This window comes from Caballeronia sp. dw_19 (assembly GCF_018449515.1).
In the GTDB taxonomy this organism is placed as follows: Bacteria; Pseudomonadota; Gammaproteobacteria; order Burkholderiales; family Burkholderiaceae; genus Caballeronia.
The window spans coordinates 56,869-114,539 of record NZ_JAAVUQ010000009.1 but is presented as its reverse complement, the minus strand read 5'-3'; the positions used below and the strand labels follow the sequence as shown (position 1 = coordinate 114,539).

General features: G+C 60.0%; 50 protein-coding genes (2 of these 50 only partly in view). 21 read left to right on the top strand and 29 right to left on the bottom strand.

From position 1 onward, the window contains the following. From HB376_RS15145 to HB376_RS15130, 4 genes are all read right to left on the bottom strand, one after another. Positions 1 to 1,349: the 5' portion of an NCS1 family nucleobase:cation symporter-1 gene (locus HB376_RS15145; protein ID WP_213764481.1), read on the bottom strand. The gene continues 160 nt to the left of window position 1, outside the view; the window shows 1,349 of its 1,509 coding nt (coding positions 1–1,349); the start codon lies at positions 1,347 to 1,349; its stop codon lies off the left edge, out of view. A 125-nt stretch (positions 1,350 to 1,474) separates the two neighbouring features. Beyond that, the gene (gene preA / locus HB376_RS15140) at positions 1,475 to 2,767 is read right to left on the bottom strand and encodes an NAD-dependent dihydropyrimidine dehydrogenase subunit PreA (RefSeq protein ID WP_213764480.1); all 1,293 of its coding nucleotides are present in this window, start codon (positions 2,765 to 2,767) and stop codon (positions 1,475 to 1,477) included. Positions 2,768 to 2,804: 37 nt separating this feature from the next. Further along, a complete protein-coding gene (locus HB376_RS15135) occupies positions 2,805 to 4,142 on the bottom strand; it encodes an NAD(P)-dependent oxidoreductase (RefSeq protein ID WP_213764479.1) in 1,338 nt (445 codons plus the stop codon). Positions 4,143 to 4,200: 58 nt separating this feature from the next. Further along, positions 4,201 to 5,460, bottom strand: coding sequence for a Zn-dependent hydrolase (locus tag HB376_RS15130; RefSeq protein ID WP_213764478.1), 1,260 nt, complete (start codon positions 5,458 to 5,460; stop codon positions 4,201 to 4,203). 384 nt (positions 5,461 to 5,844) lie between these two features. Here HB376_RS15130 and HB376_RS15125 point away from each other — a divergent pair, with 384 nt between their 5' ends. Further along, positions 5,845 to 6,528 carry a TetR/AcrR family transcriptional regulator gene (locus HB376_RS15125; RefSeq protein ID WP_213764477.1) on the top strand — a complete coding sequence of 228 codons (684 nt, stop codon included), beginning with the start codon at positions 5,845 to 5,847 and terminating at the stop codon, positions 6,526 to 6,528. 1,254 nt (positions 6,529 to 7,782) lie between these two features. Here HB376_RS15125 and HB376_RS15120 read toward each other — a convergent pair. The 6 genes from HB376_RS15120 to HB376_RS15095 form a co-directional block, all read right to left on the bottom strand. Next, positions 7,783 to 8,097, bottom strand: coding sequence for a DUF4148 domain-containing protein (locus HB376_RS15120; RefSeq protein WP_213764476.1), 315 nt, complete (start codon positions 8,095 to 8,097; stop codon positions 7,783 to 7,785). 325 nt (positions 8,098 to 8,422) lie between these two features. Further along, positions 8,423 to 9,118, bottom strand: coding sequence for a histidine utilization repressor (gene hutC / locus HB376_RS15115; protein WP_213764475.1), 696 nt, complete (start codon positions 9,116 to 9,118; stop codon positions 8,423 to 8,425). Further along, positions 9,115 to 10,674, bottom strand: coding sequence for a histidine ammonia-lyase (gene hutH, locus HB376_RS15110; protein ID WP_213764474.1), 1,560 nt, complete (start codon positions 10,672 to 10,674; stop codon positions 9,115 to 9,117). The genes hutC and hutH overlap by 4 nt, the downstream gene beginning before the upstream one ends. Before the next feature lie 169 nt (positions 10,675 to 10,843). Then, complete coding sequence (locus tag HB376_RS15105; protein ID WP_255631358.1) at positions 10,844 to 11,266, bottom strand: GNAT family N-acetyltransferase; 423 nt, start codon at positions 11,264 to 11,266, stop codon at positions 10,844 to 10,846. Positions 11,267 to 11,285: 19 nt separating this feature from the next. After that, positions 11,286 to 11,663, bottom strand: a complete 378-nt coding sequence (gene crcB / locus HB376_RS15100) for a fluoride efflux transporter CrcB (protein WP_165104547.1) — start codon at positions 11,661 to 11,663, stop codon at positions 11,286 to 11,288. Between the two features lie 16 nt (positions 11,664 to 11,679). Then, complete coding sequence (locus tag HB376_RS15095) at positions 11,680 to 11,901, bottom strand: hypothetical protein (protein WP_213764473.1); 222 nt, start codon at positions 11,899 to 11,901, stop codon at positions 11,680 to 11,682. Positions 11,902 to 12,075: 174 nt separating this feature from the next. Between HB376_RS15095 and HB376_RS15090 the strand changes: the two genes are divergently transcribed. Together HB376_RS15090 and HB376_RS15085 are read left to right on the top strand one after the other, a co-directional pair. Beyond that, the gene (locus HB376_RS15090) at positions 12,076 to 13,413 is read left to right on the top strand and encodes a mechanosensitive ion channel family protein (RefSeq protein ID WP_213764472.1); all 1,338 of its coding nucleotides are present in this window, start codon (positions 12,076 to 12,078) and stop codon (positions 13,411 to 13,413) included. Between the two features lie 147 nt (positions 13,414 to 13,560). Then, entirely contained in the window at positions 13,561 to 14,592 is a 1,032-nt protein-coding gene (locus HB376_RS15085) for a LysR substrate-binding domain-containing protein (protein WP_213764471.1), read from the top strand. Positions 14,593 to 14,617: 25 nt separating this feature from the next. Here the strand turns inward: HB376_RS15085 and HB376_RS15080 are convergent, their stop codons facing one another. Beyond that, positions 14,618 to 14,920 carry a YciI-like protein gene (locus tag HB376_RS15080; protein ID WP_213764470.1) on the bottom strand — a complete coding sequence of 101 codons (303 nt, stop codon included), beginning with the start codon at positions 14,918 to 14,920 and terminating at the stop codon, positions 14,618 to 14,620. A gap of 419 nt (positions 14,921 to 15,339) precedes the next feature. On the opposite strand from HB376_RS15080, the gene HB376_RS15075 reads away from it, so the two are divergent. Further along, positions 15,340 to 16,215 carry a lipid A biosynthesis lauroyl acyltransferase gene (locus tag HB376_RS15075; protein WP_213764469.1) on the top strand — a complete coding sequence of 292 codons (876 nt, stop codon included), beginning with the start codon at positions 15,340 to 15,342 and terminating at the stop codon, positions 16,213 to 16,215. Between the two features lie 67 nt (positions 16,216 to 16,282). On the opposite strand, the gene HB376_RS15070 is transcribed toward HB376_RS15075, so the two are convergent. Continuing rightward, positions 16,283 to 16,780, bottom strand: coding sequence for a hypothetical protein (locus HB376_RS15070; RefSeq protein ID WP_213764468.1), 498 nt, complete (start codon positions 16,778 to 16,780; stop codon positions 16,283 to 16,285). Between the two features lie 250 nt (positions 16,781 to 17,030). Here HB376_RS15070 and HB376_RS15065 point away from each other — a divergent pair, with 250 nt between their 5' ends. Then, positions 17,031 to 17,285 carry a GlsB/YeaQ/YmgE family stress response membrane protein gene (locus HB376_RS15065; protein WP_213764467.1) on the top strand — a complete coding sequence of 85 codons (255 nt, stop codon included), beginning with the start codon at positions 17,031 to 17,033 and terminating at the stop codon, positions 17,283 to 17,285. A gap of 100 nt (positions 17,286 to 17,385) precedes the next feature. Beyond that, on the top strand, positions 17,386 to 17,811 hold the full coding sequence (locus tag HB376_RS15060; RefSeq protein ID WP_255631357.1) for a hypothetical protein: 426 nt from the start codon (positions 17,386 to 17,388) through the stop codon (positions 17,809 to 17,811). 980 nt (positions 17,812 to 18,791) lie between these two features. Here HB376_RS15060 and HB376_RS15055 read toward each other — a convergent pair. From HB376_RS15055 to HB376_RS15040, 4 genes are all read right to left on the bottom strand, one after another. Next, positions 18,792 to 19,982, bottom strand: a complete 1,191-nt coding sequence (locus tag HB376_RS15055; protein WP_255631356.1) for an ROK family transcriptional regulator — start codon at positions 19,980 to 19,982, stop codon at positions 18,792 to 18,794. Between the two features lie 18 nt (positions 19,983 to 20,000). After that, a complete protein-coding gene (locus HB376_RS15050; RefSeq protein WP_213764465.1) occupies positions 20,001 to 20,783 on the bottom strand; it encodes an ATP-binding cassette domain-containing protein in 783 nt (260 codons plus the stop codon). A 12-nt stretch (positions 20,784 to 20,795) separates the two neighbouring features. Then, on the bottom strand, positions 20,796 to 21,782 hold the full coding sequence (locus HB376_RS15045; protein ID WP_213764464.1) for an ABC transporter permease: 987 nt from the start codon (positions 21,780 to 21,782) through the stop codon (positions 20,796 to 20,798). A gap of 110 nt (positions 21,783 to 21,892) precedes the next feature. Next, a complete protein-coding gene (locus tag HB376_RS15040; RefSeq protein WP_255631355.1) occupies positions 21,893 to 22,885 on the bottom strand; it encodes a sugar ABC transporter substrate-binding protein in 993 nt (330 codons plus the stop codon). Between the two features lie 346 nt (positions 22,886 to 23,231). Here HB376_RS15040 and HB376_RS15035 point away from each other — a divergent pair, with 346 nt between their 5' ends. Further along, on the top strand, positions 23,232 to 23,441 hold the full coding sequence (locus HB376_RS15035; protein ID WP_213764462.1) for a hypothetical protein: 210 nt from the start codon (positions 23,232 to 23,234) through the stop codon (positions 23,439 to 23,441). A 1,029-nt stretch (positions 23,442 to 24,470) separates the two neighbouring features. Here the strand turns inward: HB376_RS15035 and HB376_RS15030 are convergent. From HB376_RS15030 to HB376_RS15020, 3 genes are all read right to left on the bottom strand, one after another. Next, positions 24,471 to 27,479 carry an EAL domain-containing protein gene (locus HB376_RS15030; RefSeq protein WP_213764461.1) on the bottom strand — a complete coding sequence of 1,003 codons (3,009 nt, stop codon included), beginning with the start codon at positions 27,477 to 27,479 and terminating at the stop codon, positions 24,471 to 24,473. A 114-nt stretch (positions 27,480 to 27,593) separates the two neighbouring features. Beyond that, positions 27,594 to 28,388: a hypothetical protein gene (locus HB376_RS15025; RefSeq protein WP_213764460.1), complete on the bottom strand. Its 795-nt coding sequence runs from the start codon at positions 28,386 to 28,388 to the stop codon at positions 27,594 to 27,596. 685 nt (positions 28,389 to 29,073) lie between these two features. Further along, a complete protein-coding gene (locus HB376_RS15020; protein WP_031357205.1) occupies positions 29,074 to 29,496 on the bottom strand; it encodes a hypothetical protein in 423 nt (140 codons plus the stop codon). Between the two features lie 322 nt (positions 29,497 to 29,818). On the opposite strand from HB376_RS15020, the gene HB376_RS15015 reads away from it, so the two are divergent. Both HB376_RS15015 and HB376_RS15010 read left to right on the top strand, forming a co-directional pair. Then, positions 29,819 to 30,025, top strand: coding sequence for a hypothetical protein (locus HB376_RS15015; protein ID WP_213764459.1), 207 nt, complete (start codon positions 29,819 to 29,821; stop codon positions 30,023 to 30,025). Next, positions 30,025 to 31,281 (top strand): EAL domain-containing protein, encoded by a 1,257-nt coding sequence (locus HB376_RS15010; RefSeq protein ID WP_213764458.1) that lies wholly within the window; start codon positions 30,025 to 30,027, stop codon positions 31,279 to 31,281. Before HB376_RS15015 ends, HB376_RS15010 begins: the two co-directional genes overlap by 1 nt. Here the strand turns inward: HB376_RS15010 and HB376_RS15005 are convergent. Then, on the bottom strand, positions 31,273 to 32,475 hold the full coding sequence (locus HB376_RS15005; RefSeq protein ID WP_213764457.1) for an alpha/beta fold hydrolase: 1,203 nt from the start codon (positions 32,473 to 32,475) through the stop codon (positions 31,273 to 31,275). The genes HB376_RS15010 and HB376_RS15005 overlap by 9 nt on opposite strands. A gap of 214 nt (positions 32,476 to 32,689) precedes the next feature. On the opposite strand from HB376_RS15005, the gene HB376_RS15000 reads away from it, so the two are divergent. Then, a complete protein-coding gene (locus HB376_RS15000; RefSeq protein ID WP_213764456.1) occupies positions 32,690 to 33,403 on the top strand; it encodes a lysophospholipid acyltransferase family protein in 714 nt (237 codons plus the stop codon). 64 nt (positions 33,404 to 33,467) lie between these two features. Here the strand turns inward: HB376_RS15000 and HB376_RS14995 are convergent, their stop codons facing one another. Together HB376_RS14995 and pcaQ are read right to left on the bottom strand one after the other, a co-directional pair. After that, the gene (locus tag HB376_RS14995) at positions 33,468 to 33,836 is read right to left on the bottom strand and encodes a response regulator (protein WP_213764455.1); all 369 of its coding nucleotides are present in this window, start codon (positions 33,834 to 33,836) and stop codon (positions 33,468 to 33,470) included. A 302-nt stretch (positions 33,837 to 34,138) separates the two neighbouring features. Then, entirely contained in the window at positions 34,139 to 35,173 is a 1,035-nt protein-coding gene (gene pcaQ, locus HB376_RS14990; RefSeq protein WP_213764454.1) for a pca operon transcription factor PcaQ, read from the bottom strand. A gap of 99 nt (positions 35,174 to 35,272) precedes the next feature. On the opposite strand from pcaQ, the gene pcaH reads away from it, so the two are divergent. The 3 genes from pcaH (at position 35,273) to HB376_RS14975 (ending at position 36,961) form a co-directional block, all read left to right on the top strand. After that, a complete protein-coding gene (gene pcaH, locus HB376_RS14985; RefSeq protein WP_213764453.1) occupies positions 35,273 to 35,983 on the top strand; it encodes a protocatechuate 3,4-dioxygenase subunit beta in 711 nt (236 codons plus the stop codon). A gap of 2 nt (positions 35,984 to 35,985) precedes the next feature. Then, entirely contained in the window at positions 35,986 to 36,576 is a 591-nt protein-coding gene (gene pcaG, locus HB376_RS14980) for a protocatechuate 3,4-dioxygenase subunit alpha (RefSeq protein ID WP_213764452.1), read from the top strand. 79 nt (positions 36,577 to 36,655) lie between these two features. Beyond that, positions 36,656 to 36,961, top strand: a complete 306-nt coding sequence (locus tag HB376_RS14975; RefSeq protein ID WP_213764451.1) for a DUF2288 domain-containing protein — start codon at positions 36,656 to 36,658, stop codon at positions 36,959 to 36,961. 18 nt (positions 36,962 to 36,979) lie between these two features. On the opposite strand, the gene prpR is transcribed toward HB376_RS14975, so the two are convergent. Beyond that, complete coding sequence (prpR, locus tag HB376_RS14970) at positions 36,980 to 38,872, bottom strand: propionate catabolism operon regulatory protein PrpR (RefSeq protein WP_213764450.1); 1,893 nt, start codon at positions 38,870 to 38,872, stop codon at positions 36,980 to 36,982. Positions 38,873 to 39,041: 169 nt separating this feature from the next. On the opposite strand from prpR, the gene prpB reads away from it, so the two are divergent. Genes prpB through HB376_RS14955 form a run of 3 tightly spaced genes read left to right on the top strand, consistent with a single transcriptional unit; the run spans position 39,042 to position 42,609 of the window. Next, positions 39,042 to 39,935, top strand: coding sequence for a methylisocitrate lyase (gene prpB, locus HB376_RS14965; protein WP_213764449.1), 894 nt, complete (start codon positions 39,042 to 39,044; stop codon positions 39,933 to 39,935). A gap of 30 nt (positions 39,936 to 39,965) precedes the next feature. After that, a complete protein-coding gene (gene prpC / locus HB376_RS14960) occupies positions 39,966 to 41,138 on the top strand; it encodes a 2-methylcitrate synthase (RefSeq protein WP_213764448.1) in 1,173 nt (390 codons plus the stop codon). 22 nt (positions 41,139 to 41,160) lie between these two features. Next, a complete protein-coding gene (locus tag HB376_RS14955) occupies positions 41,161 to 42,609 on the top strand; it encodes a bifunctional 2-methylcitrate dehydratase/aconitate hydratase (protein WP_213764447.1) in 1,449 nt (482 codons plus the stop codon). Positions 42,610 to 42,750: 141 nt separating this feature from the next. Here HB376_RS14955 and HB376_RS14950 read toward each other — a convergent pair whose 3' ends face one another. After that, complete coding sequence (locus HB376_RS14950; protein ID WP_213764446.1) at positions 42,751 to 43,824, bottom strand: AI-2E family transporter; 1,074 nt, start codon at positions 43,822 to 43,824, stop codon at positions 42,751 to 42,753. Positions 43,825 to 44,072: 248 nt separating this feature from the next. Between HB376_RS14950 and HB376_RS14945 the strand changes: the two genes are divergently transcribed. Further along, complete coding sequence (locus tag HB376_RS14945) at positions 44,073 to 44,579, top strand: OmpA family protein (protein WP_213764594.1); 507 nt, start codon at positions 44,073 to 44,075, stop codon at positions 44,577 to 44,579. 9 nt (positions 44,580 to 44,588) lie between these two features. Here the strand turns inward: HB376_RS14945 and HB376_RS14940 are convergent, their stop codons facing one another. The 3 genes from HB376_RS14940 to HB376_RS14930 form a co-directional block, all read right to left on the bottom strand. Continuing rightward, positions 44,589 to 46,610: an acetyl/propionyl/methylcrotonyl-CoA carboxylase subunit alpha gene (locus HB376_RS14940; RefSeq protein WP_213764445.1), complete on the bottom strand. Its 2,022-nt coding sequence runs from the start codon at positions 46,608 to 46,610 to the stop codon at positions 44,589 to 44,591. Positions 46,611 to 46,731: 121 nt separating this feature from the next. Continuing rightward, complete coding sequence (locus HB376_RS14935; RefSeq protein WP_213764444.1) at positions 46,732 to 48,339, bottom strand: carboxyl transferase domain-containing protein; 1,608 nt, start codon at positions 48,337 to 48,339, stop codon at positions 46,732 to 46,734. 16 nt (positions 48,340 to 48,355) lie between these two features. Then, a complete protein-coding gene (locus HB376_RS14930) occupies positions 48,356 to 49,537 on the bottom strand; it encodes an isovaleryl-CoA dehydrogenase (protein WP_213764443.1) in 1,182 nt (393 codons plus the stop codon). A gap of 197 nt (positions 49,538 to 49,734) precedes the next feature. Here HB376_RS14930 and HB376_RS14925 point away from each other — a divergent pair, with 197 nt between their 5' ends. Next, a complete protein-coding gene (locus tag HB376_RS14925; RefSeq protein WP_213764442.1) occupies positions 49,735 to 50,460 on the top strand; it encodes a TetR/AcrR family transcriptional regulator in 726 nt (241 codons plus the stop codon). 115 nt (positions 50,461 to 50,575) lie between these two features. Here HB376_RS14925 and HB376_RS14920 read toward each other — a convergent pair whose 3' ends face one another. Together HB376_RS14920 and HB376_RS14915 are read right to left on the bottom strand one after the other, a co-directional pair. After that, entirely contained in the window at positions 50,576 to 51,469 is an 894-nt protein-coding gene (locus tag HB376_RS14920; protein ID WP_213764441.1) for a ferritin-like domain-containing protein, read from the bottom strand. 159 nt (positions 51,470 to 51,628) lie between these two features. Continuing rightward, the gene (locus HB376_RS14915; protein ID WP_213764440.1) at positions 51,629 to 53,071 is read right to left on the bottom strand and encodes an MFS transporter; all 1,443 of its coding nucleotides are present in this window, start codon (positions 53,069 to 53,071) and stop codon (positions 51,629 to 51,631) included. 322 nt (positions 53,072 to 53,393) lie between these two features. Between HB376_RS14915 and HB376_RS14910 the strand changes: the two genes are divergently transcribed. The 3 genes in view from HB376_RS14910 to HB376_RS14900 are tightly spaced (at most 47 nt apart) and all read left to right on the top strand, a layout consistent with a single transcriptional unit that may run on beyond the window. Beyond that, positions 53,394 to 55,673 carry a TonB-dependent hemoglobin/transferrin/lactoferrin family receptor gene (locus tag HB376_RS14910; RefSeq protein ID WP_213764439.1) on the top strand — a complete coding sequence of 760 codons (2,280 nt, stop codon included), beginning with the start codon at positions 53,394 to 53,396 and terminating at the stop codon, positions 55,671 to 55,673. A 47-nt stretch (positions 55,674 to 55,720) separates the two neighbouring features. Next, positions 55,721 to 56,797 carry a ChuX/HutX family heme-like substrate-binding protein gene (locus tag HB376_RS14905; protein WP_213764438.1) on the top strand — a complete coding sequence of 359 codons (1,077 nt, stop codon included), beginning with the start codon at positions 55,721 to 55,723 and terminating at the stop codon, positions 56,795 to 56,797. Continuing rightward, on the top strand, positions 56,794 to 57,671 hold the 5' portion of the coding sequence (locus HB376_RS14900) for an ABC transporter substrate-binding protein (protein WP_213764437.1). Its footprint extends 25 nt past the window's final position; only the first 878 of its 903 coding nucleotides appear in the window; the start codon lies at positions 56,794 to 56,796; its stop codon lies beyond the right edge, outside the window. The genes HB376_RS14905 and HB376_RS14900 overlap by 4 nt, the downstream gene beginning before the upstream one ends.

The following is a 57,671-nucleotide window of genomic DNA, read 5'->3' as shown; positions in this document are numbered from 1 at the left end:
AAGCCGGGCAAGTTGGGCAATACCCCCACGAGCAACGCGACCACAGCAGCTATATTCCAGCCGCCCGTGTAGCTGTATTCGCCGTTCTCGTTGAAAAGTTCGCGCGTGTTCAGACGCGTGCCGCGGATCAGGAAGTAGTCGACCATGAGAATACCCGCGACCGGTCCGAGCAGCGCCGAGTAACCCACGAGCCACGTGAAAATATAGCCCTGTGTAGTCGCCAGGATCTTCCACGGCATCATCACAATAGCGATAAACGCTGTAATCATCCCGCCCACGCGATACGAAATACCTTTCGGCCAGAGGCTCGAAAAATCATAGGCAGGACCGACCAGGTTGGCGGCCAGATTACAACTCATGGTGTCGAGCGTCAGGATGATCAGCGCCACGCCCACGCCAATACCGGTCATGCGGCTGGTCAGGTCGATCGGGTCCCAGATCGCCTTGCCGTAGATCACGACGGTTGCCGACGTCACCACCACCGAGATGACCGACAGCAGCGCCATGGGGGCCGGCAGACCGATCGTTTGCCCGATGATCTGATCCTTCTGCGAGCGGGCGAAACGCGTGAAGTCCGGAATGTTAAGCGCGAGCGTGGCCCAGAACCCGACCATGGCCGTGAGACCCGGCCAGAAGGTTGCCCAGAACAAACCCTCCTTCTTGCCGCCGGCCACGAACTGCGAAGGCTGCGCGAGCATGGAGCCGAGACCGCCCGCCTTCGAGGTTGCCCACCACACCAGCGCAAGGCACATCACCACCTTGATTGGCGCGGACCAGCTTTCGAGGAAACGAATGGAGTCCGTGCCGCGCAAGATGAAATAGACCTGGATCAGCCAGAAGAACAGGAAACACGCCAGTTGCCCAAGCGTGATGTCCAGGAAAGGTAGCGGCGTACCGGGCGTCGAGTTACCGGTGAGGATATTCAGGAGCGTATGGATCGCACTGCCACCGAGCCATGTCTGGATTCCGTACCATCCGCATGCGACGATCGCTCGTAACAATGCCGGCAGCCTCGCGCCCTTCGTACCGAATGACGAGCGCACCAGCACTGCGTACGGAATGCCATGCTTCGCGCCAGCGTGACCGACCAGCAGCATGGGCACGAGCACGATCATGTTGCCGAGGAGCACGGTCAGCACCGCCTGCCACGGCGACATGCCTTCCTCCGTGAGCCCGGCCGCGAGCATGTACGACGCAATATTCATCACCATGCCGACCCACAGCGCCGCAAAGTGATACCACTTCCACGTCCGTTGCGCGGCCGTGGTTGGCGCCAGGTCGTCGTTATATAGACTGCCGCTGGCGCCGGCCGCGAACTGCGGGTCGACAGAATGCGCTGTCTGCTTCATCAGGTTGATCTCCTCAAGATCGTTGCGGTCCGCGCCCGCGGATCAGGCTGTGATTCCAGTCCGGGCGTCGGGGGACGTTGGTGGACGTAAGCGACAGGCGCTACTTTTTATACGGGTTCCAAACTCTATGCGGCCTTCACACTTTCTTCAACGTCGGCGTCCACGCGTGCGGGATTGTTCGGATGGGTCGTCCAGTTCGCATATTCGCCGGCATCCACGCGTTCCATCGTGATGCATTGCTCGACCGGGCACACATGCATGCATAAATTGCAGCCGACGCATTCTGAATCGATGACTTCAAAATGCCGTTTGCCATCCTTCTCGCGCATGATCGCCTGATGCGCCGTATCTTCGCAAGCGATGTGACACAGGCCGCACTCAATGCACTTGTCCTGGCTGATGCGCGCCTTGATGTCATATTTCAGATTCAGATACTTCCAGTCAGTCACATTCTGCACCGCCCGCCCGCGGATATCGTCGAGCGTGGCGTAGCCTTTTTCGTCCATCCAGTTCGACAGACCGTCCGCGAGATCGGAGACAATGCGAAAGCCATAGTGCATGGCCGCCGTACAGACCTGCACGTTGCCCGCGCCCAGCACCATGAACTCGGCTGCATCGCGCCATGACGAAATGCCGCCAATGCCGGAGATCGGCAAATCGGGCGTTTCCACGTCGCGGGCAATCTCCGCGACCATGTTCAGCGCGATCGGTTTGACCGCCGGGCCGCAGTATCCCCCATGCGTACCCTTGCCGTCGACTGTCGGCATCGGCGCCATGAGATCCAGGTCCACCGCGACAATCGAATTGATCGTGTTGATCAGCGACACCGCGTCCGCGCCGCCCTTGTAAGCCGCGCGTGAGCTGGTGCGGATGTCGCTGATATTCGGCGTCAGCTTGACGATGCACGGCAGCTTCGTGCCTTCCTTTACCCAGCGCGTGACCATCTCCACGTATTCGGGCACCTGGCCGACCGCCGCGCCCATACCGCGCTCGCTCATGCCGTGGGGACAGCCGAAATTCAGTTCGACGCCATCGGCGCCGGTATCTTCCACCAGCGGCAAGATCCACTTCCAGTCGCGTTCGTTGCACGGCACCATCAGCGAGACGATCAGCGCCCGATCTGGCCAGTCGCGCTTGACCTCGGTGATCTCCTTCAGGTTGATGTCGAGCGGCCGGTCGGTGATCAGTTCGATATTGTTCAGTCCTGCGATGCGCTGGCCATTCCATTGCACCGCGCCATAACGCGAACTCACGTTCACCACATGCGGGTCGAGTCCGAGCGTTTTCCATACGACGCCGCCCCAACCCGCTTCGAAGGCGCGATTGACGTTGTAGGCTTTATCGGTGGGCGGTGCGGATGCGAGCCAAAAAGGATTCGGCGACGTGATGCCGGCAAACGTATTGCGAAGATCGGCCATGAGCTGGCTCCCTTATTGTGGGATCGTGGGGGTGTTTTTATGCGGCCTTGATGGCCGTTGCCGCGAAGAACGCGTGGATGGACTCGGCCGCAATCTTGCCGTCCTGCACCGCTTGCACCGTCAGGTCGAGCCCGCTGGTGGCCGCGCAGTCGCCGCCGGCCCAGACGTTATCAAGCGACGTACGGCCATTCGAATCCACCGCGATACGGCTGCCGTCGAGCGTGAGCATGTCGCTCTCAAGACCCTCAGGCACGAGCGTTTGCCCGATCGCCTTCAGTACCATGTCGGCTTCAATGACGTAGCGATCTCCCTTCGGAGTTTCGAACTCAACGCCGGTAACCTGGCCACCTGTATCGGTTAAACGCACAGGCTTTGCGTGCGTGATGATCGTCACGCCGTTGGTCTGCGCGAACTCCCGTTCGGCCCAGGTGGCGCCCATGGTTTCCACGCCGCGACGGTATGCCATCGTCACTGTTTCAGCACCCAGCTTGCGGCTTTGCACCGCCGCATCAATTGCCGTGTTGCCGCCGCCGATCACCACCACGCGACGCCCTACCGGCACGCTCCCGAGAGCATCCGCCTGACGCACCTGCTCGATGAAATCGACCGCGTTGTACACGCCTTGCAACGTCTCGCCTTCGAGTTCGAGCGCGCGCACGCCGCCCAAGCCGATGGCGAGAAACACGGCGTCATGCTGCTTTCGCAAGTCGCTCAACTTCACGTCGCGGCCGAGCATCACGTCGTTCTTCACTTCGATACCCCCCACCGAATACAACCACTCCACTTCGCGCTGAGCGAAATCCTCGACCACCTTGTACGCCGCGATGCCGTATTCATTCAGGCCGCCGGGCTTGGGCCGGGCGTCGAAGAGCGTCACCCGGTGACCGTCGAGCGCAAGGCGATGCGCACAGGCCAGTCCCGCCGGCCCCGCTCCAACCACCGCCACGTGACGCCCCGTATTCGCCGCGCGCTTGAAAAGCGGCTCGCCGCGCGCCATTGCCCAGTCGGTGGCGTGACGTTGCAATGCACCGATCTGAACTGGTTTGTCATCCTGATGATTTCTGACACATGCTCCTTCACAAAGGATTTCGGTCGGACACACGCGTGCGCATGCGCCGCCCAAGGGGTTGGCCGACAAGATGTCCATGGCCGCGCCCTTCATGTTGCCGTTACCGATCTTGCGAATGAAGCTGGGAATATCTATTTTTGTGGGGCACGCGTTGATACATGGTGCGTCGTAGCAGTAGTGGCAACGGCTCGACGCTGCAGCCGCCGCGGTGGCATCGAGTAACGGCGCAACATCTGAAAACTGACACGACAGTTGCTCTTGCGACAGCCGGTTCGATGCTATGTCGCCAATGTGCTTCATGGTCATACACGTTCCTTCTTCAAGGTGGGGACGCAATGGTCTTTCGACTAGAACCAACCCAGGCTTAACGGCCCGCGCGTTCGAGCATGGCGTGGAGCAGCACGTTTGCGCCCGCCTCGATCCATTCCTCCGAGGCATCCTCGATCTCGTTATGACTGATCCCGTCGACGCAAGGCACGAAGACCATCGACGTGGGCGCGACCTTCGAGAGGTAACACGCGTCGTGTCCTGCGCCCGAGACCATGTCCCGATGCGCATAACCAAAGCGCTCGGCGGCTGCGCGCACGGACTTCACGCAGGCGGCGTCGAAGGCGATAGGCGCGTAATAGAAGATCTGTTCAAGCTGCGTTTCGAGGCCCGAAGCGCTTGCGATTTTCTCCACGCCCTCGCGCAAGGCGGCGTCCATTTTTGCGAGCACGGCGTCGTCGGGATGACGGAAATCTACGGTGAAAAACACCCGGCCCGGGATCACGTTGCGCGAGTTCGGATGCACCTGCATCATGCCGACCGTCGCGCACGCCAGCGGCGCATTGTCGAGCCCAATGCGGTTAACCAGTTCGACCACCCGCGATGCCCCAAGCAACGCATCGCGACGGCGCGGCATCGGTGTCGGGCCCGCATGGGCTTCCTGACCGGTCAGCGTGATCTCATACCAGCGCTGCCCTTGCGCGTCGGTGACCACGCCGATCGTCATGTTTTCCGCTTCGAGAATCGGCCCTTGTTCAATGTGCAGTTCGAACGCTGCGTGCAGCTTGCGGCCGCCGCACGGCTCATCGCCTGCATAACCAATGCGCTTGAGTTCCTCGCCAATCGTCTTGCCATCCACGTCCTTGCGGGACAACCCGTAGTCGAGCGTGAACTCGCCGGCAAACACGCCGGACGCGACCATGGCGGGCGCGAAACGCGAGCCTTCCTCGTTGGTCCAGATCACGACTTCCACCGGATGTTCAGTCTCGATGCCGCGATCATTGAGCGATCGAATCACTTCGATGCCGCCCAGAACGCCGTAGATGCCGTCGAAGCGACCGCCTGTAGGTTGCGAGTCCGCATGCGAGCCTGTTACGACCGGCGCGGCATCTATGTTGCGCCCGGCACGGCGCATGAACACGTTGCCCATCTGGTCCACCTTGACCGTGCAACCCGCTTCCTTCGCCCAACTGACGATCAGGTCGCGCCCTTCGCGGTCGAGATCGGTGAGCGCAAGCCGGCATACGCCCCCCTTCTTTGTCGCGCCAATTTTTGCCATCGTCATGAGGCTGTCCCAGAGACGTTTGCCGTTGACTCTGATCGACGTATCCAGCGCTGAATCAGTTACCGCGTCCATTTCGCGTTCTCCTTGCGTATTGCTCGATTTAGGGTTTTGACTGATACGAATCTGGTGCATCGGCGTCGGCTTTTGGGGCGCTGGCGCACGGCAGCGGTGCAACCTTTATCCGCTCACCTTGTCCGTTTCGTAGCGGTGAATCCATCGCAATCCGCCGCCTCTCAAATCCTGTCCAACTGGACAGGTTGTAGCCGATTAATATTTGCAAATCAACGTCTTTCGGCGTTTCCGATTAGAGTAAAAGCATAGCGAGAAGCGTGCCATTGCGATGCAGCAGAGCCTTGGGACAAGCGAAACGACGGGCTATGCAGCGGTGGCGTCAAAGCGCATAGAATGAGGCGCGATCAAGATGGAGAAGGCGCACGGCGCCATGCAAGGAAAACGATGAGAGATGACGAAGCGACAGCCGAGGCGACGAAAAACGATAGTGCGCCCGTTCCATTGCGGCGGCGCAAGGCACACATTCGCGAGACCAATGAAGCGCATCTTTTAGCGTGCGCCGAGGCCGTGTTCGCCGAGCGCGGACTCGAAGGCGCGAGTACCGCGATGATCGCGGAACGTGCAGGTTTGCCGAAAGCTAACCTGCATTATTACTTTCCGACCAAGCTGGCGCTTTATCGGCGCGTGCTTGAGGATTTGTTCGAAGACTGGCATCGTGCTGCCGATACCTTCGAGTCCAGCGATGACCCGGTCGAAGCAATCGGCGGCTATGTACGCACGAAAATGGAGTTGTCGCGGCGGCGTCCGCTCGGCTCGAAGGTGTGGGCAAGCGAGATCATTCACGGCGCCGTACACATGCAGGACATCTTGAACGAGCGCGTCAAGCCGTGGCTTGACACGCGGGTGATCGTGATTGATGGCTGGATCGCGCGGGGCTTGCTCGCACCTGTGGACGCGCAGACGCTGATGTTCATGATCTGGGCCACGACCCAGCACTACGCGGATTTCGATGCGCAGATTCGCGCGTTGAAAGGTAAGCGGGCGCTTTCGCAGAAGGCCTTCGATGCTTCCACTGAGGAAGTGGTCAGGCTCGTGATTCGCGCGTGTAGTGCACAGTCACCGAAGTGACAAAGTTGTTTCGCTCGCGCCGGTGGACGGGGTTTTGGGGTTTTTGGCGGGGTTGGGGTTAGTGGTCGGGGTCCTGGTTCCAAGGTTCGCGGTTCTGGGTCTATGCCGGGGTGGTGCTTTCAGTGTTAGGGGTCGGGGTCTATGCTGGGTTGGTGCTTTTCAGCCGTGGTGGTCTGGGAGAGTCGGATTTTCTCTTTATCACTGTTAGCCACTGTGCGTGGCGGCACGTCATTTCTTTGTCCAAAGCGACAAAGAAACGAAGCAAAGAAAACGCTTTTAAAACACGCTACCCTAAGTGTCCACAGCGTGCAGTTTTCATTCATAGGTGCCCCAAAAGCACGGTGCTCGCCAGAGCGAAGGATGTGTGAACCCCTCCTTCTCGCGAATCCTGACACGAACACGCTTCGCCCCCAACGCTCTCGGGCAAGCACAGTTCGCCAAGGGACCCGCACGGCCTCACGCGTCTTCACTGCGTCATGGCTTGGCAGGTTGCAGGCGTAGTTTGCGCCGTCGTCTTCGCGGGTTACGGTCGGACGCATATTTAAAGCTTCGTTCTTTTTGGATTACTTGCGTGGCCTGCACCTTATTTTCGCCTACTATGGCCTCGCGCATTTCGATGCGCCTCGTTTCTGCGCGGGTTAGTGATATGGTTCGAAGTGCGTACTAATTCGGCGGGAGGTCGTCCGCGGATAGCGCGGGGTGCCCCTTGGGCAGGTTCAATCACTGGTGGCGAAGCGTGTGGGTATCCGTGTTCGGAGAAAGAGGGGTTCAAACATCCTCCGCTCTGGCGAGCACCGTGCTTTTGGGGCACCTATGAATCAAAACTGCACGCTGTGGACACTTAGGGTAGCGCGGTTTGAAAGCGTTTTCTTTGCTTCGTTTCTTTGTCGCTTTGGACAAAGAAATGACGTGCCGCCACGCACAGTGGCTAACAGTGGTAAAGAGAATATCCGACTCTCGCAGACCGCTAACGCCGAAAGCACCCACACGGCATAGACCCCGACCACTAACCCCAGAACCGACCACCCCGGCATACCCCCCCCACCGCGACTCCAAGCCCGCCAAAAACCCCAAACCCGTCCACCGGCGCGAGCGAAAAAAAACTCGCCCTCCGCTTAAACACGAATGGCGAGTTTTTCATTTGGAACAACACCCAAAAAGGGCGATTAACACCCAATCGAGTCTTGCACCGGACCTGATCCAGCCAAGTCCACTTCAAATCTTCACAACGTCGAATTAGCAACCGAAGGGCGCTTAATCGGCACCGTTTTGCGCCGCTGCAGCCGAGCTACGCACGCCCGTTGCCGAGGTGCCGCTGCTCGAAGGACCATACGCCGTCGCTGCCTGAGCGTTTTGTGCAGCCACACGAGCCTCAGCGGCCTGGATGTTCGCCGGGTAGTCTACGTCGTCGCCAGCGGGGTTGTACCCAGCCTTTTCCAGTCGAACCAGTTGCGCCTTGACTTCAGCACGCGTCAACGGACCGTTGTTGTCAGTGCTTTGCGCAAATGCGAACGTCGGAGCTGCCAATGCCGACACGATAACCACAGCGGGAATAAGTGACTTGAACATGGGAAAACCTCCAGTATTTTGTATGTGGTCTCGAAACAATCTCAGAGGGACACAAGCGTTTTCTGAATTTGTTTCGGATGTAAGAAGTCTATGCTTCGATACTCTGAGGGAAAACCCTTATTTATGCGAAACATTATTGTTGAGATCGCAACAATCGAATGGAAACGGCCACGCAAGCGGAATTGAAGGAGGTATTTCGGGATTTATTGCTAAAAAAGACGGAGAGCGCGTCTAAATTTGAAGAATAATCCGAGCACGGCGAACTATATTGCGGTTTCCACAATAATTCCGCCAAACCCGGAATGGGCCCGGCGTGGATACAGGCCTAGAAATGACCCGTGAATTGATATCGATCGCCGGGATGCCAGAGATTCACCACTGACGCCACCGCGTCGCGCGACCATGTCCGCCGGTGCAGCATGAGGCACGGCTCACCCGCTTTCATGGAGAGCGCGAGGCCCGTGCTTTCATCGGGAAGCGCTGCTTCAATCCTGTATTCAACGCGCTGCAAAGGCGCAGCGACCATCAGGTATTGATTCGGCGTGATCCTGGTGAAATCCTGGCGCGCATATTCGGGCGCAAGCGCGGGATTGACCCAGCGCTCTTCCAGCTGGATCGGCAAGTCGTTTTCGAAGTGCAGCACCCTCGAATGAAACACCGGACTGCCCTCGGTGAGTTGCATTTCCAGCGCGAGACGTTCGTCCAGTACGGATGCGCCCAAGTGCATCACTTCTGCCCGATGCACATGACCGCGTCCGGTGATTTCGTCGGAGATGCTGCGGATTTCCACGAGCGTCGATGCGTATTTCGGCTGCGCCACGAACGTGCCCGCGCCCTGCACGCGTGTCAGGATCTGCTCGGCGGTCAGTTCGCGCAACGCGCGATTGACCGTCATGCGCGCGACCTTGAACTCACGCGCCAGTTCGTTTTCGGAAGGCACCTGATCGCCTTCCTTCCACTCCCCGGCATGAATGCGCGTGAGAATGTGATCCTTGATTTCCTGATACGCGGGCGTGCTCATGCTGGGCGTGTGGCGTCCGGTTGAACGTGGGATTGAACTTCCGAAACAAACGAAAGCGGGCAATGTTTCGCGATTTCACCGCTGACCACCTGCTTCGCGATCGCCGCGATATCCGGTGCGAAATAATGATCGAGATCGTAATGCGCGACTTCCGAGCGCAGCGTCTTCATCACTTCGGCGAGTCGCGGGCTGGTTTGATGCGGCGCGCGCAGATCCACGCCTTGCGCCGCCGCGAGCAACTCGATAGCGAGAATATGCGCCACGTTCTCCGCAATATATCCAAGCTTGCGGGCCGCGAACGTCGCCATGGAGACGTGATCTTCCTGATTCGCCGATGTCGGCAACGAGTCAACCGATGCCGGATGCGCGTAGGTCTTGTTCTCCGACGCCAGCGCCGCCGCAGTCACATGGGCGATCATGAAACCCGAATTCACGCCGCCATCGCGAACGAGAAACGGCGGCAAACCGGAGAGCGTCGCATCGATCAACAACGCAATCCGGCGCTCCGCTAACGCACCGATTTCCGCAGCGGCAATGGCGAGGTTATCGGCGGCGAACGCAACGGGTTCCGCGTGGAAATTACCGCCCGACAGTACTTCGCCGGTGTCCGGGAAAATCAGCGGATTGTCCGATACCGCATTCGCTTCGATCAGCAATACATTGGCTGCATGACGCATCTGGTCGAGGCACGCGCCCATGACTTGAGGCTGGCAACGCAGGCTGTATGGGTCCTGCACCTTGTCGCAATCCTGATGCGACAAGTTGATCGCGGAGCCTTCCAGCAACGTGCGATACGCCGCAGCGGCATCGATCTGTCCGGCGTGACCGCGCAGCGTGTGAATGCGGGCATCGAAGGGAACGACGGAACCCATCGCGGCGTCCACCGACAGCGCGCCCGATACCAGCCCCGTGCGATACAGGTCTTCGATCGCGAACATGTTGTACAACGCGAGCGCCGTGGAAGCCTGCGTGCCGTTAAGCAGCGCAAGCCCTTCCTTAGCCTGCAACGTCAGCGGTTCGAGACCGGCCACGCGCAACCCGTCCAGCGCACTCGCGCGCTCGCCACGGATGGTGACTTCGCCGATACCGAGCAACGCCGTCGACATATGCGCAAGCGGCGCCAGATCACCCGATGCGCCAACCGACCCCTTGACCGGGATGACTGGCAGGACATCGGCGTTGAAAAGCGTGATCAGCGCATTGATCACCTCACGGCGGATGCCCGAATGCCCGCGCCCCAGGCTCGACACCTTCAACGCGATCAGCAGCCGCACGACCGGGCGCGACATGGGTTCGCCCACGCCCACCGCGTGCGACAACACCAGATTGCGCTGCAACAGTTCGAGCTGATCCGCGGGAATGTGGGTGCTCGCCAGACGGCCGAAACCCGTGTTGATGCCGTAGGCCGGCTCGCCCTTGGCGGCGATGTCGGCAACGGTTTGCGCGGACGCGTCGATGGCGGCGAAGCTGGCCGGATCGAGGGTTAAGGCGTCAGAGCCGCGGGCGATCTGGCGCAAGTGCACCAGCGTGAGGTGGCCGGGAGTCAATTCGATCATCGCAAGTCCTGTCTATACAAGTTGCGGCCCAGTCTAAACAAACAAATCCCCCAAAACAAGGCCTGAAAACACCTAATTGGACTTTTCAGGATCGATCGGGCTATTTTTTAGATCAGTTGTCTATACAGCGGAAAATCGTTTTTCCATCCGGAAGTTCGTCAGTTGCTGGTTACGCAGTTCCACCACTTGCGAACGGATGACCTGAAAGCCATGCCTTTCGAAGAACGGCCGCGCGGTAATGCTGGCGTCGGTGTAGAGGACCGCGAGCGCGTTGCACGCGCGCCGCGTTTTCCACCGCATCAAGCAGCGCGCTAGCCACGCCTCTACGCTGGCTGGCCGGATCAACGAACAACATGTCGATGTGTCCGCTGCTTTCCAGATCGATGAAACCCGCAATAACACCATCGATCAACCCAACCCACGTAGGCCGGTCAAGCCGGCGACGCGACCACACATCGCGGTCCACCTGCGCCCACGCCGCGATCTGGCCGGCATCGTAATCACGAGACGCCACTCCCCGCACCGAGCGCAGAAACACACTGATAACCGCGTCCAGATCGGCGGCTTCATAACGCCGGATGACGGGTTGCATCGACGAATGCACGGGTTCTTTAGCGCGTCAGCGACACCGTCGCGATACCCAAAATGGTCATCACGACCGACGCCGTCACGTGAATCGCGATCTCGCCCGCCGCCCAGCCGTAGCGTCCTTGCTGCAGATGCGCGACGACTTCGGCCGAGAACGTCGAGAAGGTGGACAGGCCGCCCATCAAGCCGGTAATGACGAATAGCCGCCATTCCATCGATACCCCGGGGAAACGCGCGAACCACGCCACCGCCACGCCAATCACATAGCCTGCGATGACGTTCGCCGCGAGCGTCCCAAGCGGCAGATTGGGGAACAACGCGTTCAGGCGCAGGCCGAGGACCCATCGAAACAGGGAACCGAGCGCGCCGCCAATACCTACAGCCAGAATCGACAGATACATGAGCGAAGGCAGAAGATCAGAGAGGAATGAGCGTTAGACGCTCGATGAGCTGCTCACGGCTCGCCGCGACGACCATCTCGCCGGACCTTGTAAGCCGCGCAATCCACGTGCCGTCGCGCCGCTGTTCCCAGCCGCCGCATTCATGGCCGTCCAGCAGCAGGGAGCCGCGTTTGACCAGTTGAGGATCGGCGGGATCGAGAACGGTGTCGTCGTTATGTTCCAGCTTGACGGTTCGCATGGGCGTTGCGCTCGCGCGCGGGAATGCATAAAGGCGTAATCATAATGGAGTGCGTGACGAACCCAATACAGAATGCGAGAAAGCACTGAGAGCGTAAAGCCGCCTTTCATGCACAATACGGGTCGCTTCGTTTGTTGTAGTCGAGTTCGCCTTTTCATGTTTCACCCGGCCCGCATGATTTTGAATTTGGACAATCTGATAGACACTGTTGCAGATACCGTGCAACAGCACTACCCCACCCACCACTGGGCGCAATTCGCGCTCGGTCTGCTGATGCTCGTTCTGGCGGCGCTGTTCGCGCAGTGGGTCGTCGCGCGCATCGTGCTGTATTTCGCGCACCGCCTGCTTGTGCTGACCGAACGCGAAGCGTGGGACAAGGCCCTCGCCCGGCATCGCGCGTATCACCAGCTTTGGTACGCCGTGCCGTTCGCGGCGGTGGCGATCGGTATCGGCGATGTGCCGCACATCGGTCACGCGGCGGACGTGATCGAGCGGCTCGCGCATGCGGGCGCATGGATCTGCGTCTTCTTCGCGATGGGCGGCGCGCTCAGCGCATGGCAGGACGTCTACGCCGCCAGCATGCAGGCGCAGACACGCTCGATCAAAGGCTACATCCAGATCGGCAAGCTCGCGCTCGCGTTGATATGCGGCGTGCTGGTGCTGTCCATTGTGATCGACCGCTCGCCGCTCTGGATGCTGTCCGGGCTCGGCGCATTGTCCGCCGTCCTGCTGCTCGTGTTCAAGGACACGTTGTTGTCGCTGGTGGCAAGCACGCAACTCACATCGAATGACATGCTGCGCATAGGCGACTGGATCGAGATGCCGCAATCCAACGCCGATGGTTTCGTGAAGGACATCGCGCTGCATACCGTGAAGGTGCAGAACTGGGACAACACGGTGACTACCGTGCCCACCTACAAGCTGTTCTCGGAGAGTTATAGAAACTATCGGCAAATGTTCGAATCGGGCGGGCGACGCATCAAGCGCACGTTGAGAATAGATGCCACCTGTGTGCGTTTTCTCACCGATGAAGAAACCGCGCGCCTCAAGCAATTCCGCTTGCTGCACGATTATCTGGAAGAAAAGCAGATCGAAGTCGACCAGGCCAACAAGAATCTCGGCGCGCTCGCCAGCGAGCCGGCCAACCGGCGGCGGCTGACGAATATCGGCACCTTCCGCGCGTATGGGCTCGCGTATCTGCAACGGCATCCGGAGATCAGACAGGACATGTCGATGATGGTGCGGATGATGGAACCGCAATCGGAAGGCATTCCCGTCGAGGTGTATTGTTTCACCGCCGTCACCGCATGGACACAATACGAGCGCATCCAGGGCGATGTGTTCGACCACCTGCTGTCCATCCTGCCGGAGATGGGCCTGCGGCTCTATCAAGCGCCGTCCGGTGCCGACATGAGCGGACTGGTGAGCGGGCGGATCGGCGGCGCAAGCAGCTCAAGCGCCATTGGCAGCGCGGAAAGCGGCCGTTTGCGCGGTGAGTTGCCCACGCTCTAGCTGGAGAAGCAGGCAAGAATCTGCGACTTTTATGTATTCACGCGAACCTTCCTGATGCCTAAAGTGTGAACCTTGCCGGCATTCCTTCTGCATCACCCGAAGGTGCCCGCCGGTCATCGCATTTATCGCTTCTACAGGAAAACTCCCGTGACCGATCGCGTTCATGCCATGCGTGTTTTCATCCGCGTCGTCGATACCAACAGCTTCTCGCGTGCCGCCGAATCTCTCGGCATGCCGCGTGCAAGCGTGTCGACGACCATTCAACAACTCGAGGCGCTGCTCGGCGTGCAACTGCTCGCACGCACGACGCGGCGTCTCAATCTCACGGCCGAAGGGGCCGAGTGTTACGAGCGCTGCGTGCGCATTCTTGCGGATATCGACGATCTGGAAGCAGGCTTTCATGGCCGTGACGAGCGTCTTCGCGGACGTCTGCGCATCGAGTTGCCCGATACGGTCGCCACCGCGCTGGTCGTACCCGCGCTGCCCGATTTCCATGCGCGCTATCCGCATATCGAGTTGTCGATCGGCATTTGCAACCGCGCCGTCGATCTGGTCGGTGAAGGTGTGGATTGCAGCGTGCAGCTTGGCGAACTGCCCGATTCCGGGCTGATCGCACGGCGGCTCGGCAGCTTCGAGCACGTAACGTGCGCCACGCCCGCGTATCTGGAGGCGCACGGCACGCCGAAGACACTCGATGAACTCGCGCAGCACGTCGCGGTGAACTGCGTGTCGGCTCGTACCGGCCGGCCGTGTGATTTCGACTTCGAAGTGGATGGCGAAGCAGTGGCCATGAAAATGGCGGGGTTTGTACAAGTCACCGACGAACACGCGTATCTCGCGTGCGGCCTGCAAGGACTCGGGCTGATTCAGCCGCCGCGCATTGCCGCTTTGCCGTACCTGCGTTCCGGGGAACTGCGCGAGGTGCTGCCGCAATGGAAGTCGATGCCGATGAATGTGTCGGTCGCATTCGTCAAGAGCCGGCAAGCCGCGCCGAGGGTCAGCGCGTTCGTGGACTGGCTGGCGGAATTGTTCGAGCGCTCTCAGGAAATGGACGATACGCTCACGCGCCTGTTCAGCACCGCTCGCCGCCCGGTTTCCTCTGCCACGAAGGCGACGGCATCAAGAGCTGCTACCGCCCGCGACGAGGACGCGCACGAGGAAACCACCAGCGAGTCATGACCCTACGTGAAGCCGCCATGAACGCTCACGCCGGCCTGACCGGCTGAGTGGCCCGCTCGCCCGCCACCGTATTCCACTTGCGTACCTCCCAGCGCGTGACCAACCCTTCGGTCACGTACGGATCGGCCCGCGCGAACGCCTCCGGCACGGTGGACGAATCCGCCTCGAACAGCAGTATCGCCCGGTCGATGGGCGCCTCCAGCGCCCCGCCCAGCAATAATTCTCCGCGTTCCGCCGATGCCCAGGCCGCCGCCAGATGGCGGTCACGAAGCGCCGCCCGGCGTTCGAGATAATCGGTGCTCAGTTCGTACATCAATAGAAAGTGCATGGCTTTATCTCCGTTGTAGGCGAAGCTGTGCGCGCCGCAATCGAATCATCGTGCCACATTGTAATAAGCGCATATATGACATGCGTGTAAGGCTTGCATGTAAGACTTGGTAGGCACGCCAAAACTGTATGCCGGAGTCCGTGTGTGCGATCATGGCGGCACTTTCGACTTTTACCTTGGCGCAGGTCCGCGAATTACCCGCAACGCTCAAGATTCCTGCAGCGTCGGACGCTCTCCGGAACATGCCTGTTCCGCGGCTTTTTCGCCTCTTGGTTCCCCGGCTGAAGGGTTAATCACTCTCGCCGCGCCTGGGTTTCGCCGTTACTCCTCTTCAACATCCGGCTGCGCGCCAATCGTTGAAGTTTAAATTTACCCGGCGCTCGTCATACGCATTTCGCCGCCCGTTTCAAGGGGCAAGTTTGAATAACATCGGTTTCGCGCTCGTCGTAGCGCTGCTCCGCTCGCTCGCGCGCCTGCCTTATGGCCTGGTCGCGCGATTCGGCAGCGGCCTTGGCGCACTGCTTTATTGCATTCCGAGCCGTCGAAAACATATTGTGCAGGTCAATCTGCAATTATGTTTTCCCGGAAAGACCGCCGCTGAATACGAATTGCTCGGACGTTCGCATTTTCGTCACGTCGTGCGCAGTTATGTAGAGCGCGGCGTGCAGTGGTTCGGTTCGGCTCCCGCTATCGAAAAACTGGTGCAGCTCGAAAGCCGTATCGATCTCGATGACGAAAACTCACCGCCCACCATTTTCATGGGCTTCCACTTTGTCGCCATTGAAGTGGGCTGCATGTTGTACTCCATGAAGCTACCCATCACCGCGCTTTACACGCCGATGTCCAGCAAGCGGCTCAACACGCTCGCCGTGGAGCAGCGAGGCCGTTTCGGCGCCGACATGGTGATGCGCGCCGACAGTGCCCGTCGCATTCTGAAGCTGCTGCGCAAGGGCGGTTCGGTGATGCTGGCCGCCGACATGGACCACGGCATCGAAAACTCGGTATTCGTGCCGTTCTTCGGCGTACAGGCCTGCACGCTGACGTCGGTGTCGCGGCTGGCGCGCCTTGGGGGCGCGCGCGTGGTGCCGTTCGTGACCGAAGTGCTGCCCGATTACAAGGGCTACAAGATGACGATTTTCGAGCCGCTCGCCGACTTTCCCTCGCAAAGCGACGAAACCGATGCCCGCCGGATGAACGAGTTCCTGGAATCGCAAATAGTGCGTTTTCCGGAGCAATACTACTGGGTGCATCGCCGCTTCAAGCACCGGCCGGAGGGTGTAGCCGGCGTCTATTGAACCTGTGCTGCACGCCGCCCAGGCGTGTCAGTCTCAGTCTCAGTATCAGTGTCAGCGCGTGCCGCGATCAGTCAGGCTTGCGGAAGTCGTTGTCCACCCAGGCCTGCGCGCTGGTCTTGCTGAGCTTGAATCCCGCGGACACCCGCACGTGGGCAAGCAGCGCACCGAACGAATCGAGCGCCTTCAGGTCTGCGTAGGGATCGTCCTCGTCGGGCACGATATCCAGCGACACCGTCACATCCTCGCCGTCCGCGCGAACCGTAAAATCCTTGTGAAGCATTGCGTGGCGCTGTTGCTCGTGCCGACGCAATACTTCGGAGGCCGTCTTGACCAGCGTGCGGAACGCGTTCGGATCGAGCGGCTTGGGATTCTTCTTGTCGCGGCCCATGGTCCAGGGACCGGTGAGCGCCGGTTCGGCTTCGCCGTCCTTGATCATCTGGACCGCCCAGCCGTCGTCATCCTCGTTCTTGATCACCCTTGCGGTCCAGCCGTCGTCACGCCAGAGGCGGTCTTCGTGGAGCGTGGTGTCTTCGGCGGGTTGGAGATCGGGGTCTGAATCGGTCATGGGGATAAGAAGCTCGAGTTGCATGAAACGGTATGGGAGCGCGCGGGTGTTGCACCGTGCTTAAGCGACGAATTTTAACCTGCATGAAGCCCCGGCATCGTCGAAAATGCCCACACGCTGGCTGATCGGTCTACTCGACGGGCACTTTGCGCGCCACCCGTCTTTTTGTTACAGAAGTGTCGCGTGCAAAGGGTGCGCCGGCGCGCGCCCGGAATGCCGGGCGTTTTGCCAACACTACGAAGGAATCTTCATGCTTTCACTTATCGGCACCATCATCATCGGCGGCATTATTGGTTTGATCGCCCGGGCAATCAAACCGGGCGACAACAGCATCGGCTGGATCATGACCATTCTGCTGGGCATTGCCGGCTCGCTCGTGGCGGGCTATGCCGGCCGCGCACTCGGCTGGTATCACGAAGGACAGGCTGCGGGGTGGATTGCCTCCGTGGTCGGCGCTATCGTCCTGCTGTTCGTCTGGGGGCTGGTCGTGCGCCGCCGGGTCTGAAACATGTGAGACCCGATTTGCGCGTATGAGCTTTCGGGTTGAATGAAAAGGCTGTTCCAACGAAAGTTGGAACAGCCTTTTCATTTTGTCCGGCGGAGGAGTGACACAGGTAAAAAAACTGCGACGCTCTACAATAACGGCTGACGAATCAGCCGCAACCAGCTCTACAATAACGGCTGACGAATCAGCCGCAACCATGAAGCCAATCCAATTTTTCCTCCGATACACCCTGGTCCCGTTCGTGGCGATCGTGCTCGTTGCCTCGTGGGCGATCACGAAAGAATCGACCGAGATCGATGCGCGCCAATATGCGTCTCTCGCCGAGGCTTATCCGCAATTCCCGCAGGGTATCAAGCACGAACTGAGCGAGTCGATGAAAGAAGACAAGATCAGCAAATCACGTTATGCCGCCCTCACGCGGGAAGCGATGAACAGCGGCGTTGTTCTCGATTGGCCGCAAACGCCGCAGGGTGTGGCGGAAGAACGCGCCAAGCTGAAAGCCCTGATTGAAGCCAGTCGTGATTGAGAAGTTCGCTCGCGCCGGTGGACGGGGTTTTGGTGGGCTTGGTGGGGGGGCGATGCTGGGGTTCCGGGGTTAGCGGTTCGGGGTTGATGCCGGGTTGGTGCTTTCGGCGTTAGCGGTCTGCCTGAGTCGGATTTTCTCTTTATCACTATTAGCCACTGTGCGTGGCGGCACGTCATTTCTTTGTCCAAAGCGACAAAGAAACGAAGCAAAGAAAACGCTTTCAAACACGCTACCCTAAGTGTCCACAGCGTGCAGTTTTCATTCATGGGTGCCCCAAAAGCACGGTGCTCGCCAGAACCACGGATGTTTGAACCCCTCCTTCTCGCGAATCCTGACACGAACACGCTTCGCCCCGTACGCTCTCGGGCAAGCACGAACGCCCACGAATGAGCACGGCCTCGCGCGTATTCGCTGCCGCGCTTCTTGGTGCGTTGGCCGAGCGTGCGCTACTTTTTTTGGTGGGCTACACGGCCGAACGCATATTTACGGCTTCATGTTTGGTGGGTTGTTGCGCGGCCCGCACGATTCTTTTCACCAACTACGGCCCCATGCACCGTTGCGGCCTCGTTTCCAGCAGGGTTGGCGACGAGGTTCAAGGTGCGTACAAATTCGGTGGTTGGTGTCCGCGGATAGCGCGGGGTGCCCCTTGGGCAGGTTCAATCACTGGTGGCGAAGCGTGTGGGTATCGGTGTTCGGAGAAGGAGGGTTTCACACATCCGTGGCTCTGGCGAGCACCGTGCTTTTGGGGCACCTATGAATAGAAACTGCACGCTGTGGACACTTAGGGTAGAGCGGTTAAAGCGTTTTCTTTGCTTCGTTTCTTTGTCGCTTTGGACAAAGAAATGACGTGCCGCCACGCACAGTGGCTAATAGTGATAAAGAGAAAATCCGACTCTCGCAGACCACCACGGCCGAAAGCACCAACCCGGCATTGACCCCGACCGACCGCCCCCCCAAAACCTAGCAACCCTTCCCGCCAATCACCCACTCAACCCCGACTTCAGGAACAACACATAACGGGGCGCAAAATGCGCATACAACGGCAGGATTGCACCGCCCATTGCCCGGGCATCGGCGCCTATCTCCCCTTCAACCAGTCTCGGCCGCACCATCCCCTGCCAGTCGAAGGCATCGAGCGCCGAATTGGTCCGGCTCAACACCTCCCGCAACAACTGGCGATCCAGCTCCCCATCAATCACGATCGCGTCGACGTCGACCAGCGCCGCCGCCGTTGCAATAGCCGTGGCGAGCGCCGGACACGCGGCATCGAGCCACGCCTCGCACAAAGGCCACAATTGCGCCGACAGCGCCCGTTGATCGTGAGCAGCAGCAGCAGGAAAACCGGCATCGATGAAGCGCTTTTCCAGCACATACACTGACGCCACATTGAGCAACTGCGGCGTGCCTTCGCTCATCAGCGGAAACGACCCGATAGCACCGGCATTCCCCTTCGGCCCGGCATGCAGCCGTCCATCAATGACCAGCCCGCCGCCAATGAACGTGCCGATAAACACGTAAAGAAAATCGCTCAATCCGCGCCCTTGCCCCATCAGCAATTCAGCGGCGCAAGCAGCGGTGGTGTCCTTCGCGAACTCCACCGGCAACGTGGTCAGCGCCTGGACTCGCGCGCTGATATCGATCTCATTCCACGCGGCGAAAACGTCCGGCGGGGTATCGAAGAAATTGCGCCAGCCACCAAGCCACAACGGCGCCGCCACACCAATTCCAACCACCTTCGTAGCGTCATTGCCGAGCGCGACCATCATCTGGTCAATCTTCCCGCTCAGCAAAGCGAACACCGTACGCGGATCGGGATACGCATACTCGATCACATCACGCGCATGCACCTGCCCCGCAAAATCCATGGTCAGCACATCAAGACTCCGGCGCCCCACTTTCACGCCGATGGAAAACGCCCCATCAGCACGCAGCGAGATCGGCACCGACGGCTGCCCCATGCGTCCCCGCACGCGCGTCCTGGCCTCGCGGGCGAGCAAGCCATCGTCTATCAGACGATCCACGATCAGCGACGTCGTCTGCGTGCTCAAATGCGTCAGGCGCGCGATCTCGGACTTTGGCAGCGGACCGTGGACACGCACCGCCTGAAGCACGATGCGCTCGTTCATCTGCCGCATGCCGGCCGGCTTCGGCGTTGCCGTGCTTGCGGACATTGAAGGCGTCATCGGCAATCAGGCGATCGCCTGCACGTCGGCCTGCTTTGCACCGGTCATGATGGCCACGGCTTCCGACATATGGATGTCTTTCGTATTGACCAGCGCCGCGCGTCGCCCAAGCCGCTGGATATGAATGCGGTCCGCAATCTCGAACACGTGCGGCATGTTGTGGCTGATGAGAATCACGGGCAACCCGCGATCACGCACGCGCCGGATCAACTCCAGCACCATGTTCGATTCCTTCACGCCGAGCGCGGCGGTGGGTTCATCGAGGATCACCACATGTCGCGCGAACGCCGCGCTGCGCGCCACCGCCACGCCCTGTCGCTGACCGCCGGAAAGCGTTTCGACCGCCTGCTTCATCGAACGGATGCCGATCTGCAATCCCTCCATATGCGCGATGGCTTCCTGCAACATGCGCCGCTTGTCGATCATCATGAACACGGAGCCGAGGATGCCGGGACGCCGCAACTCACGCCCGAGAAAAAGGTTCTCCGCGATGCTCATCGCCGGCGCGACCGCGAGGTCCTGATAGACGGTTTCAATGCCTTGCGAGCGCGCGTCGAGCGGACTGCGAAAATGCACGGGTTTTCCGTCCAGCAGGATCTGCCCTTCGTCGGGCACCAGCGCGCCGGAAAGCGCCTTAATCAGCGACGATTTGCCTGCCCCGTTATCGCCGATGACCGCCATGATTTCGCCGGGCAGCAGTTCGAAATCGACGCCGTCGAGTGCGGTCACGGAACCGTAGCGCTTGCTGACGCCGCGCGCTTCCAGAACGGGTTTGAGTGTGTCGTTCATGAGCTTGGCTCCTCAGGCGCGGGGACGCGCGAGTTTATCGGCGGCGACCGCGAGAATCACCAGGATGCCGGTGATCAAAATCTGATAAACCGACGACACCCCGATCAGCGTCAGGCCATTGCGAAACACGCCGACAATCAAAGCGCCCAGCAAGGTCCCGACAATCGTGCCGCGGCCGCCGAAGAGACTCGTGCCGCCGAGCACGACGGCCGTAATGCTGTCGAGGTTCTCGGTCTGGCCCGCCTGTGGATCGCCCACACCGGTTCGCGCGACCGACAACAGCGCCGCAATCCCATAGAAAAATCCCGCGAGCGTATACACGGTGATCAGGATTTTCTGCGACGAAAGTCCCATCAGCCGCGCAGCTTCGGCATTGTTCCCGAGTGCGTAGAGATGGCGGCCGGGCACCGTATCGCGCAACACGAACCAGACCACGAGGTACATCAACAAGGTCAGCACGGTGCCATACGTGACCTCCGCGCCGCCGAGATGGAAGGTGTTGCCGAAGAACATCATGGCGTCCGGCAGGTTCGAGATGCTCTCGGCATTCGAGTACACCTGCGTCAGCGCGAACGCTATGTTCAGCGTCCCCAGCGTGACGATGAACGCGGGCAACTTGATCTTCGTGATTAGCGTACCGTTCAGTAATCCGAACAATGTGCTTGCCGCCACGCCACATACAATGGCAATCACGGGGGGTACGCCCAGCGTGACGGCGAACTTCGTCATCACGATGGAACCGAATGCCATGAGCATGCCGCACGACAAATCGATTCCGCCGGTCAGCACGATCAGCGTCTGTCCTATCGCGATCACCGCCACGACCATGGTCTGCTGAAGAATCAGCGAGAGATTTTGTATCGATAAAAACCGGTCGCTTTGCCAGATGAAGAAAGCGCATGCGATCACGAGCGCCACTAGCGGACCGATATCGGCAAGCGATGGCAGACGATCAGAGAACGTCGCGCGGCCGGCCGTGGGAGAGGTGGATTGCGTCATGACTCGGGACCTCGACAGCAACATCGAAAAAATGCGCCGCTCGCGCAACCCGGGCTTGAAACGCCTTGAGGCTCAAGCCCGGGCCGCGGGTTCAAATGCGGCGCGACGGCTTACTTGTTGCCCCAACAGTTATCCAGCCCGAACTTCGTGTCCTTGGCCGCGACGCCGGACACGGGTTTGTCGGTGATGAGCGTGACGCCGGTGTCGTGATAGCCGGTCGCCTTCTTGCCCGTCTTCGCGTATTCGATCCCCGCCTGCACACCTTGCTGCGCCATCAACAGCGGGTACTGCTGCGAGGTGGCGGCGAAGCTGCCCGCCTTCACGTTGCGCACGCCTTCACAGCCCCCGTCGATGGACACGATCATCACGTCCTTATCCTTGCCCGCTGCTTTGAGCGCACGATACGCACCGGCCGCCGCGGGTTCGTTGATCGTATAAACGAGGTTGATGCCCGGCTCCTTCTGCAGGCAGTTTTCCATCGCCGTCTGGCCCTTCGACTGGTCACCGCGAGTGTCCTGGCTGCATACCACGGACGGGTCGCCCTCTTTCACGCCGAAGCCCTGCAGGAAGCCGTTATGACGCAGGACACCGACGGTCACGCCGGGCGCGAGGTCGAGCGTGGCGATCTTCGCGGGCTTGCCGGCAAACGAGGCTTTTGCGTATTCGCCGATCAGCACGCCGGCCTTGAAGTTATCGGTGGCGAACAGCGCGTCGGTGGCATCTTGCGGATCGGTCGGCGTGTCGAGCGCGATCACGAGAATGCCTGCCGCGCGTGCTTTCTTGAGCGTCGGCACGATGGCCTTGGTATCGCTCGGCGTGATGAGGATGGCTTTCACACCGGCCGTCATCATGTTCTCGACCGCCGTCACCTGGGTTGCGTTGTCGCCGTCGAACTTGCCGGCTGCTGTGATCAGTTTGACACCGCCTTTCGAGGCGGCTTCTTCGGCGCCCTGTTTCATCTTGACGAAGAACGGATTGGTGTCGGTCTTGGTAATCAGGCCGATCGCGATCTGGTCAGCCGCCATTGCCGCGCCTGAACTCACCAGCGACGCAACTGCAAGTCCGAGGAAGGACGCACGTGCGGCACGTCGAAGATTTTTCATGTCTCGCTCCATAGATTTTTATTCGTCCGCGGCTTCGAGAAGATGAAGCGCACCGGACGCGTTCGCCGACTAAATCAATTGACTTTATTTAGTACAACAGCGACATGGAGACAAGTCAAGAAAATGGAATGACACCCGAACGGTGCAGTGCAGCATGACGCCGATTAGATCGCTTTGAAGATCAATCGGGTTATGCAAGCAGCGATTGTTGCGTCGCGTCTACGTAAAAACACTAATGGGTGGAAAAGGGGTTTAAAAAAGCGTTGAATTGAATTGTTTTCCGGATTTTTATCGGGTTATGGTTTACCAGCATTCTTGCCAACCTATCATTTTGGTCTCCTGCACCATGAGCGCACTCGAAGCCCTTCACGCGATCGTCACCGACGAAGATTCGCCCCAGATCATCCGAGATCACATTGTGGATTCGTTGCAGTTTGCATTGCGTAACCAGCCTGGGTTTTTCACGACGAAGGAAGTGCAATGGCTGGCGCAATGGGATGACACGCGTATTCCGATTGCCGCGACAAAGATCCTGAACGGGATGAAAACAACTTAGGGGGTAAGGGTTTCGCTCGCGCCGGTGGACCGGTTTTGGTGGGCTCGGGTGGGTCAGTGCCCGGGTGTCAGGTTCCAGGGTTAGCGGTCGGGGTCTATGCCGGGTTGGTGCTTTCGGCCTTAGTGGTCTGCGAGAGTCGGATTTTCTCTTTATCACTATTAGCCACTGTGCGTGGCGGCACGTCATTTCTTTGTCCAAAGCGACAAAGAAACGAAGCAAAGAAAACGCTTTAACCACGCTACCCTAAGTGTCCACAGCGTGCAGTTTTCATTCATAGGTGCCCCAAAAGCACGGTGCTCGCCAGAGCCACGGATGTTTGAACCCCTCCTTCTCGCGAATCCTGACACGAACACGCTTCGCCCCGTACGCTCTCGGGCAAGCACAGTTCGCCAAGGGACCCGCACGGCCACACGCTTCGCCACCAGTGATTGAACCTGCCCAAGGGGCACCCCGCGCTATCCGCGGACACCAACCACCAATGTGTACGCGCCTCGAACCTCGTCGCCAACCCGCCGAGAAACGAGGCCGCGAAGATGTGGGTGGCCGTAACCGACGAAAATGGCTGTACAGAACGCGCAGCCAATTCACAAAAACTGAGGCAGTAAACACAAACACGCATGAAGCTGTGGCCTATGAATACGGTCGCACAGACCAGGTAGCTAACCCGTCAAAAAACCGCAGCAGTAAATACCTGTAAGGCCGTGCGGGTTCATTGGCAATGGTGCTTGCCCGAGAGCGTACGGGGCGAAGCGTGTTCGTGTCAGGATTCGCGAGAAGGAGGGGTTCAACCATCCGTGGCTCTGGCGAGCACCGTGCTTTTGGGGCACCTATGAATAGAAACTGCACGCTGTGGACACTTAGGGTAGCGTGGTTTAAAAGCGCTTTCTTTGCTTCGTTTCTTTGTCGCTTTGGACAAAGAAATGACGTGCCGCCACGCACAGTGGCTAATAGTGATAAAGAGAAAATCCGACTCTTGCAGACCACCACGGCCGAAAGCACCAACCCGGCATTGACCCCCGACCGCTAACCTCAAAACCGACCAACCCCGCATAACACCGCCCCCCCCCCCCCCCCGTGCAAACCAGCCTTAACCGCCACATCAAAACTAAACGCCAACGTCTTATCCTGCACAACAATACTATCAATAAACTGCACCACCTCTAAATCCTTCACAAAACTCGCCGCCGACGAAGCGGCAAGAATCGCACTGCTTTCCTGCGGCTTGGCAATAAGATATCCCTGCACGTAATCCACGCCAATTTCCTTCAGCGCGCGCAGCGTCCCCACATCCTCAACCCACTCGGCAACGCTACGCATTCCAAGATTGCGAGCGAGCGCAACAATAGCTTCAACAATGGCTATATCAGCCGGATGCGCACACATCGTCCGAATAAACTCGCCGTCAATCTTGAGTGCATCAGCGGAAAGATCCTTGAGATATTTAAACGATGTATACCCCGCGCCAAAATCATCGAGTGCGATCTTGCCACCCATCTCATGAACCCGCGCGATAAAGCGCTGTGTATTGCCAAGATCATGCAACGCGACGCTCTCGGTAATCTCAAGACAAAGATAAGGAACGATATGCCGGAAACGCGCGAACAATGCAAAGACGTCTTCCATGAACTGCTCGTCATTCAACGAACCACCACTGAGATTGACGCAAATGAAACGCGTATTCGTGAGCGACGCCTGATGTTTCTCGATCCACTCAAGCAACGTGGTAATCACCCATTTATCGATAGCCGCAATGTTGCCGGATTCCTCCGCCGCCACGATCACCTTGCCGGCAGGCAACGTTGCACCATCGGGCGCGCGCATGCGCAGCAGCACCTCGAAATTAAGCGACTCTGTGGGCGCAGACAGCGACATGATCGGCTGCATCACAAGAAAAAGACCCGGAGGCAATCGATTGCGCCCCAGCGTTTCAACCAGCTTCAATTCCTCTGCCCGCTCCTCGAACGCCGCCGCACCCTTGCGATACGTCACCATCCGCGCATTCGAACTCTTCTTGGCCTCACGGCACGCACGGTCCGCATGCGAGAGCGCATCCTGCACACGCACGCCGTGCGAACACTCCACCAGCCCTACCGATGCCTTCACCTGGAACGCACGATTGCCGACCTGATACGGCGCATCACTCAATGCACTGATCAGGTGATGACAACAGTCGATGGCTTCGTCTATGGACATGCCACCCATCACGCAGACGAACTCGTCACCACCAATCCGCCCGAACGGAAACCCGGCTGAAAATAACGCCCGCGTACGCGTGGCGACCTGCTTCAGGACTTCGTCGCCGGCACGATGACCGAACAGATCGTTGACGAGCTTGAAGCGATCCAGATCCACGTACGCGAGCGCCCAGGACGTCCCTTCTTCGCTCTGTGCCGCTATAGCCTTTTCCACGCCGCGCCGGTTGAGCGACCCTGTGAGCGGGTCGTGTTCAGCCAGGAACCGCAGTCGTTCTATGGCTTTCGAACGTTCGGTCACATCCTGCAGCGAGCCCTCGATCCAGCCGTTCGAGCGCGTAGCCTTGAGCAGGAAACGGCGCTCGCCATTGCCCCGCGATGCCGCGCCCCCCATCTCCAGTTCGCCTTCACTTCCCTTCGATGCCAGCGCCTGCAAAGCGCCCCAGGCGCCCGATTCGAAGTAGTCGTTCCAGTGCCGCACCCTGTACTCGGTTTTCTGCAGCGACAGCATGGTCCGCAACGCGGGATTCGCGCGCACGAAATGACCGGCGCTGTCGAGCGTGAACAGGCCAATGGGTGTCACGTCATACGTGTTGCGCAATTCGGTTTGGGCCTGCCGCCGGTGCTCACGTTCGGCACGCATCTGTTCGGCAATAGCGAAGGCGGCCATCATGCTCGACGACAATGCGGCCATCACCGTATTGACGCCGCCGACCAGCAGCTTGATGCCGAACGCTGCGCCCATGACTTCAGAAAATGTCGCGAACAGCACGATTGCCAGCGAGCCCACATACCACATCACCGTGCGCGAGCGGGTCATCCAGACGAGACGAGCCAGCAGGAAGATCAGCACGAACACGCCGAACCCGGTGGTTACCCAGAGCGTCGGGATAAAGCGTGCATAGGGCAACACGATCGCCGCGCCAAACAGCACGAGGCCGACGTAATGCACGATCCTCAGGAGCCATTTATAACCAATGACCTTCAGCTCGCGCCGGAACAGCGAACTGAACAAAGCGGCCGTCAAAAGGTAATAGGCTGCGAACGTCAGTTGCCGGATGATCTGCAGGTAATCCGGCGGGATCACGCGACCAAGCCACTCCATGTCCCAGCCCATGGCGTTCGCGCACAACCGCAGGTTGCCGACAAGCCAGACCGCGAAGATCACATAGGTCCACTCGCGGTTGATCATTGCCGTGACGAAAACAAAGACGGCCAGTGTCAACAATCCGCCCGCGATCAACCCCGAACTCTCCTGGAAGTCGAGCGCGCTTTTTTGCAACATCGGACCGCTCCAACCGAGCGCGGTAATTTGTGCCGGGCCGGAAAACGTGCCGCGGCACAGCACATTGACCGGCTCCGCGAGGTGGCCGAGTTGGAGCGCGAAACCCGCCTTGATGGGGGTAAATTCGTTGGTCGTGGTCAGGCGATCGGCGCTGCCGAGCGGCTGCATGGTCGATGCAATCCAGCACGAAAGCGTTTGCGCGTGACGCGACGGTAATTCGGCGTAAGTCGATTGCTCCTGACTCATGTTGGGCACGGCGAATTCGAACCAGAATGGCGTTTCGGCGAGCTGCGTGTTGAACCGGTTCGACAAGACAGCCGTAGGCATCCGCTCAAGCGCGGTAGCAGGATCGAGCGTTCCAGACGGGTCTTTCAGGACGTGGAGGGGCAGGGTGAGACCGCCCCTCGAATCGAATTGGGGCGTTCCCCACACCAGCGTGGCAAGGGTGCCGAGAGCAATCAGTGTCGGGACGATATAAACGGCGAACGCGTACAGAAACCGGTCCATATTCGACCCGGTATATCCGGACTTCGCCCGCGAAAATAAGGCAACCGACGCCATACCTTTTAATCCCCCGTGATGCACGACAGATGTCGCGCCGACGGTGGCGAAACCCCAGTGAATCGCCACCGTCTTTTTGTGGCCTCGGTCAATGAACGGCCGGGCTATCTTTTATTACCTGCCGTAAGCAACTTGCGGTACCTCCGGGCATCGTACCGGTTCCTGCTGGAAAGATAAATCAGACGTCCGTAAATCCAGATCCGGATGATGCGTATGCACCATGAACTGGAATAACGGATGCTTCGCTTCCTCCCAGCGGCGCCGAGCCGCCATCACGTCTTTTGCAAGTACCCGGTGCGGCAATCCGCCAACATGAGCCATCGGCAGGAATTCTCTTTCTTCAAATACATCTTCGAACAACATGCCTTCATATTCCCTGTCCAGCGGCGCACGCGCGGTAATAACCATATAGTCGACCAGTTGCTGCTCGCAATAAAGCCACAGGGCCTTGCAAAGCATTACCTTGACGACACGGCCCACGCCACCGCCCGCCACACCCAGCCGGGTGGCTTCCGCCAAACGGCTGCTGGCCAGCCAGTCAGGCAGGCGCACCGATTGTTCCACTGCCAGCGGCGCATATTCATTGGTTTGAATACGCATAGTACCCAGCGGCGCGCCATCCAGCTTCGATTCCGCAAGAAGCACTGCCACACCCGGGTCCCGATCGCATTCCTCAATGCCCAGTTTCTGGGCAAAAACCGGCAAATGCCGGCCATAAGCCATGCGCCGCATCTCAACGACTTTTTCAAGGTCGGCGTTTTCGCGAACAATCCGGATCGTGAACGGCATGGACTCGCGCTTCTCCTGAGCCTGGACAACCGCCCGCTCGAGCCGCCCTGCACGTTCACCGTGTTCAATATGTCCGTTGCGAAAAACGCTGCTTTGACCTGCCTTATTAAGCTGTTCCATTTGTGCTACCCCATTTTTGGCGAGAAGGAGGACGCCGCGGAACGTTTGACTTCACGCAAACGAATCACACGACGGATTTAGTCTCGCCCAAAGGCAATTGATGAGGTGCGCGCTACCAAATAAATCTTTAGAGAAATTTAAAAAAAATATGCATTTTCAGCGCTTTTCGTGTTCGACGCCTCAAATCATCTCCCCGCATTTCGTATCATGAAAAATTATGCGGAGGCAAGTATGTGTCGTACACGTGAAGCGCGACTCTTTTTTGCCATTAATTATGGTTAGAAATATTCTAAAGCCATGTTTTGGCCTCCGCTATCTCCGGTGCTGCACCGTTCGAGTGCTCATGCTTATATAACGGATTTTCTGTCGCCGACTTTATATCGAGGGTGAATAACGGGCAAGCGAAACGGCTGGATTGGCAAAGCGGAAAAAATGACCCGCTCGCAATAAGTGAGACCTATTAAACTGATGAATAGAGTCTGCTGCAAATAAGCCCTTGAGGCACTATGGAATTCGATATGTAAAGCAGAAGCAATTCGAGGGCGCTACGCATTTGCGCTTTAGGAAAAGAAGGGAATTCCGCCTGAAGCGCAAACCAGGTGCCGGCCTTACCGGATGAAGAAGCCTGGGAACAGCGGATGCAAGGCGCATCCGCCGGTTTTTTCAGAATAAGGCCGGGGCTTCTTCAGTCTTCGTCGTCGAGCCAGGGAATGTCCACGTCGGTGATGAACGCCACCATTGCGAGCGGACGCCCTTCCTGACGGCCGATCTTGCCGTCCGCACGTTGCCATTCGCATCGAAACACGGTTGCGGGAGTGTCGGCCATCAAGGTCACGGTGCGCAGTTCGTCCGGGTCCGCGTCTTCCACCGGGCCATCGAGCGACACCAGCAGTTGTTGCGGCCACATGCCGTCGGCGGGATCGTAGATCTTGTCGCCGTCATGAATCACGACAAACGCTTCCACACCAATGGTCGCCGAAGCCTCCACAATCATCTTGCCAAGCGCGCGCAGCACGGCCGTTGCGCGGCCGGAGTTGGCCTGGCGAATCGCGAGGTCGCCGCGCGTCAGCGCCTGCTCCAGCTTCGGGTTGGTTTTCTGTTGGGCCATCGGTTCGCCTCCGTAACTTGATTCACTATTCGACGAGCATCGCGCGCCGGCTTGCAAGGCGCGATCGTACCATTCCTGTCCCAAATTTACCGTCCGACAGGCCTTCCAGGGAATTTTTAGCATCCCGCAAACGCCCGCCCATCAAAGCTGCCGGCGTCTCGCCAACGCGTGGCATGATGGCTTCACGCTCAAGTCGGCCGCCATTTGATCCGATAAGATGTTGTCCGTCCTCAAGCGTTGCCGAGCCGCGGCCCACTCGTCGCATTCGTCCTACAGTCCTACCGTCCTACCGTCCTATTCACCACCCGCGCAGACCCACATCATGTTCGAACTGTTCCTGGCTCGCGTTTGTGCAGCCGATCTGACCGGGCGAGTTCGCCGTCGTAGCACGGCGGGGCTGACATCGCTGCCCGCACGGTTGACGCTGTCCATCCTGCGCGCCTTTTCACTATTCGTCGCGGGACGTGTTGCAGTAGCCGGCATGGCTGCGCCGACCGGCAACACCCGTCTCCAGGCAGCAGCTTCCTGATGCGGCGCACGCTCGGGAAACTCGGGAAACCGCACCCGCCCGCCACGTTCGACGGCATCGTGCTCTGCTCGCACTTCCAGCCGATCTATAGTCTGGCCCACCAGCGTCAGGTCGGTTATGAGGCCTTGTTGCGCGGCATTGCATCAACGGGCGGTTTGCTGGAGCCGTTCGAACTGTTCGCAAAGGCGATCGTTGCGAGCTCGACCGGCGCACTCGACCGCCTGAGTCATGTCACTCATTTGCAGAACTCCGCCAGATGGCTGCCCGGCCAGACCTGGCTGTTCCTGAACGTGACGCCGGCAAGCTTCATCGATCCGGGCTATGCGCGCCAACTCGCCGGCATCGCGCGGGAATCGGGCGTGCGGCCGGAAGAAATCGTGATCGAGTTGCTGGAATCGGGAGGCAACGACGTCTGCGCGTTCGCCCACGCGACGCAGGCGTTCCGGTCGCAAGGCTTTCTGGTGGCAGTGGACGACTTCGGCGCCGGGCACTCGAATCTGGACCGGTTGCTGACCCTGCGGCCGGACATCGTGAAACTGGATCGCAGCCTCATCCATGCGCATCAGCCGGACTTGCGCGAGTCGGTCATGCCGAAGCTGGTGAGCCTGTTGCACGAGGCAGGCATGCTGGTGGTGGCCGAAGGGATCGAGACCGAAGAGGACTTGCTGCTGGCGGCGCGCTCGGGTGTGGACTTCGTGCAGGGCTTCCTGTTTGGCCAGCCGGGTCCCGGGGAGTCGCCCGAGGAAGCCGCGACGCAGCAAATCGAAACCGTCTTCGATACCCTCGCCCACACGCGCCAGACCCGCGAGCTTGGCATCGATTTGCTGCTGATGCCGTATCGGACGCGCTTCGCGGAGGCGGCCGAGCGAATGTGCGCCGGCGCATTGCCGGAGCGTGCCTGCGAGGATCTGCGGGCGCTGCCGTGCACGGTAGGTTGCTTTTTCCTCGATCAGGGCGGCCGCGAATGTATCCCGATGATCGACGGCGCCGGCACGGCCCCGATCGCTCCTCGCCTCGCGCCGCTGAGCAAGCCGTCCATCGGCCGCTGGGACAACCGGCCGTATTTCGTCGACGCCCTCGCGCATCCGCAGCGGCTAATGGTCAGTGCTCCGTATTTATCGGCGACTGGCACCGGACTCTGCGTGACGCTGTCCATCTTCATCAACTATCGCGGCGATCCTCTCGTGTTCGGCACGGATCTCAACTGGGAGCGTCTCGCCGCATCGGCGGCCGGGTTGCTGCCGCCTTCAGGCTAGCGTTGGCGTTGAGGTCGGCGTTGGCTTCGCGGCCAGCGTTCGCGCAAGATACTCACCGCCGGCTTTCAACGCTGTCACGTTGCCGGGTTCGAAGGTCCAGTGGCCCGCCGCATCGACGATGGATAGCTGCGCGCCCGGCCAAACGTCGGCGAGAGCCTGCACCTGATCGGCGGGACACACCATGTCGAAGCGGCCGTGCACGAGCACGCACGGCAGATGCGCGATCCTGCCGATACGCGGCAACAACGGCTCCGGCGGCAACTCGTGCGCCATGTAGTGATGCTCCAGCAGCGACATCGAGATCGCAGCGGCGTTGGCCTCGCGGGTCGCTTCGGGGGACGCCGGCTCAGCTTGAGCGGGATCAGCCTGGGGCGCTTCGGGCAGCGCGGCGGTGGCTTGCGCGGCATCAGTTTGAGCCGCTACGGTCGAAGCCTCTCCTTTCGATTCGTCGCCTTTCGATTCGTCCTTCTGCGCCTGGTCGGCACCCTTCTTCGGCGCGGGCTTGTTCACCACCGATAACGTCGCCTCGAAGCCCGACCATGCACGGGCGAGCTTGATGCCGGCGTTATCGAAACGGGCCAGCGGCGCGCCGGTGAGCGTCAGGATCTCGGCGGCATTGCGCGGACGTTGGCCGCTCGCGGTCTCGATGGCATCCAGGAACGCCCGGTGCGCATCCGGAAACACGCGCTGCACGTCCCACAGGAACCAGTCGATATCCTCCTTGCGCGCGAGGAAAATCCCGCGCAGCAAAAAGCCGAGACAGCGCTCGGGATGCGTCACGCCGTAGCTGAGCGCGAGCGTCGTGCCCCACGAACCGCCGAACAATGCCCACTTCTCGATGCCGAGGGCGACCCGCAGCTTCTCCATATCGCCGATAAGATCATTCGTGCCGTTGTGCTCCAGCTTGCCGAAGGGCGTGGATTTGCCGCAGCCGCGTTGATCGAAGAAAACCATGCGCCACTTCGATGAATCGAGCACATCCGCCCATTTGAGATTCATTGCGCCGCCGGGGCCGCCGTGGACAATCAGCATCACGGGGGCGTCCTTGGGTCCTTGCGCACGCCAGTAAACGGCGTGGCCATCGCCGACATCCAGCAGACCGTCCTCGAAAGCAGGCGTCGGCTCGCCGGCCTGCCTGGCGGTTTTGTCGTTCGTCAACTCGCCCTTCACTTCGCTGTTTGCTTCGTCCGTCATTGCAACTCCGTTTAAGAGAGACCGGTGTCTCCCTGACTGTCATCGGGCGGGCAGCGTGCGCGCACCCAGCATCGGGTTTGGGACATGCGCCGCCGCACACGCTATCCTTCGGGTTTCGCTCGCCGGGCTCAAACGTCGGGGGGTCACCGTACCCCTGGACGCCTTGCAACCCGCCGCACTCCTTTCGCACCTTTTTACCACCGTCCATTTCTTAATGCATCGAACCTTCGTCAAGTGGCTGTTCGCGACCTACCTGCTTGGCAGCGGTACGGTGTGGTCGATCCTGATTCTGCCGCTGTTTCCGTTCGTCGGCCGCAGCGGCCGTTATTGGCTCGCCAAACAATGGTGCCGTGCGATGGTCAGGATGATGCGCGTGATCACGGGCGTATCGTGTTCGGTCGAAGGACTGGAAAACCTGCCGAACGAGCCATTCATCATGTTGTGCCGGCACGAGTCGACATGGGAAACGCTCGCGTTCATGGCGCTGTTTCCACGCCGCATCAGCTTCGTGTTCAAGAGCGACCTCAAGCGCATCCCGTTCTTCGGTTGGGTGCTGAAGGGCCTGGACATGGTCAGCCTGGATCGCGGTTCGCCACGTCAGGCGCATCAGGCTGTTACGCGCGAATGCGCGGAAAAGCTCGCACTGGGCGACGTGGTGGTGATCTTCCCCGAAGGCACGCGAGTGGCGCACGATGCCCCGCTCAAGCTTGCATCGGGCGGCGTGAGGCTTGCGTGTTCGACGCAAGTGCCCGCCGTGCCGGTCGTGCATAACGCCGGCAAATACTGGCCGGCAAAAGGCTGGCCCGATCAGCCCGGGCATATCCGCGTGATCGTGCTGCCGCCCCTGCCGGCCGATTGCGTGGTGCCTCAAGAGTTGAACCGGCTTGCGCAAGACCGGATGGAGAAGGAGCTGGCGCGGCTCGTCTGAACCGCGCGCGGCTACGCGCAATAAGCACGGTAGCACGGGGTAAATGAAACCGCGGTGCGCAGGTTCAGAACGGCCGGCGGCGCTTCGCTGCGCACAACCGGTCCACCGCCGACAACAACGCTTCCGTCGCGACGGGCTTCTGTAAGTAGCCGTCGTAGTGAACGAAAGCCGGCGGGTGCGGATGGCCCGAGATCATCAGGAAGGGAATGTGTGCAAAGGCCGAGTTGGTCTTCATCGTCTGGCATAACAGCGCGCCGCCGAGCCCCGGCATCATCCAGTCGGACACCACGATATCCACGCTGTGCTCGCCCAATAATACAAGCGCGCCGTTACCGTCGAACGCGGACAGCACCGTGCAGTCCGGTGACTGCATGCACAAGGTCCAGGCTTCGAGGGTGGCGGGGTCGTCGTCGACGAGCAATACGGTTTTCATCTTGCTGGCGGCTTTGATGGGTATCCCGGTGATGGAAGAGCTGCGGAGTCAGACAGCACAGAGCGAACTTTGGTTGCACGCAAATTCTGTTGCGCTTGCTTACAGTACGGTTGTTTGCAGTGCTCACCCGCCGCTCGCGGGGTCCGCTTCGAGCCTGCTTTGTGGCAGCATTGCACGTGCCTTGAACGCTGCATGGCCCGGCGTCTGGCCCACTTATATAGCTTTTATCGAACGTATGCTAATGGGGTTTTGCCCATCCCGCATTTGCGGTAACAAGTGCCTGCGGCAAGCCTCTCTCCAAGCTATTTCATACCGATACGAACCGCCTCGCGCTGCCTCCCCGCTTCCCGGATTGCATCGATCAGGCTGTCCAGCGCAGGCGAGCGGACGCGGTCATGGCGGAGTATCAGGCCGATGGGTTCATCGGTACTCGCGAAGGGCATGGGCAAGCGGGCAAGCAGCTTCAATTCGATGTCATGTTCCACCACGCTCGACGGGACGAACCATACCGCGTCGTTGTGCAATGCAAGAGCGCGCCCGAGCGACACCGACAAGGTTTCAATCAGCGAACTCAGCGCCTGTGCGCCGAACGCCGTCAACACGCTTTCAGCGGACTGGCGGATCAGTGTTCCAAACGGCGGCACGACCACCGGAAAGCGGGCAAGCACCGACGCCGTGATATTGCTTTCGTACACGAGTGGATGATCACGGCGCACGACGACCGTCAATGGCTCACGGTACAACTGCTCGAAGGTCATCCCCACCATGCCTTCAGGTTCGGACAAACGGCCGATGACCAGGTCGGTATCGGCGGATTTCAGACGTTCGAGCAACTGCGAATTCGACCCGGTCCATACCCGCACGGAGACATCCGGCCAGTGCGCCCGAAACGCGGCAAGCGTGGGCGGCAGCAACGCGGGTGCGACGGTGGGCAGGACGCCTAGCGCGACCGTGCCGGGCATCTCGATACCGTGCCGCGACAACTCATCCACGCCTTCTCGCAAAGCCCCTACGCAGGCCGCGGCGTGAGGTGCAAACAGTCTCCCCTCGCGCGTGGGCGCGGCGCCTCGGCGGCCCCGTTCGAACAGCCGGACGCCCAGAATGGACTCCAGCTCGCCAATCGTCTTCGATACCGCCGGTTGCGTGATCGAGAGGCTATCGGCGGCGCGTTGCACGCTGCCGAATTGCGTCACCGCCAGGAAACACTGCAGGTGCCGGAACTTGATCCTGCCGCTGGTCAAGTTGGCGAGCGGCGTGACGGGTTTACTCAGCTTGGTCGGCTTATTTAGCGCACCAGCCGGGACAGGCACGTCGGACGATGTAGGGTCGGTATCCATGACGATCAGTTATGTCTGAATGCATAAAAGGTCATTTTCCATAACTTCACGGCTTCGATAAAGTGTTGATTCACATTTTAAAAATCCGAGACAGAAAAAATGACTGCCCCCTCCCTCATCCTGACGCCGCGCGACTGGGATTCCCACCCGCCTTATTGCCATCCGGGCTACAAGTCCTCCGTGCTGCGTAGCCCGTCGCGCCCGCTGATCCCGTTGAAAGAGAACCTGAAGGACCGGCGCGTGCCCGTGTATGGCGCCGACGACCTCGGCAAACTCGATCATGACCTCACGCGCAACGCCGCAAAGAATGGCGAGCCGCTGGGCGAACGCATTATCGTGACGGGGCGCGTGCTCGACGAAAGCGGCCGGCCGGTGCGCAATACGCTGGTGGAGATCTGGCAGGCGAACGCGGCCGGGCGTTACGTTCACAAAGCCGATCAGCACGCGGCGCCGCTCGATCCGAATTTCCTGGGCGCGGGCCGTTGCCTGACCGATAACGAAGGACGGTATCGATTTCTCACGATCAAGCCGGGCGCGTACCCATGGGGCAATCATTCGAACGCGTGGCGTCCCAATCACATCCACTTCTCGCTGTTCGGCGACTACTTCGGCTCACGTCTTGTCACGCAGATGTATTTCCCCGGCGACCCGCTGCTCGATCTCGATCCGATCTTCCAGGGCACGCCGGAACGTGCACGCAACCGGTTGATTTCGCGCTTTTCCATCGATACGACCGAGGAAGGGTATGCGCTCGGTTATGAGTTCGACATCGTGCTGCGCGGCGCGAACCAGACCCCGACGGAGGCTTGAACATGACCATCTACAAACAAACGCCGTCGCAAACAGTCGGACCGTACTTCGCTTACGGCCTGTGTCCCGAGCAATACAACTTCGACCTGAAGAGCTTGTTCACGCCGTCGATCGCGGATCGGGAATCGGCGGGGCAGCACATCAGCATCGTGGGGCAAGTGTTCGATGGTGACGGGAAAGTGGTCGGCGATGCCGTGATCGAAATGGCTCAGGCCGATTCCACCGGTCGCTATGTGAGCACGCTCGCCGAAACGCGTGAGTCGGGTTTTCGTGGTTTCGCACGGGTGGGCACGGGGACGGACCCGGCGTTGCGCTTTGTCGTGGACACGGTCAAACCGGGTAGTACGGGGAGTGATTCGGCCCCGCATATCGATGTGATCGTGTTGATGCGCGGCATGTTGCTGCACGCCTATACGCGCATTTATTTCGACGATGAAACCGCAGCCAATGCATGCGATGACGTCCTTGCGCTCGTTCCTGCGGAGCGGCGCAGCACGCTGATCGCCCAACGCGAAGCGGGTACATCGAATACGATTTATCGCTTCGATATTCATTTGCAAGGACCCAAGGAAACGGTTTTCTTCGATCTTTGAGCGGTCGCTGGCAGCCAGGCAGAGCGTCCGGCGCGATAGTTTATGATGTCGGTCGCTCGAACTTGCCTGTGATTCCCCTATGAAAGACGCTCAGTCCGCTAGTCCGTTGTATCTCAAACTTTTCGCCGAAACCGCGCAGATCGAATGGTCTGAACTGCAGCGGTTTTTTGCGCGCGGCGTGTTGTTGAAAGTGGCTCGCGATATCGATCTGGTGAGTGTGGCCGAAGCCGTCGCCAGTGACGATGCGAAGCAGGTCGCCGAGTGGTTGTCGGCAGGATTGCTCGAACGCGTCGAGCCCGCGGTGGCTGAGGATCTTGCTGCGCGCAATCCTGAACTCTGGGCTGTGGTGGTCTCGCCGTGGGTTTGTGTGCAGGAGCGCGGGTGAGGGTTCACTGCAGCCCCTTCACCGCCCCGCCAATTTCCGCCAAAGCGTAGTCTTGCTGATGCCAAGCGCCCGGGCGACCTCCTCGCGATTTCCCCCGAACGAATCCAGCATCGCGCGGATCTCATCGGCTTCTACCTTGCGGCTACGCTGCTTCAGCGTTTCCGGGCCCGAAGCGGTTTCGTCTTCCTGAAGTTCCGGCGCGATCGACTTCAGTAATTCAGGCGTGACTCGCATCCCCGGCATCTCGTCCAGCTCTACCGCAATCCGTTCAATCACGTTCTGCAATTCGCGCACGTTCCCGGGCCATCGGTACGCCGCCAGCAATGGCATGGCCGGTTCAAGCACCCCATGCGCCGCATCGACCGACCCAACGCGCCCCGTCTGCCACAGCAACCGCGCGGCAAGCCCGGCAATATCGGATGACCGCTCCCGCAGCGGCGGCAAAGCAAGATTCAAGATATTCAGCCGATAATAAAGATCAGCCCGAAACTGCCCCGCCTTCACGCGCTCGCTCAGCCCGCGATGCGTCGCCGCGACCACGCGCACATCGACCTGCAGTGGTTCCGTAGAACCCAAACGCACCACTTCACGTTCTTGCAACACGCGCAGCAAACGGCTTTGCAAGGGCATCGGCATCTCGCCGATTTCATCGAGAAAAAGCGTGCCGCGATGCGCCGATTCAATCAGCCCCGCTTTCCCCCCACGTCGCGCGCCAGTGAACGCGCCTTCCTCGTAGCCGAACAATTCGCTTTCCAGCAAGGTCTCCGGGAACGCGCCGCAATTTAGCGCGACGAACGCGAATTCGCGTCGCGCGCTCTCGGTATGGATGCCTTGCGCAACCAGTTCCTTGCCCGTGCCGCTTTCGCCCCGGATAAGCACGGTGGCGTCCGTTCGCGCATAACGCCGGGCGCGCTGCCGCACTTGTTCTATCGCCTCGCTCGTCCCGCTCAGATCCTCAATCCGATACCGCGCGACCAGTTGCGGCGCACGTTGCCGCGCCCGCACGGAGCGGTCCATGCGCTGCAACGCCACCGACTCCTGGAAGGTGATGATGGAACCGGAAGCCGCCGACGTCGACGCATCGCCCCATGCATTCCGATGCACCACATAACTCGCCCCGCGTACCGTCTCCAGCGATTCACCCGGCTCCTTCGGCACCGCGTTGGCCACTTCCGGCGCGAGATCGGCCAGCCGCTTGCCCACCGCTTGCGACGGCGCAAGCCGCAGCATGTCGGCCATCTTGCCGCTCAGCGCTTCTATGCGGCCATCGGCGGTCAGCGCGATCACGCCGTCACGCAGATGCTGCAGGACCTGATCCAGCCGCCGACGCCGCTGCGTTTCCGTGAGCGTGGCACGTGCGACTTCCAGCGCGGTTTCAAAGGCGCCCTGAACCGACGCGCGCGAGTATAAAAACACCGACTTCATGCCCGCCTTCTCGGCCAGTTCGGTCACCAGTCCCGGCCCCACAATGGCTTGCACACCCCGGTCGCGCAGATCGAGCACGCAAGCCTCCGCGTCTTCCGCAGACAGATACGAAGCGCATTCCACTGCCGCACCGAAGGCCCGGAAAAACCGCTTGAGCTCGGACGGTGTTTCGCCGTGCATCACGAGACCGACCGAGTCGCCCTCACGACGCGCCCGCGCCAACGCATGCATCACGTCGAAGCCGGTCGGATTCACGAGTACGACCGGCACGCTGATCCGCGCCTTCAGGTAGCTCCCGTTCGATCCCGCCGAAACAACCACGTCTGGACGCGCATCGCCTGCGTTCTCGACCTCGTGCACCGCGTCCTCATACCCCAGCGGCACGATGCGCAGATCCGCAATGCCGTCGTACTCCGCCGCGATGTCGCGATACAGGTCGCGCAACTTGCTGATACCAACTGCCCAGATGCGTGGAGGTGGATTCATGACTTATGGCTGAACGAGGGATTGTGAAGTTTAACGCCATTTTTGCAATCCACGATTTCATTAATGAAATTTCGTGGTGCTGTGAAGAAGGTCTAATCTCTTAAAAATCAGAACCTTGGAATCTGGCAGGCAACTTGCGCTGTATCAACGGGTCAACGGAGACACATCTATGAGCTCAACTGCAACACTCAGCGCCGGCGCGAAATTTCGCGCCGCGGTCGCGGCTGAAAAGCCCCTGCAACTCGTCGGCGCGATCAATGCGAATCACGCGCTGCTCGCCAAACATGCCGGCTTCAAGGCGATCTACCTGTCGGGCGGCGGCGTGTCCGCGGGCTCGCTGGGCTTGCCCGACCTCGGCATTTCCACACTCGACGACGTCCTGACCGACGTTCGCCGCATCACCGATGTCTGCGATCTGCCGCTGATGGTCGATGTCGATACGGGCTTCGGTCCGAGCGCCTTCAACATTGCACGCACGGTGAAGTCGCTGATCAAGGCGGGTGCGGGCGCGATGCATATCGAAGATCAGGTGGGCGCCAAGCGTTGTGGACATCGGCCGGGCAAGGCGATCGTCTCGCAGCAGGAAATGGCGGATCGCGTGAAGGCCGCAGTCGATGCCCGCACCGACGAGAATTTTGTCGTGATGGCACGCACGGATGCGCTGGCGGTGGAAGGTCTGGAAGCGGCGATTGAACGGGCACGTGCTTGCGTCGAAGCTGGCGCCGACATGATTTTCCCGGAAGCCATGACGGACCTGAAGATGTACAAGCAATTCGTCGATGCCGTGAAGGTGCCGGTCCTCGCGAACATTACGGAGTTCGGATCAACGCCGCTTTTCACCGTTGAAGAACTGCGCAGCGTGGATGTATCGATCGTGCTGTATCCGCTTTCAGCGTTCCGCGCGATGAACAAGGCCGCGGAGAACGTGTATCGCGCGATCCGCACCGACGGCACGCAAAGCAACGTGCTCGACACCATGCAGACGCGCGAGGAACTGTACGCGAGCATTGGTTATCACGAGTTCGAAGACAAGCTCGACGCCCTGTTCAATCAGGCGAAGTAACGCGTCAACCCTATCAGGAGAGAGACACAAATGAGCGATACGTTAGCGAAAGAAGCACCCGCCACCGGCGGCTTCAAACCGAAGAAATCGGTCGCACTGTCAGGCGTGACGGCGGGCAATACCGCGCTGTGCACCGTCGGCAAGACGGGCAATGACTTGCATTATCGCGGCTACGACATCCTCGATATTGCCGGGACGTCCGAGTTCGAGGAGATCGCGTATCTGCTCGTGCATGGCAAGCTGCCGACCGTCGCTGAACTCAAGACCTACAAGGCCAAGCTCAAGGGTTTGCGTGGCTTGCCCGCGAACCTGAAAGCCGCGCTGGAATGGATTCCCGCATCCGCTCACCCAATGGACGTGATGCGCACCGGCGTCTCCGTGCTTGGCACCGTGCTGCCCGAGAAGGAAGACCACAACATCTCCGGCGCCAAGGATATTGCCGACCGCCTGATGGCCTCGCTCGGCTCGATTCTGCTGTACTGGTACCACTATTCTCATAACGGCCGGCGCATTGAAACCGAGACCGATGACGATTCCATCGGCGGGCATTTCCTGCATTTGCTGCATGGTGTTCCGCCGTCGAAGTCATGGGTCGATGCGATGCACGCGTCGCTGATCTTGTACGCCGAGCATGAATTCAATGCATCGACGTTCACCTGTCGCGTGATTGCCGGCACGGGCTCGGACATGTACTCGGCCATTACCGGTGGCATTGGCGCGTTGCGTGGTCCGAAGCATGGCGGCGCGAATGAAGCCGCGTTCGATATCCAATCGCGTTATCAGACGCCCGACGAAGCGGAAGCCGATATCCGTCGTCGCGTGGAAGCGAAGGAAGTCGTAATCGGCTTCGGTCATCCGGTGTATACGATCTCCGATCCGCGCAACAAGGTGATCAAGGAAATCGCGAAAAAGCTTTCCAAGGAAGCCGGCGACACGAAGCTCTACGACATCGCCGAGCGCCTGGAAACAACGATGTGGGACGCAAAGAAGATGTTCCCGAACCTGGACTGGTTCAGCGCCGTTTCATATCACGCGATGGGCGTGCCCACGGCCATGTTCACGCCGTTGTTCGTGATCTCGCGGACCTCGGGCTGGAGCGCTCACATCATCGAACAGCGTATCGACAACAAGATCATTCGGCCGAGTGCAAATTACACGGGCCCGGACGACCTGAAGTTCGAGCCGTTGAACAAACGCAAATAAATTACGGAGACCTGTTAAACACATGAGCCATATTTCCAACGTCCGGCCCGAGCCGGATCGAGTATTAGTCGATATCGTCGACTACGTTCTCAACTTTCAAGTCGACAGCACGCTCGCGCTCGACACCGCGCGCAACTGCCTGATCGACACGCTCGGCTGCGGACTCGAAGCACTGACCTATCCTGCCTGCACCAAGCTGATGGGACCCATCGTGCCCGGCACGATTGTCCCCAACGGCGCCAAGGTGCCCGGCACCTCTTTCCAGCTCGACCCGGTTCAGGCAGCGTTCAACATTGGCGCGATGATCCGCTGGCTCGACTTCAACGACACATGGCTCGCTGCCGAATGGGGCCATCCGTCGGACAATCTCGGCGGCATCCTGGCAACGGCCGACTGGCTTTCGCGTAACGCGGTGGCTACCGGCAAGAAGCCTCTGTCGATGAAAGACGTCCTGATCGCGATGATCAAGGCGCACGAAATTCAAGGCTGTATCGCGCTGGAAAACTCGTTCAACAAGGTTGGGCTTGATCACGTTTTATTGGTGAAACTGGCATCCACTGCAGTGGTCGGTCAGATGATCGGCCTCACGCGCGATGAGTTGATCAATGCGGTATCGCTGGCTTTTGTGGATGGTCATTCGCTGCGCACGTATCGTCATGCGCCGAACACGGGCTCGCGCAAGTCGTGGGCCGCCGGCGATGCGACCTCGCGCGCCGTGCGTCTCGCGTTGATCGCGAAGACGGGCGAGATGGGATATCCATCGGTTCTGACCGCTAAAACATGGGGTTTTTACGACGTGCTCTTCAAGGGCAACGAGTTCAAATTCCAGCGTCCATACGGCTCGTACGTGATGGAGAACGTGCTGTTCAAGATCTCATTCCCGGCTGAATTCCACTCGCAAACGGCGGTGGAAGCGGCAATGACCTTGCACGCCAAGCTCGCGGAAACCCGCAAAAAAGTTGAAGACATCAAGAAGATCACGATCCGCACGCATGAAGCGGCGATTCGTATCATCGATAAAAAGGGTCCGCTCGATAACCCCGCCGACCGCGATCACTGCATTCAATACATGATCGCCGTGCCGTTGATCCATGGTCGCCTGACCGCTTCGGATTACGAGGACGGCATAGCGAAGGATCAACGTATCGACACCTTGCGCGCGAAGATGGAATGCGTGGAAGACCCGCAATTCACGAAGGATTATCACGATCCGGAGAAACGTTCGATCGCTAACGCGCTCACGGTCGAGTTTAACGACGGCTCGAAATTCGACGAGGTGGTCGTCGAATATCCGATTGGACACAAGCGTCGCCGGGAAGACGGCATCCCCCTTCTGGTCGAGAAGTTCAGGACCAACCTCGCACGGCGTTTCCCAGCCAAGCAGCAAGAGGCAATCCTCGCGGTATCGCTGGATCAGGCAACGCTCGAAGCAATGCCGGTCAATGAATATGTAGATTTGTACGTGATTTGAGCAAGGCAGGACGCGCTAGCCTGTCGTGAGAGAAGGCCGTTCCAACGCGAGTTGATGGAACGGCCTTCAATAAACGCTGCATGGCTCATTGCGTCGACGAATAAGCATTGCATGTTCTTCCGCATTCCTCAACACCCCCCATCAATGCACCCAGTCATTCCAAAGCACGACCAGGATCGTCATCAATGCCGGCCCGATAAACAGCCCCACCAGACCGAACGTTTCCGCTCCACCCAGAATCCCGAACAGCACCAGCAAAAACGGCAACCTCGCCGCGCCGCCGATCAGCACTGGCCGCACAGCGTGCTCGGCCACGAACACAACAATAAACCCGAACACCGCGACACAGACCGCCGCCACCATTGAGCCCTGAGCAAGCAGCCACAATGCCGCGCCAATGAAGACAATTGGTGCACAGAACGGCAACATCGCGGCGATGGCGGTCAGCATGCCGAGCAACGTGGCGTGCGGCACGCCAGTCACGACATAAGCCACGCCAAGCAGTGCACCCTCGCCCAGCCCCACCACCACCAGTCCGGTCACCGTGCTGCGAACCGAGTCGGCCATACGCCGCACGAGCGATGCGCCATCCGAACCGAACCCGCGCCTCGACGCTTCAAGCAACTGCTCCCCGAGTTTCGACCCCGCCTTGAACAGGAAAAACAGCGTAACGAGCATGAAGCCGAACACGACCAGCCCGTGCGCCACCCGACCGCCGAAGTGCCGCGTCATGGCAACCACCGTCGCACTATGAAAGTGCTTCACGGCCGGCGATGAACCCAGCGGCGTAGCAAGATTCTCCTGCCACCACGCCGATATCTGTTTCGACCCCGCAGGCAGATGGTTGACGAGATCAGGCATGGGAATACCCGTGCTCAGCGATTCATGGAACCAGCGCATCAAGTCACGGGCTTCGCTTCCCGCCTGCGCCGCGACCAGAATAAAGGGCACTACGAACACCAGCCCGATCACGACGGTCAATCCCACCGCAAGCCAAGTTCGGTGCTCCCTGAACATCGGCCGCTGTTCGAGCCAGGTCAGCAACGGCCATAACGCAATGGCGATGACCGTTGCCCACACCACAGCAGGAATGAAGTCGCGGATCATCCAGATCGCAACGGCGACGAGCACCGCGTACAGCAACCCCGACGCGGTTCGTTGCAGACGCCGCGTGCGGTCCTTTTCGTCCGCAGAGGTTTGATCGCGTGGAATCATATAAAACGCCCTTGTTATTTCTTCTTTGGGTGAAAGCCCGCAAACCGCTTCAAACCCTGTCTCACGGAGACTTCCAACTGAGTACCAACCCTGCATTGTAAGTCGGGCCGGTATCGGCCAGAATCAAGGCCGGAGCGCTTTCAACGGGCTTTCCGGATGTTGTTCTAATTTCACACTTGGCCATTTTCGTTTCCCTATAATCGGAACCCCCGTCCCGGCATCCGTTCAAGAGACATGCAGTGAAAGCCATTCAAACGATTGTGAACGCGTGCGCAACCACGGCCTTGCTCGCTGGCTGCGCTTCCGGTCTGAACCGGTCGAAGGAAGAAGCGCTCAACCAGAAGGTCGGCATCGTCGTCCATCCGGTGCGCGAGGGCGTGGAGCTGCGTCTTCAGGAATCGGCGCTATTCGACTTCGACGAAGCCTCGATGCGCCCCGAAAGCATCGCCGTGCTCAATCGTGCAGCCGTGCTCCTCAAGCGCAGCACGCGCCCGATCATGGTCGAAGGACACACGGACAACGTCGGCGCGTTCGACTACAACCAGGCGCTGTCCACGGCGCGTGCCAATGCCGTGGGCGATGCGCTAGTCGCACGCGGCGTTCCTGCTGCGCGCATCAAGACAAAAGGGATCGCATTCCTGGAACCGATCGCGACCAACGACACGCCCGAAGGGCGCGCGTTGAACCGGCGCGTGGAGATTATCGTGAAGACGGAAACTGAAGAAACGCTATTGGGGAGCTTCAAGACGAAATGACGCTTCGCGTCATTTCGCGGGCTGCACTTCCATCACCAATAGCTGGGCGCCATCGGTAACCTGATCGCCCACGCTGAACAAAATCTCGCCCACCGTGCCGCCCGCTGGCGCAACAATGGTGTGCTCCATTTTCATGGCTTCCATTACCAGCAGCGGCGCACCCTTCTCGACCACCGCGCCCGCCTCCACCAGCACCGCAATCACCTTGCCCGGCATCGGCGCCGTCAAGCGGCCCTCGCCATGCTCGGCATCGGCGGCATGCGCCAGCAGGTTCTGCCATTCGAACGCCAGCGACGCACCGGCGTAGAACACATGGAACACATCGCCGTCGATAAACACACGGCCCTTGATCCGCTTATCGTCGATCAGCACTACGAACGCATGTGGCTCATCCCCATGCGACCAGTCGAACGTGAGCGTTTCGCCGAGCAGTTCGAGTTGTTTGTTATCGGCGTGGCCTGATGTTGAATCGCGTGTAAAGACGGCCAGGATTTCATCGTCCGAACCCGCGAGGCGCCAGTTCAACGCCTGCGTGTAGCCACCGCTCATCCGCCAGTGGGACAACGCATCCCACGGCGACACGCCATGCGCCTCGCCGCCTTCACGCGTGAGCAACGCGGCGCAAGCCAACGCAAGCGCCTGCGTTTTTGGCACTGTCGATGGCGCGAACAATGTATCGTGATGACGCTCGATCAGACCCGTATCGAGATCGGCCGCCGAGAAGGGAACGCTGACCACAATCCGATGCAGGAATTCGATATTCGTCGACGGACCCACCACCTCGCATTGTTTCAACGCAAGCGCCATGCGCATCAGCGCATCGTCACGATCGCGGCCGTGCACAATCAGCTTGGCGATCATCGGATCGTAAAACGGGGTGATGGTATCGCCTTCGCGCACACCGCTATCAATGCGCACGTTGCCGTTCAGCTGGAACTCGACCGCGTCAGGCAGACGCAAATGCTTCAGCGTTCCTGTCGACGGCAAGAACCCGCGCGATGGATTCTCCGCGTAGATACGCGCTTCGATCGCGTGACCGTTCACCTTCAACTGATCCTGCAACAACGGCAACGGTTCACCACTCGCCACGCGTAGTTGCCACTCGACCAAGTCGAGGCCCGTCACCATTTCAGTCACCGGATGTTCGACTTGTAGCCGCGTGTTCATCTCCATGAAATAGAACTGGCCGTCACCGGTCATGATGAACTCGACCGTGCCTGCCCCAACGTAATTCACCGCGCGCGCGGCCGCGACCGCGGCTTCGCCCATCGCCCGGCGGACTTCATCGGAGAGACCCGGCGCGGGTGCTTCTTCGAGCACCTTTTGATGCCGGCGCTGAACCGAGCAATCGCGATCGAAAAGATACACGGCGTTGCCATGCTGATCTGCGAATACCTGGACTTCCACATGCCGCGGACGCTGCAAATATTTTTCGATCAGCACACGATCGTTGCCAAAACTGCTCGCGGCTTCACGCTTGCATGACAACAGCGCCGACGCAAAATCCGCGCTTTTCTCGACCACGCGCATGCCCTTGCCCCCGCCACCCGCGCTTGCTTTCAGCAGCACGGGGTAGCCGATTCCATCCGCTTCCTTTTGCAACAACGCGGGGTCCTGGCTGTCGCCGTGATACCCCGGCACCAATGGCACCGACGCCGATTGCATCAGCGCCTTGGCCGCCGCCTTCGATCCCATCGCGGAGATGGCCTCGACGGGCGGCCCTATGAACACTAGCCCAACCTTCTCGCAAGCCCGCGCAAAGTCCTCGTTCTCCGATAAGAACCCATACCCCGGATGCACGGCCTGCGCACCGGTTTCCAACGCAGCGTTGATGATCTTTTCGATCCGAAGATAACTCTCGGACGCAGCCGCGCCGCCTACGTGCACGGCTTCATCGCAGACGGCAACGTGCTTCGCCTGGGCGTCTGCGTCCGAATAGACCGCCACGCTGCCCACGCCTAATCGTTTGCAGGTTGCAGCCACCCGGCACGCAATCTCGCCGCGATTCGCAATCAGTATTTTGTTGAACATGACGAAGCCTGGTAGGAAGAGGTCAGCTTTGCAGGGGACGGGGACTAAGCGCTGAAGCGCCAAGTCCTGCCGTCCGCGAAGCATGGGGCAGCACTAAGCGCTAAAGCGCCAAGTGCTGCCGTCACATCCGGAACACGCCGAAACGCGTGTCCTCGATAGGCGCATTCATGGAAGCCGCCAACCCAAGCCCCAACACATCGCGCGTCTGCGCCGGGTCGATCACGCCGTCGTCCCACAGGCGTGCGCTCGCGTAATACGGATGCCCCTGTATTTCGTACTGCTCGCGAATCGGCGACTTGAAGGCTTCTTCCTCTTCCTTCGACCACGTACCGCCCTTGCCCTCTATACCATCGCGGCGCACGGTCGCGAGCACGGACGCGGCCTGCTCGCCACCCATCACGGAGATGCGCGCATTCGGCCACATCCAGAGGAAACGGGGTGAATAAGCGCGGCCGCACATGCCGTAATTTCCCGCGCCAAACGAGCCACCGATAATCACCGTGAACTTCGGCACCTTCGCCGTTGCAACGGCCGTCACCATCTTTGCGCCATTGCGCGCAATGCCTTCGTTTTCATACTTTCGCCCGACCATGAAGCCCGTGATGTTCTGCAGGAACACGAGCGGAATCTTGCGCTGGCAACACAGTTCAATGAAGTGGGCGCCCTTTAACGCCGACTCCGAAAACAGGATACCGTTGTTCGCAATGATGCCGACCGGATGGCCCCAGATATGCGCAAAACCGCATACGAGCGTCATGCCATAACGGGCCTTGAATTCATCGAAAGCGGAGTCGTCGACAATGCGCGCGATCACTTCGCGGATGTCGAACGGCTTGCGGGTGTCCGACGGAATCACGCCGTACAAGCTATGCGGATCATGACGCGGCGGCAGCGGTTCTTTAAGCGCCAGCGGCGAGACCTTCACGCGATTCAGATTGCCGACAATGCTGCGCGCAATTCCCAGCGCGTGGGCGTCGTTTTGGGCGAGGTGATCGACAACGCCTGACAAGCGCGTATGTACGTCACCACCGCCCAGATCTTCCGCGCTGACTTCTTCGCCTGTTGCAGCTTTCACCAGCGGCGGACCGCCCAGAAAAATCGTGCCCTGATTCTTCACGATGATCGATTCATCGCTCATTGCAGGCACATAAGCGCCGCCTGCGGTGCACGATCCCATCACCACGGCGATCTGCGAGATGCCCTTCGCCGACATGTTCGCCTGGTTATAAAAGATGCGGCCGAAGTGATCGCGATCGGGAAATACATCGTCCTGATTGGGGAGATTCGCGCCCCCGGAATCGACGAGATACACGCACGGCAAGCGGTTCTCTTCCGCAATCTCTTGCGCCCGAAGATGCTTCTTCACCGTCACCGGATAGTACGTGCCACCCTTCACGGTTGCGTCGTTGCAGACGATCACGCACTCTTGGCCCGCAATCCTGCCGATGCCCGTGATCACGCCGGCGCCGGGGGCGTCGTCGTTGTACATGCCGTACGCGGCTAGTTGCGACAACTCGAGAAATGGCGTGCCCGGATCAAGCAATTGCGCGATGCGATCGCGCGGCAGCAGCTTGCCGCGCGACACATGTTTGTCGCGAGCCGCTTGTCCGCCGCCTAGCGCGATCTTCGCGACCTTTTCCTTCAGATCAGCGACGAGCGCTTCGAGCGCCGCCGCGTTGGCGCGAAATTCGTCGCTGCGTGGATTCAGTTTCGATTCGATGATCGGCATGTTCTTGTCTACCCGCTCAAGCTGTTTCAGCGAACAGTTCACGGCCGATCAACATGCGCCGAATTTCACTGGTGCCTGCACCGATTTCGTACAACTTAGCATCGCGCCACAGGCGGCCCACTGGATACTCATTGATATAGCCGTTACCACCGAGAATCTGGATCGCTTCGCCAGCCATCCACGTCGCTTTTTCGGCCGTGTAAAGAATCACGCCCGCGCAATCCTTGCGGACCTGGCGGCCATGACCGGCACCGAGCGTATCGAGTTGACGTCCCACTGCGTAGAGATACGCGCGGCACGCCTGCAAGGTCGTATAAAGATCGGCGACCTTGCCTTGAATCAACTGGAATTCGCCGATCGCCTGACCGAACTGCTTGCGGTCGTGGATGTACGGCACGACCGCGTCCATGCACGCGACCATGATGCCCGTCGGGCCGCCTGCCAACACCGCGCGTTCATAGTCGAGGCCGCTCATCAGCACCTTCACGCCGCCGTTCAATACCCCAAGGATATTTTCCTTGGGCACTTCCACGTTCTCGAACACGAGTTCGCCAGTATGCGAGCCGCGCATGCCGAGCTTGTCGAGCTTCTGCGCGACAGAAAACCCCTTCATGCCCTTCTCGACGATAAACGCCGTAATGCCCTTCGCGCCGGCTTCAATATCCGTCTTCGCGTACACCACGAGCGTGTCGCAATCCGGCCCGTTGGTGATCCACATCTTCGTGCCGTTGAGGACGTAGTGATCGCCTTTTTCATCGGCGCGCAGCTTCATGCTCACCACGTCCGATCCAGCGTTCGGCTCGCTCATTGCCAGCGCGCCAATATGCTCGCCCGAGACGAGCCCCGGCAGATATTTGCGCTTCTGCGCTTCTGTGCCGTTGCGATGAATCTGGTTCACGCACAAGTTGGAATGCGCGCCATACGACAAGCCCACCGACGCCGACGCCCGCGAAATCTCCTCCATCGCGACCATGTGCGCCGTGTAACCCATGTTCGCGCCGCCGTACTCTTCGGACACCGTCATGCCGAGCACGCCCAGATCGCCGAATTTCTTCCAGAGATCCATTGGGAACTGATCGGTTTTATCGATTTCAGCGGCACGCGGCGCAATCTCCTTCGCGGCGAAATTGGCGAGCGAGTCGCGCAACATGTCGATGTCTTCGCCCAGAAAAAAATTCAGACCAGGTACGTCGTTCATGCGGGTCTCCTTGTTCGGTGTATCGGCTCGAGGTCGGCAGCGTGGTGCTTGCAGGATCAAATGATCGACCCAACTATGAGTCGCACTCACACTCGATAATTTCCATGATGGACGGCAGTTTCATGCCGAAGACCACTTCCCGTCAATAGGGATTTGAGCTACGCTCACATCTGGTTCATCATCGCGTACACCTTTCTATGTCCTCTACCCCTGTAATCGGAAATCGCCGCACGCCCGCCGGGGTCAAGTCGCAGCAGCGCGTGAAGGACATTCTTCAGGCCGGGCGTGAAGTCTTCGCCGAGAAAGGCTACGACGCCGCCACGAGCGCCGAAATCGCCCAGCGTGCCGGGATTTCAGAGGCAACCGTGTTCAGCTATTTCAGTGGCAAGCGGGAGTTGTGCGCGCGCGTGATCGCGGATTGGTATGACGAGATCATCGATGCATTCGAATCCGGACTGCCTCGCGACGGCAGCGTGCGCCAGCAGTTTGCGTTTATCGTCAGGACGCATTTGCGGCTGATGCTGGTGAACGGGACGGGCTTGTGTGCGCTGGTTTTATCGGAGGGGCGCACGAAACATCATGACCTCAGCGACACGCTCACCGACCTTCAACGCCGCTATACCGCGCCGCTGATGAACGTGCTCGCTCATGGCCAGACAGTCGGCCAGGTGCGAGCCGACTTGCCGTTGCGGTTGATGCGCTCGCTGGTCTTCGGGCCAATGGAGCACGTGCTGTGGGACGCGGCGCTGGCGAAGCGGCATCTGAGTCAGGCTCAGATCGATACGACCGCCGATGAACTCATCGACGTGCTGTGGACCGCGCTACAGCCCCCCGCTGCCAGCCTGACTGCGCTTGCGCAGTTCAGACAGGACGTGGAAGAAGCGTCGAGGCGGTTCGAAGCGGCGGCGAGCCGGGAGAAGTGAAGTGGCGGAAACTCGCGGACGCGAGTACGGCGGACAGTTAGTTGCAAATTCACGTAACAAAGCAAATCACAAGCCCCGCCAATCCACGGGGTAAAAACCGGCAGACAGTTAGTTGCTATTTAATGAACCGCCGCGCAATCCGAGCGAGCCAGGGCACTGTCACGGGCCGCAAAAGGCGGACGTCGTAACCGCCCATGCGGCGCTCGTTTTCAGTCAGGCACAAATCGATCAGCGCCCTCGCCGATACTCCGCCGCCCACCGAATCACCCACATTCGCGGGAAAATTCATGTCCTGCGCGGCCCCGCTGGTGTCAATTCCGCGTGCCAGCGATATCCGGTCGCGAATCAGCGAGAACCACACGCCGGCGGTCTTCATGAAGAACCAGGGCCGCCGGTACCACGGCAGGCTGCGCCGGTACCACGCCACCCAGTTCGCGAAGAACAGGATATGGCGCGCTTCTTCCTGAATCACCGGCTCGAAGGTTTCAACCAGTTCTTCGGGGAAATAACCCGACTGGCGCGCAGCTTCGAACAAACCGAAGGCGAAGAAACTATCGATGCATTCGCTGTAGCCCGTGAGCATCCACGCGCGCAACGCGTCCTTCGGGGCGGGATACGGTGGTTCGGGCGCGAGTTCGATGCCGTATGCCTGGACCAGCCGGGACAGCACGATCTTGTGACGCGCCTCCTCGGCGCCGTTCATGGTGACGGCTTCACGCAGCAGCGGGTCTTCGATACCGCGCGCATAGGTCGACACGCGAATCGACGCGCGGCCTTCGGTCTGCACCGCAATATCCCAGATAGGCAGCGACGTGACGCGTTTGAGCACGGCGGGCGCGAGCATCGGCCAGTCGATGACCGCGGGTTTGTAGGGGTTGTGAGTAGTGAGCAGCATCTCGCAGAACATACGTTTATGTTGTGCGGAGCCAATCTTGATCTGGCCGGTGGATCGATACGTCCAGTGACGCATCGCGTAGTCGGCTTCGGCAGGCGTGAGCGTGTCGGACATGGCGTAACGGGAGAATTAATCGCGTTATGCAGATTTTGGCATAACGCGCGTGCTTCTGCCGCGTTGGCCCGGCGCAGCCGCCAGGCCGTATAGCGTCCTATAACGACGAAATCGCGACGAGATCACGGCGAAATCACGCTCACAGGCGTGATTGAAAACTCAATGCGAGATTTGTTCCAGCGCCAGGTCCCGCGTCTTCGGCCCCATCAGTCCGATAGCCAGCATCACCACCACCATCGCCCCGGCGATAAACATAAACACCCCGGTCGTGCCGAACGCCTTCAACACGCCCGCGATAAAGAACGACGTGAAAATGGCCGAAAAGCGGCTCCACGAATACACGAAGCCGACCGCGCGCGCCCGGATGCTGGTGGGAAAAAGCTCGGTCTGATACGCGTGGAAGCTATACGACATGATGTTGCTGGCGAGCGTGAGCCCTACGCCCATGCAGACCAAAAGGGCCGCGCCCGAGACCTGGCTGAAGACCAGTCCGCAGACCACGATCAAGCCCGCCATCACGACAATCACGCTCTTGCGCTCGAATTTATCGGCGATGAACAAGCCGATGATCGGCCCGACCGGCGCGGCAATTGCAATGATCGTCGAGTACATCAGGCTGGTCGTGATCGTGATGCCCTGATGAATCAGGAGGGTCGGCACCCAGTTGGCGAAGCCGTAGAAACCGACCGTCTGGAAGACGTTGAAGATGATCATCATGGTCGCGCGTTTGCCGTACGGCGCGGCCCACATATCGCGGAAGCTTCCGCGCATGCTGACGGGATCCGGCGCGGCGGGCGGCGGCAACGGCCGCCCATATTCTTTCTCGACCTTCGCTTCCAGCGCCGTCATCACCGCGTCCGCTTCCGCGAGCCGCCCTTTTTGCGCCAGCCAGCGCGGGCTCTCAGGCAACGCGCGCCGGATGAACCACACGAACAGCGCGCCATGTGCACCGATCAATACGACCCAGCGCCAGCCATCGAAACCGAAGGGCTTGTTCGGCACCAGCGCGTACGAGAGGAATGCGACCACCGGCACGGCCGCGAAACCCACCGCTTGCTCGCACGCGAAGGCGCGGCCTCGAATGTGTTTGGGCACCAGTTCGGAGATGTACGTGCCGATCGTCACCAACTCCACGCCAATGCCCAACCCCGCCATGAAGCGCCAGAAGTTGAGGCCGCCGGCCGTGTCCTGGAAAGCCATGATCACGTTCGCGGCCGTGTACCAGAGCAGCGAGTAAGTGAAGATCGCGCGGCGCCCGAAACGATCGGCGAGAAAACCGCAAGCAATCGTGCCGATGAACAAGCCGAGGAACAGCGACGCGATAAAACTCGCGACGCCGGTCATGCCGAACAGGCCGACGGTGGTAGACGTGAGAATGCCGCTCCTGACCAGCCCGGGCGCGACGTAGCCGGAGTACAGCAAATCGTAGAGTTCGAAGAAGAACCCGAGGCTCAGCAAGACGACGAGTATCCACATCGAGCGGGTCGCAGGCAGGCGATCGAGCCGTGCGGAGATCGTGCCCGCGCTTAATACGTCCGATGCCGCGTCCGATGCATGGTCGTGATCAGATCGGGAAAGGGCTAGGTCCTGAGCGGTTGTCATCGATTTATGTCTCCTTGTCGGGGCCTGTTTTCCCGCCAGTAACGCGCCATTTTGTCGAGCGCCCGGGCAGCTTGCCCGGCGCGCATTTTAACGGCGTATCTGCAAATTTGTTGCAGACATCGGAACATTCTTCCCGATCATCATTGACAATGATTCTTATTTACAATAAATTCATAAAGCTTACAGTCGTGTTACCGAAGCTAACAATCATAACCATCACTTAACTTAACCAACACACAGTCCGCACATCGATGCGTGCTGCCAGCCAGGTGCTCTCAGTCACCCAGCCAGCTTACGGGCTTGTTTGATCGGGAGAACTCACGTGCATCACATTCATCTGGCGCGACGTCCGCTGTCCGCCATGCTGGCCGGCATCTTCGGGGTTGCCGGCCTCTGGACCACCGAGGTCCGCGCAGCAGCCGACACACCCGTCGTGCCGCCTCAGGACACCGCTGCGCAACATGCGGAACCACGCACCACCTCCAACCTGCTGGACCCCATCACCGTCACGGCCACGCGCACCGCCACGGCCGCGAGCCATACGGCGGCCAGCGTCTCGGTCATCACGGCCGAGGACCTGGAAGAGCAGCAAGCAGAAAACATCAAGGACGCGCTGCGATACGAACCCGGCGTCACCGTACGCCGAGCGCCGTACCGGCCGTCGTCAGCCGCGATGGGAGGCGGCCGCGACGGCGACTCGAGCATCAATATCCGCGGCCTCGAAGGGAACCGCATCCTGTTGATGGAAGACGGTATCCGCTTGCCCAACTCGTTCTCTTTCGGACCACTTGAAGCGGGACGCGGCGACTATGCGGACCTCGGCACGCTGAAGCGCATCGAGATCTTGCGCGGACCGGCCTCGGCGCTGTACGGCAGCGACGGACTCACCGGCGCGGTCAACTTCATCACGAAGGACCCGCAGGACCTCCTCGATATCTATGGCAAGAAGACGTATTTCTCGCTGCGCCCGAGCTATGACTCCACGGATCGCAGTTTTGGCGCGACGGTGCAGGCCGCCGGCGGCAACGACATGATCCAGGGCATGGTGATAGCCGACGGCCGGCGCGGCCACGAACTCGACAACAAAGGCTCGAACGATTCCTCCGGCACAAACCGCACGACACCGAACCCGCAGGACACGTACTCAGAGACGCTGCTGGGCAAGCTCGTTGTGAAACCAACCGCGCACGACACCTTCAAGTTCACTGCCGAAACGGTGCGTCAGCGCATCGATACGAATGTGCTTTCCGCGATCAATCTGCCCACCACGTTGGGGTTGACGGGTAACGACCGGCTGGAACGCAATCGCTACAGCCTCGATTACGACTTCAGCAATGAAGCCGCGCGTTTCTTCCAGACCGCCCACGTGCAGGTTTATTACCAGGATTCGTCACAGGATCAGTACTCGCACGAAACGCGCGGTTCGCAACCCTCGCGCACCCGCGACAGCAGTTATGGCGAGCGCATGATCGGCGGCTCGGCGTTTGCGGAAAGTACCTTCCACACCGGCATCCTGACGCACAAACTGCTCTATGGCGGCGACGGCAGCGTCGATCACATCACGAACCTGCGTAAAGGCACGATCCCGGGGACCGGTGAATCGCCATTCCCGAACAAGGCATTCCCGGACACCGACTACACCCTGCTCGGGGCCTTCGTACAGGATCAGATCAGCTACGGCAAGCTGACCGTCACGCCCGGCCTGCGCTTCGATACATACAGGCTGGGTGCGAAGACCGGTGATCCGCAGTACACCGGCACGCCGGTTTCATCGAGCGACAACGCGCTCTCGCCGCGCCTCGCGGTGCTGTATGAGATATCGCCCGCCTTGATTCCCTATACGCAATATGCGCACGGATTCCGCGCGCCATCGCCGGATCAGGTGAACAACAGCTTTGCTAACCCGCTTTACGGCTATACGTCGATTGGCAATCCTAATCTTAAACCGGAGACCAGCGACACCATAGAAGCCGGTTTGCGCGGCAAGCTTGGCACGGGCCTTGGTCCGCTGACTTATAGCGCGGCGGCATTTGCCGGACGGTATAGGGACTTTATTTCGCAGCAGACAGTGGGCGGCACCGGACGCCCCACCGATCCGCTCGTGTTCCAGTACGTCAACTATTCGAAGGCTTATATCCACGGCTTCGAAGGACGTGCGGAATGGTTCCTTCCGGCCGGCTTTTCATTGAAGACGGCGATGGCGTTCACAAAAGGCAGCGTCGACAACAACGGCAGCGCCAGCCAGCCGCTCGACACGATCAATCCGTTCTCGGCCGTGTTCGGCGTGCGTTACGAGCCTAGCGAACGCTGGTTCGCGCAAGCCGACCTGCTGTTCCAGGCCGCGAAGAAATCCAGCGATATCACGCCCAAGAGCTGCACCTCGGCGACCTGCTTTGCGCCGCCCTCGTCGTTTGTCGTCGATCTGCGCGGCGGGTATCGCTTCAACAAGCACGTCGTCGCGTATCTCGGCGTGTTCAATCTCTTCGATCGCAAATACTGGAACTGGTCGGACGTGCGCGGCATTGCCGATTCATCGCCGATCAAGGACGCGTACACCGCGCCCGGAAGAAACGTCTCGGTCAGCATGAAGGTTGATTTCTGATGCTGACTATTTTCCACCCGCCACACCGCATTTAGAGGACCCGCAACATGCTGAATACCACCCGCCCGGACGCTGCGAAGCTGCATCAATTGCGCCACGACTTTCTTACTCTCAAGACCACGCAAAAGCTGCGCAACCGCGAAGCGGCGCATGCACTCGGTATCAGCGAGGGCGAAGCGCTGGCCGCGTTCACCGGTGAACATGTGGTGCGGCTGGAGCCGAGCTTTGTCGAGTTGTTCGAGCAGATGCCGCAACTCGGTGCCGTTATGGCACTGACCCGCAACGAAGCTGCTGTCCATGAGAAAGACGGCACGTTCGAAGACATGAGCCATGACGGTTTGGTAGGCCTCGTGCTGGGCAGCAAGATCGACCTGCGGGTGTTCTATCGGAACTGGGCGTCGGGTTTTGCCGTGCGTGAAGAAACATCGCACGGCCTGCAAAAGAGCCTGCAATTCTTCGATCCGCAAGGTCATGCCGTGCATAAGGTATTTCTGCGCGAGCATAGCAATCACGCAGCATTCGATGCCTTGGTCGAACGCTGGCAGATGCGCGACCAGATACCTGGCCTGACGCTCGGCGAGATCGCGCCGCCGCCCGCGGTGCTGCCGGACAGTGACATCGACGTACCGGCCTTCCACACTGCATGGAATGCGATGACCGACACGCATCAGTTCTTCGGCATCCTGCGTAAGTTCAGCCTTGCGCGGACGCAGGCGTTGCGGCTGGCCGACCGGCGTTATGCGCAACCGGTCGGGGTAGACGCACTGCAGGGCCTGCTGGAAAGGGCCGCAGAGACCGAATTGCCGATCATGGTATTCGTGGGAAACCGCGGCATGATCCAGATCCATACGGGACCGGTCAAGACCATCCGCGTGATGGGGCCGTGGCTCAACGTGCTCGATCCGGATTTCAACTTGCATCTGCGCGCGGATCTCATCGCTGGCGCATGGGTCGTGCGCAAGCCGACGAGCGACGGTATCGTCACATCGCTTGAATTGTTCGATGCCGATGGTGAAAACATCGCGATGCTGTTCGGTGCCCGCAAACCCGGCACGCCGGAACTCGAGGGCTGGCGTGAACTGATTGCAGGCATCGTGCCCTTGCAAAATGAGGTTCCGGTATGAACCACGAACGCTTCAACGGCCAGCGTCGAAAGCTCCTCATAGGCGGCGGTGTGATGCTGGTAACGGGCGCGTTGCAGGGCCGTGCGCTGGCGCAACCGCAACGACGGGTGATCGTCGTTGGCGGTGCGCTCGCGGAAGTCGTGTATGCGCTCGGCGCGCAAGCCGGTGCGCACGGAACGCTGGTCGCAACCGATACCACCTGTACCTATCCCGCCGCCGCGCGCGAGTTGCCGAAGGTCGGTTATCAACGTGCGCTTTCGGCTGAAGGCTTGTTGTCACTGCGACCCGACCTGATTCTCGCGTCCGCCGAAGCCGGGCCACCGGGCGTGCTGAGTCAGGTGCAGAAAGCCGGCGTGGAAGTGGTCTCATTTCCCGAGCGCCACGACGCGGACACCGTGCGGGGCAAGATCACGGGCATTGCTGGCGCACTCGATGCAACCACTGCCGGCAATGCGCTTCGGGCGCAATTCGATAACGAATGGCAGAGCGCACGTCGAGCGGTGGAGGCGTCGGCGCTCGGTCGAAGCGGGTCGCCGCCGCGCATCCTGTTCGTGCTGAATCACACGGGTAATCAGGCGCTGGCCGCGGGTCAGAACACGGCGGCCGACGCCATGCTCGCTTATGCCGGCGCACGGAACGCGATGCAGGGATTCAACGGTTATCGGCCGTTGTCGGCAGAAGCGTTGGTCAGCGCTGCGCCTGACATCGTGTTGATTACCGATGAAGGTTTGAGCGCAGTCGGCGGCCCAGCGGCGCTGCTCGCGAGCCCGGGTTTTGGTGCCACGCCCGCTGGCCGCGCGAAGCGCGTGGTCTCGCTCGACGCGCTATTCCTGCTCGGGTTCGGACCGCGTCTGCCGGCTGCCGTGACGGCGCT

Bases quoted from the DNA above. Each gene is read 5' to 3' on its own strand.
- HB376_RS14935 (WP_213764444.1), bottom strand. From the start codon at position 48,339: ATGCCGATCATCGAATCGAAACTGAATCCACGCAGCGACGAATTTCGC.
- pcaH (WP_213764453.1), top strand. From the start codon at position 35,273: ATGACTGCCCCCTCCCTCATCCTGACGCCGCGCGACTGGGATTCCCAC.
- HB376_RS15050 (WP_213764465.1), bottom strand. From the start codon at position 20,783: ATGAACGACACACTCAAACCCGTTCTGGAAGCGCGCGGCGTCAGCAAG.
- HB376_RS15055 (WP_255631356.1), bottom strand. From the start codon at position 19,982: ATGTCCGCAAGCACGGCAACGCCGAAGCCGGCCGGCATGCGGCAGATG.
- HB376_RS15035 (WP_213764462.1), top strand. From the start codon at position 23,232: ATGAGCGCACTCGAAGCCCTTCACGCGATCGTCACCGACGAAGATTCG.
- HB376_RS15135 (WP_213764479.1), bottom strand. From the start codon at position 4,142: ATGACCATGAAGCACATTGGCGACATAGCATCGAACCGGCTGTCGCAA.
- crcB (WP_165104547.1), bottom strand. From the start codon at position 11,663: ATGTATCTGTCGATTCTGGCTGTAGGTATTGGCGGCGCGCTCGGTTCC.
- HB376_RS14930 (WP_213764443.1), bottom strand. From the start codon at position 49,537: ATGAACGACGTACCTGGTCTGAATTTTTTTCTGGGCGAAGACATCGAC.
- HB376_RS14915 (WP_213764440.1), bottom strand. From the start codon at position 53,071: ATGACAACCGCTCAGGACCTAGCCCTTTCCCGATCTGATCACGACCAT.
- HB376_RS15000 (WP_213764456.1), top strand. From the start codon at position 32,690: ATGCATCGAACCTTCGTCAAGTGGCTGTTCGCGACCTACCTGCTTGGC.
- HB376_RS14920 (WP_213764441.1), bottom strand. From the start codon at position 51,469: ATGTCCGACACGCTCACGCCTGCCGAAGCCGACTACGCGATGCGTCAC.
- HB376_RS15030 (WP_213764461.1), bottom strand. From the start codon at position 27,479: ATGGCGTCGGTTGCCTTATTTTCGCGGGCGAAGTCCGGATATACCGGG.
- HB376_RS14905 (WP_213764438.1), top strand. From the start codon at position 55,721: ATGCTGAATACCACCCGCCCGGACGCTGCGAAGCTGCATCAATTGCGC.
- HB376_RS15010 (WP_213764458.1), top strand. From the start codon at position 30,025: ATGCGGCGCACGCTCGGGAAACTCGGGAAACCGCACCCGCCCGCCACG.
- HB376_RS14975 (WP_213764451.1), top strand. From the start codon at position 36,656: ATGAAAGACGCTCAGTCCGCTAGTCCGTTGTATCTCAAACTTTTCGCC.
- HB376_RS15080 (WP_213764470.1), bottom strand. From the start codon at position 14,920: ATGCACTTTCTATTGATGTACGAACTGAGCACCGATTATCTCGAACGC.
- preA (WP_213764480.1), bottom strand. From the start codon at position 2,767: ATGGCCGATCTTCGCAATACGTTTGCCGGCATCACGTCGCCGAATCCT.
- HB376_RS14955 (WP_213764447.1), top strand. From the start codon at position 41,161: ATGAGCCATATTTCCAACGTCCGGCCCGAGCCGGATCGAGTATTAGTC.
- HB376_RS15095 (WP_213764473.1), bottom strand. From the start codon at position 11,901: ATGCGAACCGTCAAGCTGGAACATAACGACGACACCGTTCTCGATCCC.
- HB376_RS15040 (WP_255631355.1), bottom strand. From the start codon at position 22,885: ATGAAAAATCTTCGACGTGCCGCACGTGCGTCCTTCCTCGGACTTGCA.
- HB376_RS14940 (WP_213764445.1), bottom strand. From the start codon at position 46,610: ATGTTCAACAAAATACTGATTGCGAATCGCGGCGAGATTGCGTGCCGG.
- HB376_RS15070 (WP_213764468.1), bottom strand. From the start codon at position 16,780: ATGACCGATTCAGACCCCGATCTCCAACCCGCCGAAGACACCACGCTC.
- HB376_RS15015 (WP_213764459.1), top strand. From the start codon at position 29,819: ATGTTCGAACTGTTCCTGGCTCGCGTTTGTGCAGCCGATCTGACCGGG.
- prpC (WP_213764448.1), top strand. From the start codon at position 39,966: ATGAGCGATACGTTAGCGAAAGAAGCACCCGCCACCGGCGGCTTCAAA.
- HB376_RS14925 (WP_213764442.1), top strand. From the start codon at position 49,735: ATGTCCTCTACCCCTGTAATCGGAAATCGCCGCACGCCCGCCGGGGTC.
- HB376_RS14950 (WP_213764446.1), bottom strand. From the start codon at position 43,824: ATGATTCCACGCGATCAAACCTCTGCGGACGAAAAGGACCGCACGCGG.
- prpR (WP_213764450.1), bottom strand. From the start codon at position 38,872: ATGAATCCACCTCCACGCATCTGGGCAGTTGGTATCAGCAAGTTGCGC.
- HB376_RS15120 (WP_213764476.1), bottom strand. From the start codon at position 8,097: ATGTTCAAGTCACTTATTCCCGCTGTGGTTATCGTGTCGGCATTGGCA.
- HB376_RS15130 (WP_213764478.1), bottom strand. From the start codon at position 5,460: ATGGACGCGGTAACTGATTCAGCGCTGGATACGTCGATCAGAGTCAAC.
- HB376_RS15025 (WP_213764460.1), bottom strand. From the start codon at position 28,388: ATGGAACAGCTTAATAAGGCAGGTCAAAGCAGCGTTTTTCGCAACGGA.
- HB376_RS15105 (WP_255631358.1), bottom strand. From the start codon at position 11,266: ATGCAACCCGTCATCCGGCGTTATGAAGCCGCCGATCTGGACGCGGTT.
- HB376_RS15090 (WP_213764472.1), top strand. From the start codon at position 12,076: ATGATTTTGAATTTGGACAATCTGATAGACACTGTTGCAGATACCGTG.
- pcaQ (WP_213764454.1), bottom strand. From the start codon at position 35,173: ATGGATACCGACCCTACATCGTCCGACGTGCCTGTCCCGGCTGGTGCG.
- prpB (WP_213764449.1), top strand. From the start codon at position 39,042: ATGAGCTCAACTGCAACACTCAGCGCCGGCGCGAAATTTCGCGCCGCG.
- HB376_RS15125 (WP_213764477.1), top strand. From the start codon at position 5,845: ATGAGAGATGACGAAGCGACAGCCGAGGCGACGAAAAACGATAGTGCG.
- HB376_RS15020 (WP_031357205.1), bottom strand. From the start codon at position 29,496: ATGGCCCAACAGAAAACCAACCCGAAGCTGGAGCAGGCGCTGACGCGC.
- hutC (WP_213764475.1), bottom strand. From the start codon at position 9,118: ATGAGCACGCCCGCGTATCAGGAAATCAAGGATCACATTCTCACGCGC.
- HB376_RS15045 (WP_213764464.1), bottom strand. From the start codon at position 21,782: ATGACGCAATCCACCTCTCCCACGGCCGGCCGCGCGACGTTCTCTGAT.
- HB376_RS15065 (WP_213764467.1), top strand. From the start codon at position 17,031: ATGCTTTCACTTATCGGCACCATCATCATCGGCGGCATTATTGGTTTG.
- HB376_RS15005 (WP_213764457.1), bottom strand. From the start codon at position 32,475: ATGACGGACGAAGCAAACAGCGAAGTGAAGGGCGAGTTGACGAACGAC.
- HB376_RS14995 (WP_213764455.1), bottom strand. From the start codon at position 33,836: ATGAAAACCGTATTGCTCGTCGACGACGACCCCGCCACCCTCGAAGCC.
- pcaG (WP_213764452.1), top strand. From the start codon at position 35,986: ATGACCATCTACAAACAAACGCCGTCGCAAACAGTCGGACCGTACTTC.
- hutH (WP_213764474.1), bottom strand. From the start codon at position 10,674: ATGATCGAATTGACTCCCGGCCACCTCACGCTGGTGCACTTGCGCCAG.